This window comes from Flavobacterium sp. ACN6, assembly GCF_002304005.1.
In the GTDB taxonomy this organism is placed as follows: domain Bacteria; phylum Bacteroidota; class Bacteroidia; order Flavobacteriales; family Flavobacteriaceae; genus Flavobacterium.
On the sequence record NZ_MRCQ01000016.1, the window covers coordinates 1 to 57,671 of the forward strand.

A 57,671-nucleotide genomic window follows, 5' to 3' on the forward strand; every position below is an offset into this window, starting at 1 on the left:
ATACACAATGCACTTTGCGACTTCGCGTGATTTATTTCTTCTAAATTTCAAATGTTTATGTTGAGAGTTTTTTTTTAAGCTTTTTTAACTTTAGTCAATTTCACGCAAAGTCGCAGAGTCGCAAAGTTTTTTAGCTGTGTGGTTTTTTAATATGCAAGTAAATTAAAATAGGCCCCTGTTTCAAATTTAAGTTTAACACAATACACAATACACTTTGCGACTCTGCGACTTTGCGTGATTTATTTCTCCTAAATTTCAAATGTTTATGGTGAAAGCTTTTTTTAAGCTTTTTTAAGCTTTAGTCAATTTCACGCAAAGTCGCAGAGTCGCAAAGTTTTTAGCTGTGTGGTTTTTTAATATACAAGCAAATTAAAATTGGCCCTTGTTTCAAATTTAAGTTTAACACAATACACAATACACAATACACTTTGTGACTCTGCGACTTTGCGTGATTTATTTCTCCTAAATTTCAAATGTTTATGTTGAAAGTTTTTTTTTAAGCTTTTTTAACTTTAGTCAATTTCACGCAAAGTCGCAGAGTCGCAAAGTTTTAGCTGTCTGGTTTTTTAATATACAAGCAAATTAAAATAAGCCCCTGTTTCAAATTTAAGTTTAACACAATACACAATACACTTTGCGAATCTGCGACTTTGCGTGATTTATCTCTTCTGAATTTCAAAAATTTACGCATAAATAAAATATTTAATATAAGGTTTTTCTGTAATTTTGAAAAAAAAAAATAAAATGACAGAAAATGAAATTTCATCAATAGTAGTTGATGTTTGCTATAGAATACATGTAAAACTTGGACCGGGATTGTTGGAATCAGTCTATGAAGCAATATTATATCACGAATTAGTAAAACGAGGATTAAATGTTGAAAGACAAAAGCCACTACCAGTCATTTGGGATGGAATATCTTTAGATATTGGATTTCGAGCGGATTTAATAGTAGAAAATAAAGTAATATTAGAAATCAAATCAGTTGAACAAATTATTGAGGTTCATGGCAAACAAGTTTTGACTTACCTTAAAATCACAAAAATGAAATTGGGATTACTTATTAATTTTAATGTACCTATTATTAAATTAGGTATAAAAAGAGTCGTCAGTAATCTTTAACTTTGTTTAAAACAAAAATTATGCAATTCAGAACTCAAATCCCAATTTCAAAAAGTAATTTTCCAATCGAATATAATTCGAAAATACTTTCTGTGGGTTCTTGTTTTGCAGAAAACATGGCTGCCAAATTTGACTATTTTAAATTTCAAAATGAAACCAATCCATTCGGAATTATATTTAATCCTGTTTCGATAGAGAAATTATTTAAACGAGTTTGTGAGCAGGATTTTTTTCAAGAAAAAGATGTTTTTTTTCATAATGAATGCTGGCATAGTTTCGAAGTGCATTCGGATTTAAGTAATTCAGACAGACAAGAATTATTAGAAACACTAAATAAAGCAATAACTGAAACGTATAAACAACTAAAAGAAGCAACTCACATTATAATCACTTTAGGAACTTCTTGGATTTATAGAAATATTGAAAGCGAAGAAATAGCAGCCAATTGCCATAAAGTGCCTCAAAAACAATTCTCAAAAGAATTATTATCGGTTGATGTAATTCAGAAAAGCATTCAAAATACAATCGATTTAATTCAAGCTTTAAATTCCAATATCAATTTCATTTTTACCATTTCGCCGGTACGCCATATTAAAGATGGGTTTGTAGAAAACCAGCTCAGCAAATCACATTTGTTTACGGCATTGCATTTCGTTCTGAATACTGAACACGTAAAACGGAACACTGAATACTTTCCTTCCTACGAAATCATGATGGACGAACTTCGCGATTATCGTTTTTATAACGAAGATATGCTTCATCCCAATCCAATCGCGATCGACTATATTTGGAAGCTTTTTAGTGAAAATTATATTTCGCAAGAAAGTTTTTTAACAATGCAGGAGGTTGACGAAATTCAGAAAAGCCTTCGACACAGAAGTTTTAATCCCGAATCGGAACAACACAAAAAATTCCTGGCTAAACTCGAGCTGAAAATTAATTTGTTAAGAAAAAAACTGCCTCATATTTCATTTTAATTCCAGTTGTATATTTTAATCTATTTAAGGAATTTTCCTATTTTATTTGTATTTTTGTTTTTCTTTTAAGAAAACAAGAACATTTTGAATCGCCTAAAACTTTTTGCAATAAAAACTGATTTAAAAAGTAAAAATAGTTGAAAATGAAACCGTTAAAATCAAAAATGGGATTACCCCGTATTGTTTATATTGGGAATGAGGAGCCAGAGCTTAAATCTTTACAACTTGGCAGTCATGAATCGAACGAATTAGATGTATTGTATTTAAGGGATGATGAAAATATTAATAAATACATTATTTCCTTTAATCCTGACTGTATTATAACTACTGGAAATTCGTCTGAAGAATATCCCAATCTAATGAATTTGTCAATAGATATAAGGAGAAGATGGCTGAACTTACCGGATTGCAACAAGGAAGAAATTGGTGAAATGGCCTATAATTGTGCGATGAATTATATTTTATCGTCTCAAACACATGATTTAATTTCATTTTTTACACCAATTTACAATACAGGAGAAACACTTCTTCGTACTTACGAATCGATAAAAAAGCAGACCTACATCAATTGGGAATGGGTGATTGTTAATGATTCTACAGATGATGGAAAAACTTTAAAAATTGCCGAAGATATAGCTGCTCAAGATTTAAGAGTAAAAGTATATGATTTTAAGGAAAAGTCAGGAGGACTAATTGGAGAAGTAAAACATCGTGCAGCATGTATGTGCAATGGAGACTATTTAGCAGAACTGGATCATGACGATTATTTAATGCCCGATTGTGCATTAGATATAGTTGCAGCATTTAAAAAATATCCAGAAGTTGGATTTGTTTATTCAGATTGCGCAGAGATTGACGAAAACTGGAATTCCTTAACTTATCAAGATGGATTTGCTTTTGGATATGGAAAATATGAAAACCAGTTTGTAATGGGGAAATTGATGAAAGTCTATATTTCTATGAATATTAATCCAAAAACAATACGCCATATTGTTGGAGTTCCCAATCATATCAGGGTCTGGAGAAAATCTGTCTATCATGAAATTGGAGGACATAATAGAAGATTGTCAATTGCGGATGATTATGAATTATTGGTAAGAACTTTTCTGTCGACTAAACTAATGAGAATCCCCAAAATTGGTTATCTGCAATTTATTTACTCCAATCAAAATGCAGCAAATACTCACGATACAGCACGTGCAGATATCCAACGCAGAGTTCGCTCTATAGCGGGCTTTTATAATCAAAAAATAAAAGAACGTTTTGAAGAGCTTGGCGTAACAGATTGGGCTTATGAAGAAAATCCAAACAATCCTTTGTTAACCGAAAGCAGATTTGGAAAAGAAGAAGGATATGTAAACCTGATCGATCTTTAAAAACTAAGTATTTAAAATTACTTTATGAGATAATTTAACAGGAAAAACTTAATTAAAAATTTTGCTTTTCATTCAAACAACAATGAAATTTTAGAATAATTGCGCATAATTATGTAAATTGTTAAGGTTTAAAATTGACAATTTTGTAAACTGTATAAGTACAGCCTTATAAAAACGCAGCTTAATCTAATCGTGTTTTATTGACGTATGAATAAAAAACCAATTTATTTTCTTAAAAAAACACTCCGTGTGCTCCTTTGGTGCGTGGTTTCTATAGTTGCACTTTTATTACTTGTTATCGTATTAATTCAGGTTCCATCCGTTCAAAATTTCGTTAAGGATAAAGCGATCACGTATCTGCACGATAAAATAAAAACCAAAGTTACCCTGGATAAAATTTTAATTAAATTTCCCAAAGATGTAGTTCTTGAGGGTTTCTATTTTGAAGATCAAAAAAAAGATACTTTATTGGCTGGTAAGCGATTAGAAGTCGATGTAGATCTTTTTAAATTGATTAGCAGCGAACTCGAAATCAATTCGGTTTCACTTGAAAATGTAAAAGCTAATATTTCAAGAAATAAAGAAGGCGTTTTTAACTTCGACTATATCATTAAAGCATTCGAATCGAAAGAACCAAAAGTAGAAGATCCTGATGCTAAGCCTTTCAAAATTTCTGTTGTAAAAGTAAACCTCGATCAGGTAAAATTTAATTTTAAAGATGATTTCTCTAAGAATGATATTCGCGTAAATCTGACTCATTTTGATACAAAGTTTAATAAATTCGATCTTGATAAAATGGATTTTGATATTCCAAACATCAATTTGAATGGATTAAAAGTAGTTTTGGATCAAGATGTGGTCGAGAAAATTGCTGAAGCTTCGGTTAAAACCGTAGATACGATTTCGAAACGACCAGATTTCAAATTGGCATTAGATAAAATCACGTTGTCTAAAATCGATATTTTATACGACAATAAAGACTCAAAATTAAATTCAGGTATTCGTTTAGGAAACTTAAACTTGGCTGTAAACGAAATCGACCTTAATAAACAGCTTTTAGATTTTGATACTTTCGAAGTAAAAAATCTAAGCGGGAATTTAAGATTAGGAGCACAAGACAAGCAAATTAAAGCTCCAGATTTAGATTCAACAGCAATAAAACAAGCAGGCTTGAAAGTCAAATTAAAAGATGCTAATCTAGAAAATATCGCTTTTAAATTTGATGATATGCAGTCCAAACCAAAAACAAAAGGTTTAGATTACAGTCATTTAGATTTGAGTAAATTCAATTTTAAAGCCGAGACATTATATTATGCAAACGATACAATTTCTGGAGCTATAAAAACGCTTACCGTAAACGAAAAAAGCGGCTTGCAGATTCAGGATTTAAAAACAGATTTCTTTTACGGGCCAAAAGGCGCGTATTTGAATAATTTGTATCTAAAAACACCGCAAACTCTTGTAAAAGATAAAATCAAAGCTGAATATAAATCGCTGGAAGCGCTGCAAAAAGATCTTGGTAATATTTCAATTGATGCCAATTTAAAAGAGTCAAAAATCGGTTTTAAAGACATTTTATTATTTGTACCAGATTTGCAGAAAACAAATCCGTTTAAAAGTAATCCAAATGCAATTTTGTATGTGGATAGCCGTGTGAGCGGAAAAGTAAAAGATCTGAATATTTCAAAATTTGAAATGAGCGGCATTGGTGCTACAAAAGTTTCCCTTTCGGGGAAAATCACCGGACTTCCAGATGCGCAAAAAGCATATTACGATTTAGATATTAAAAAGATTTCGAGCACGGCAAAAGATATTAATATGTTTGTGCCTGCGGGAACAATTCCCAAGAATATTCAACTGCCTTCGCAATTAAATCTGCAGGGAAAATTTAAAGGATCAGTTCAAAATTTCAAAACCAATTTAGCTTTAAACAGCAGTTTTGGAAATGCAAAAGTTGATGCTTTATTTGATCAGCGAATCAAAAAAAGGGAAAAATACGATGCAACTGTTTATTTACTTGATTTTGATTTAGGGAGATTGATTAAAAACGATTCAATTGGAAAAATTACGCTTAAAGCGAAAGTAAAAGGAAATGGTTTAGACCCTAAAACAGCCAATGCTGCAATTAACGGATTGGTCCAAAAAGCGGTTTTTAATCGATATATTTATAAAGATCTGGCTTTAAAAGGTAATATCGAAAACGGATCTTTTGCAGTAAAATCTGGAATGAAAGATCCAAATCTTAATTTTGATTTAGTTGCAAGCGGTGATACAAAACAAAAATATCCAACCATAAAATTAAAATTAAACCTGGATATTGCCGATTTAGAAAAACTAAATCTGCATGCTGGCCCAATGAAACTTCGCGGTAATGTAGATGCGGATATTGCGAATAGTAATCCCGATTTCTTAAACGGAAAAGTATTTTTGTCTAACATTCAAATCTTGCAGGATGCTGAACCAATAGTTTTAGATTCTATTCGTGTTTTGGCTTTTGCCGACAAAGACAGAAATTCGATCAAAATTTCGTCTCAGTTCTTAAAAGCTGAGGTAGTAGGGAAGTACAAGCTGACGACTTTAGCAAATTCTATTCAAAAATCATTATCAAAATATATTGATCTTCAAAATCCGAAAGTAAATGCAGAATCTGATGAGCAGAGATTAGCATTCAAATTAAAAGTAGACAATGATCCTGTTCTTTTTAAATTATTACCAAAATTAACTGGATTAGAACCATTTACAATAAATGGAAAATACAATAACCAAACCGATTCTTTGGAAGTAAAAGGAACGATTCCGAGAATTGTGTATGCCGATAATACTATTTCTGACGGAAGAATCAATATTGAAGCCAAAGAAAATGCGCTGGAATATTTGGTTTCTGTTGCGACTATAGAAAGCGGATCGCTAAAAATTCCGTTTACAAGTTTGTCTGGAAAAGTAGAAAACAATGAGCTTACATACGCTTTGGAAGTAAAAGATGCCAAAGAAAAACAACAATATTTTATTGCCGGAAACTTGAATCATGAAAATGCTAAAAACATTTTCAAAATCGATGCAGAGAATTTCGTTTTAAATTATGAAAAATGGAATGTTGATCCAGAAAATGCTGTTGAATTTGGAGATAAAAGACTTTATATCAATAAATTTTATTTGAGCAATGCCGGAAACGAATTAAAAATTCAATCGCAGGGAACTGAAAATAACGCGCCGCTTCAGGTTGATTTTGTCAACTTCAAGATTGAAACCATTATGAATATGGTCAAAAAAGACGAGTTATTAATGCAAGGTTTGATCAACGGAAATGCTTTGGTCGAAAACGTAATGACAAGCCCAACTTTTACATCAGACTTAAAAATTGATGATTTTACTTTTAAAGGCGAAAAAGTCGGCGACTTAGAGATAAAAGTAGACAATAAAACTGCCAATACACTTGCAGCAAATGTAGCTTTAAGTGATGAAGGAAATGATCTAAAATTAACAGGGGAATATAAATTAGATGCTGGAAACTTTGATTTTGATGTTGCAATCAATAAACTGAATATTAAAAGTATCCAAGGTTTCAGCATGGGGAATATAACCGAAGGAAAAGGGTTTTTATCAGGAAACTTTAAATTAACTGGAAATACCTCGGCTCCAAAAATTAATGGGGAATTGAATTTTAATGATGCCGCTTTTAGGGTTACGCAGTTGAATTCGTACTTTAAAATTGGAAAAGAAAAAATCACTTTTAATAATGAAACCATTTCATTTGATAAATTCTCTGTTTTTGATGAAAATGATAATGAACTGTATGTAAATGGATCAATCCAGTCGGCTGATTTTGTAAAGTATAATTTTAATCTTTTGGTAGAAGCAAATGATTTTAGAGCTATAAATTCTAAAGCGGCAGACAACGATTTGTTTTACGGCGACTTGTTTTTGGATACCAAACTAAATATTAAAGGAAATTTAGATAGTCCAGTTATTGATGGAACAATCAAAATAAATAAAGAAACCAAATTCACGGTGGTAATGCCGCAATCAGATCCTTCGATTGCTGATCGTGAGGGAATTGTGGAGTTTGTTGATGAAGATAATATGTATCTGAAACAAACGGTTGACATGCAGAATCAACTCGATCAATCGGAATTAAAAGGATTGGATGTAAATGTTGCTATTACAATCGATAAAGAGGCAGAACTTACTTTATTAATTGATAAAGGAAATGGCGATTATTTGAAATTGCAGGGAGAAGCAGAATTGGTTGGTGGAATCGATAAGTCGGGTAAAACAACTTTGACTGGTAAATATGAGTTTTCTGATGGCGCTTACGAAATGAATTTTAATGGAATCAGAAGAAAATTTGATATTCAAAAAGGCAGCTACATTACATGGAATGGAGAGCCAACAATGGCAAATTTAAATATTACGGCAATTTACAAAGTAGATGCTGCGCCAATTGATTTATTAGGCAATCAGTTAAAAAGCGAACCGCCGAGTGTGCAAAATACATACAAACAAAAACTTCCTTTCCAGACTTTATTGAAAATGAACGGCGAGTTGATGAAGCCTGAGATTTCTTTTGGAATTACTCTTCCAGAAGGAAATTACAATGTTGCCTCGGATGTAGTTGAACTTACGCAGACAAAACTAAAACAATTGGAACAAGATCCTGCCGAATTAAATAAACAGGTTTTTGCCCTTTTATTGTTAAACAGATTTGTTGGTGAAAATCCATTTTCAAGCGAAAGCGGCGGGGCAAGTGCAGAATCTTTTGCCAGACAAAGTGTGAGTAAAATACTTTCGCAGCAATTAAACAATTTGGCAGGAGAATTGGTTTCGGGATTTGAAGTGAACTTTGACTTAGAATCAACAGAAGATTACACGACTGGAACTATGGAAAATAGAACCGATCTTAACGTTGAAGTTTCTAAAAGATTATTGGATGACCGATTGAAAGTAACAGTAGGAAGCAGTTTTGGTGTGGAAGGGCAGGAACGTGCCAATGAAGAAAGTACCAATATCGCTGGAGACGTTGCTTTAGATTATCAACTGACAAAAGACGGAAGATATATGGTTCGTGCCTACAGAAAAAACCAATATCAAGTGGCCGTAGAAGGTCAGGTTGTTGAAACAGGAGTTGCGTTTGTTATTACAATGAGTTACAATAAGTTTAGAGAACTTTTTCATCGCAGTGAGCAGGAAAAAGAAATGATTAGAGAAGAAAAACTAAGAAAAGAAAAACAAAAGCAGAAAGAAAAGGAAGAAAAAGAAAAGCCAGAATTACAAAATCAAGAGGAAAAACAAATTGAAGGAAATGAACAGAAAACATAGACATATAAGACAATTTTATATAAAGTGTATGGCACTGTTTTCCTTGATTTTTATGGCAGGATGCAGTAATACAAAATATCTTCCAGAGGGCGATTTGCTTTATGTTGGAGGTTCGGTTACCGTAAAAGATTCGCTGATGAAAAAGAAAGATCGTAAAGCGCTGGAAACGGAACTGGAAGGTTTACTAAGACCAAAACCTAACAAACAAATTTTGGGTTTACGACCTAAATTATGGATTTATAATTTGGCTGGCGAACCTAAAAAACAAAAGGGAACACGATATTGGCTCCGAAATAAAGTGGGAGAAGCGCCCGTTTTATTTAGCAAAGTTGATCTGGATTATAACGCATCGATTTTAAGAAATTTTGCAGAAAACAGAGGTTATTTTAAAACCCGTGTTAGTGCCGATTCGACTGTTCGAAATAAAAGAGTAACTGCAGAATACACCGTTACTCCGAAAAAACAATACATCATAAAAAGCGTTACTTTTCCAGATGACTCTTTAAAAATATCAAAAATATTAGCAAGAAGCAGTAGAAGAAGTCTTTTAAAAGTTGGAAAGCCGTACGATTTAGATTTGATCAAAGCCGAGCGTGAACGTCTTGATGCACGATTAAAGGAAAAGGGATATTTTTATTTTAATCCCGATTATTTTTTGGCTAAAGTCGACAGCAGCAAAGGCGACCATGAAGTAAAAATTAGAATTGTTATAAAAGATGATACGCCTTCTAAAGCATTAACATCATACAAGATTGATAAGATTTTTGTGTATCCAAATTATTCTCTAACAAACGACAGTGCAGTTTACAGAAAAAGAAATATTACACAATACAAAGATTTTACGATAATTGATACGGCAGAAACTTTTAAACCAAGAGTTTATGATCGAACGATTTACTTTAAAAAAGGAGATTTATATAATAGAAAAGATCACAATTTAACTCTAAACCGATTTGTGAATCTGGGAACATTTAGTTTTGTAAAAAATGAATTTAAGCCGTCTGATTCTATTCCAAATGCTTTAAATTCCTATTATTATTTAACCTTGCTTCCTAAAAAATTTATTCGTGTTGAGGTGATAGGTAAAACCAATTCAGCAAGTTACACTGGAACAGAATTAAACTTAAATTGGAACAACCGAAACTTTTTTAGAGGTGCAGAATTATTTACAGCTTCGGTCTTTGGCGGTGCTGATTTTCAACTTGGCGGGGTAAATAAAGGAAAAAATATTTATAAACTCGGAGGGGAAGTTAGTTTGACTTGGCCTAGATTTATTACGCCTTTTAATATAGAAGGGAATAGTGAATTTGTACCAAGAACCAAAGCAACTTTGCGTTACGAATACCAAAAAAGAACACAATTATATGCGCTGAATTCTTTTAATACTTCTTTTGGCTATTTATGGAAAGAAAATATTCGTAAAGAACACCAGTTGAATGTTATTGATGTGACCTATGTGAGTCCGAATCATGTCACGGCAGAATATTTAGCCGATATAGAACAAGATGAAGCACTAAGAAGAGTAATCGAAAAGCAGTTAATTTTTGGCCCAACTTACAATTTTACTTATACAAACACGATGCAGAAGCGTCGAAAAAATACAATCTATTTTAATGGTGAGCTGGATTTAGCGGGAAACATTACAGGATTGGTAACAGGCGCAAGTTATAAGAAAGATAATGTGAAGACCATTTTTGATGTTCCATTTAGTCAATATGTAAAAATCAAATCCGATTTCAGACATTATTTGAAGCTTGGAAAAGAAAGTGAATTAGCGAGCAGATTGATAGTTGGAGCTGGATTCGCCTATGGAAATTCAAATACGCTTCCGACATCAAAACAATTTGTTGTGGGAGGAACTAACAGTATTCGAGCCTTTAGAGCAAGAACGTTAGGCCCTGGTAGTTATGTTATTCCGCCAACAACAAATAATAATTATACGCCAGACCAATCAGCAGATTTAAAGTTGGAATTCAACACAGAATATCGAGCTAAATTGTTTAGTATTGTTCGTGGAGCGGTATTTGTAGATGTGGGAAATATTTGGCTTTTAAATGCTGATCCAGATAAACCTGGAGCCGAAATTTCAAAAGATTTTATGAAAGAACTTGCCGTTGGAGCAGGTGTCGGTTTACGTTTTGATTTGTCATTTTTAGTCTTGAGAACAGATTTAGCTATTCCGCTTCGAAATCCTGCATTGCCAGATGGACAACGCTGGGTACTTGATAAGATTGATTTTGGAGACAGTTCTTGGAGAAAAGACAACCTGATTTTGAATATTGCTATCGGATATCCTTTTTAAAATTATTCGCCACGAATTCACTAATTATCACAATTACAGGAATGCTTAACTTGAATTTATCAAATTTTAATTTGTGAAATTGTAAAGATTAATACAAAAGAGATTAGCTAAAATTCACGAATTCTTGGCGGAAAAAACTAAAAAAAGAAGTAAATTGCTCTTAAATATTTAACTAGAATGCAAAACTTACTCAAAAGAATTATAGGTGTCGGTGTCATTGTTTTACTAATTGTGCTCGCTTTTAAATATTGCGATTTCAAGAAAGAAGATGATTCTACAATCGATTATAATACCAATTTAATTCAGCAGCAAATTCTTAATGTTGGAAAATTGGTTGTCACCGAAGGTCATTTTTCAGAAGTGATCACCTATAAAAACCAACAGAAGTATTTGATGGATATGGTTTCTTTTGAGAAGAAAGCATTAGTTGTTGTAAATGCCAATGTTACGGTTGCTTACGATCTGCATCAAATGAAATACGACATCGATGAAAAAAATAAAACGATTACGATTTTAAATATTCCCAAAGAAGAAATTACCATAAATCCAGATATTCAGTTTTATGATGTCGAACAAAGTAAATTAAATCCGTTTACAGGAGATGATTACAATAAAATCAACAAATCAGTAAAAGCCAATCTGGCAAAGAAAATCGAAAAATCTTCCTTAAAAACAAATGCCCAAAATAGATTGATAAGTGAATTATCAAAGATTTTAATTTTGACGAACTCTATGGGATGGAAATTACAATACAACGGAAAAACTATTGAATCAGAAACGGAGTTGAACCAAGATTTGAAATTGTGATTTTTAGAGGTTCAAAGGTTCAAAGGTTGAGAGTTACAAAGGTTTTATCGTAATCTTGTCATCCTGAGGAACGAAGGATCACACTCGTAATTCGACAAAGATTGATAAATTTCTGTACGGAGTTTCTAGTGTGATCCTTCGTTCCTTAGGATGACAAAAGGGGTAAAAAAACTTTGCGACTTCGCGTCTTTGCGAGATTAAAAAATCCCCGCTTATCGGTTTATAAATCTGCGTGAAAAAATCTTCGCGCCCTAGTGCCTTTGCGGCAAAGAATGATCAAAAATCAAATTCAAACCACTAGCAATTAGATGTGCAATCTCAGGACGTCTTTCCTTCAATTTATCCAGATAAACCAATACTTCCTGTAAAAGCTGTTTCTCATCAGAATCTTTTAAAAGTTCTGCAATTTCAATACTCAAAAGCCAATCATTAGAATGGTTGTTTTTCAGTTTTTCAAAAACAGGCTGAAGTTCATTTTTAGATTCTTTGGAGTTTCTGATATTGCGAACAGATGCATATAAAATCTCCAATTCATCACGTTCATCGGTATGTTTTGCTTTAATAGTTTGAGTTGTTGGAACAATATTTATTAAGTCAAAACTATTTACGTCCGCTGGGCCAGAGAATGCCGAAATGACTTTTTTACCTATAGCCATATCATAATTACCCCAGTCTGGTTGAAACAAAATAGTTTCTCCCTGCGTTACCGTACAATTTCTAAAACTGATTAAAATGATTTCGCCATGCAGATTTCTAGAACCAGTAATAATTTCTCCTTCTACAATAATATTGCCTTCAAATTCCAGTTTTACGGTTTCATTTTCTACAATGCTGTAAGCCTGTAAATCTTTCGGACTCATATCTTCAATCGCAAGATTAAAACCTTTCAATTTTCCAATCGGACTTCCAAATCCGTGTGGATGAGTTAAAGTTCCGTGGCCGACTAATTCTTTTTCGCGGTAAGAAAGAGCCGTTTTTCCAGTTGTTTGGATATAAACAGGTTTTCCTTCATCTTCAATTACATTGGTAAAAACTCCAGAAATTTGTAAACCAGTACTCAATTCAATTGTTCCTAAAGCATTGGAGTGAATTAATTTTTGGATTCCTGAAAGACCTCCAGTTCTTAAAGCCATTTTATTTGCAAATTCTTCTAAAATCAAACTCAAATGAGAAAAAGTTGGCGTTACATACAATTGAGGCTGTAACTGCGTAATATCAAAATTCTGATTTGCAGCCGAAATATCGTAAGGGATTTTCTTCACATTTTCCGTCATGCACCAAGCACTTTCTCCAATTGAAGAAAGCAGTCCTGCACCGTAAATTTTTGGATCTTCAACACTTCCGATCAAACCATATTCTACGGTCCACCAATGCAAATTTCTAATTTGAGCCATTTCAGATAGTTCACCCATATCATTTTGTAAATCGGCAACTGCTTTTTCGGCTGCGTCAATTTTTTCCTGCGGCGTGTCTTCGGCTTCTTTTAAAATTGAAAGCAGACGAATCGCTTCATACATTTGATAATCTTTGTGAGACGAAATCGCTTTACAGCCAATTTCCCCAAACCGTCTTAGATATTCGGCATATTCAGGATTGGCAATAATAGGAGCGTGGCCGGCACCTTCATGAATGATATCTGGCGCGGGCGTATATTCAATATGTTCTAACTGTCTAATGTCTGAAGCAATAACCAAAACATTATAGGCTTGAAACTCCATAAATGCATTTGGCGGAATAAAGCCATCGACTGCAACTGCTGCCCAGCCAATTTCGCTTAGAATTCGGTTCATGCCATACATGCTCGGAATAGAGTCAATCTCGATTCCAGTTTTGCGTAAACCTTCCAAATAAGAATGGTGCGCCACTTTAGAAAGATAATCTACATTTTTACGCATCACATATCGCCAAACCGCTTGATTAATAGGTGTATAATCACTATAATCTTGAGGTTTGATAAATTGCTGTAAATGTTTAGGCAATCTTTCTAATAACGGATTGGTTTCAATATTTGGATTCATTTCGAAAACGTTGTAGATTAGAATGTAAAATTACGAATTTAGACCGCTAATTTTTGCTATTCTTCACAATATTTTTATTCGAAAGTGAATTTTATTGCGTTTTTGTAAGTTTTTAATGAAAGGAAGAATTTGGACTTTTAGCAGTCATTATTATCGAAACTCACTCTTTCCATTGTGTTTTTATAGTTTTCAATTTCTTTCTTGGTCATTGAAGTTTCTTTTAGGTCAACCTTTAACTGCTTTTTAGTGTCAGGGCTGATCCATAAACCAGAGAAAGTATTTCCTGTTTTCTTTACAATTAAGACACCGCTGAAACCATGTTCAACCATTACAAATTCATTTTCAGCTTTTTTGTTCTGCGTAGGATAGATTTGAATCCATTTGCTAGATTTATCGTAGCGATACATGGAGGCAAACATTAAATCGGCCGTACAAGGATTCTCTTCTGTTTGAATATAAAGCGTTATTGGTATTTTTCCATCAATAGTTCCTTTGTATAAATTAGAAACTGGAGCTTGAGATTGTGCGTTTAGATGAGTAAAAAAAGAGAAACAAATTAGAAAGAACAGGATAACTTTTTTCATTTTAATGATTGATTTTTGATAGTATTTGGATCAATCAAAATTATTTAATTTAAAATAGTTTCCAACTTTAATGTCAAGTATTTTAAGATTTACCTGATGAATTTCTTAATTCATTTTCAGCATTTCTAAAATACTCGATTTTGTGGCTGAACATAAAAGCCATATTTGTGGCACGCATTTTAGCTTCTTCGGTAATTGGCCCTGCAAACTGTGAATCTATTGTTGAATTAAAAATTGCAATCCAGCGGTCAAAATGAGTTTGATCAACAGGCAATTGTTTGTGCGGCGGAAATGGCGTTCCAGAATAAGCGCGTACATCAAACAAAATAGTCTGCCAGAAATTATACATTTTTTGTAAATGAGGCTCCCAGCGATCTTGCAGTTTATCATTAAAAATTGGACCAATAAGATCATCTTTTCTAACATTGTTATAAAAGCTGTCAACCATTTGTTTAATGTCTTCTATCGTGGAAATATCTTTTAGCGCTGCCATTTTTTTTGTATTTTAAAAGTAGAATGCAAAAATACGTTTTAACTTCTTTTTTATTTAATGATATTTATCATTCACGAAATAATTACCCAATTAACTGTGTAAACAAATCCTGATTATCATTTAAATATTGAAACTCAAAACCAAATTCGGTCATTTTCATTTTGATCGACATAATATCTTTTTTGTTTTTCAATTCTAATCCTACAACAACAGAACCTACTTCTCGGCTGTTTTTCTTAGCAAACTGAAAATAAGTAATATCGTCATCTGGGCCTAAAATGTTATTTACAAATTCTTTCAAAGCTCCTGGACGCTGCGGAAACTGAATCATAAAATAGTGCATTAAACCTTCATAAAGTAGAGAACGTTCTTTTATTTCGGCCGTTCTTTCGATGTCGTTATTACTGCCGCTTACGATGCACACTACATTTTTGCCTTTTATTTTTTCCTTATAAAAATCCAAAGCAGCAATGGTCAAAGCACCAGCAGGTTCAACGACCATTGCTTCTTCATTGTACAAACGTAAAATTGTCGTGCAGACTTTTCCTTCGGGAACCAAAATAATGTCTTCTAGATTATAACGGCAGATTTCAAAAGTTTTATCTCCGACTTGTTTTACTGCAGCGCCATCAACAAATTTATCGATCGTTTTTAAAGCCGTATTTTTATTTTCTTCAATTGAAGTTTTCATCGAAGGAGCACCTTTTGGCTCAACGCCTATTATCTTAGTATGAGGACTTAAATGTCTAAAAACCTCAGATAATCCAGACGCCAGTCCGCCGCCGCCAATTGGAACAAAAACATAATCGATTGGTTCTTTAAAACTTTCCAGAATTTCTAATCCAACTGTTCCTTGTCCGGCAATTACTTTTTCATCATCAAACGGATGAATAAAAGTTTTATGATTTTTGATGGCATCTGCGGTTGCCGAAGCATACGCATCATCAAAAGTATCGCCCGTTAAAACAATTTCAACAAAAGATTTTCCGAATAATTGAACTTGTTTTACTTTTTGTTTTGGAGTAGTTTTTGGCATATAAATTTTGCCTTTTATGTGCAGCAGATTGCAGGAATAGGCAACCCCCTGCGCGTGATTTCCAGCACTCGCACAAACAATTCCGTTTGCTTTTTCTTTTTCGTTTAACGAAGAAATCTTGTTATAAGCGCCTCTAATTTTATACGACCGGACAATTTGTAAATCTTCTCTTTTTAATAAAATAGTAGCATCAAATTCGTCTGAAAGATTTAAATTTTGGGTTAGAGGTGTAGCGGCAACCACATCTTCGAGCTGCTTTTTTGCATTAAGTACTTCGTTAAATAGATTCATGTTGTTTGTTTTTGCTGCCACGAATTACACCAATTTTCACTAATTTTAGTTTAAGTTAAAAAAATAATTCGTGCTAATTCGTGTAATTCGTGGCTATTTTTTAGTTTTTCTAAATAAAAAAACCTCCCGATGTGGGAGGTTCTTATAAATTATATTTTACTTATTTATATAACACTCCGCCATTACTGCTCAATTGCAATAATACTAATAATAGCGATCATAATGTTATTAAAATTTTTCATTTTTCTTTGTTGAAAAACAAATGTATTAATTATTTTTTGAAGAAGTCAATAACTATTTTAACTTTTTCTAAAAAACTGAAAACTGCCACTGTATACTACTTTTTAACCGGCGGATATTGAGCTAAAATTTTATTTACAAATTCAGCTACTTTTTGATCTTTCTTGTCAATGTTTCTGGTTAGAGTTCCTTGACCTTCACCTTGCCAGATCATTTCTTTCTTTTTTGCGTCGATTAAATCGATGTAAAGCGTTCCTTCTGTAGAAGTAGAAACCATTGTTTGGTTACCGCCATACATCATCCACGGATTCCAACCCCAGCCCCAGCCATAACCCCAGCCAGCACTAAATTGGTTTACATTTACCTGTTCTCTTGATTTGGTAAAAATATTTACCAATAAATCGGGATTTTCACTTTTAGTCAGACCTTTCGCCTGCATTTCTGCATCAATTGCGTGCAGGATACGTCTTTTATCCAAATCAGAAATTTCTACTTTGTCAATTCCGGGCTTAAAGAAAGCATAAGTCTTGTAAGGCGCAAAATCGACCGTTTTGTCGTAATCAGAATATACAGTAACACTGCTGCAGGATGAAAGAATCAACAGCAGTAAAATCGGAATTAACTTGAATGTTTTCATATTATTAGAAATTTAATGTTCTTGTTTGTAATTAGTTTATCCTAAAAAACAACTTAATTTTTCTGTCATCCTGAGCGAAGTCGAAGCCCCATACGTTTTCGTTAGCCTTCGACTTCGCTCAGGATGACAATTTATTTTATTATAAAATCCTTTAACTAAAGCAGACTTTCATCTACAATATTAGGTAAAGTTACTTTTAATAATGGCTCAACTTCCATTGCTCTTTTTATGGCAAAAACAGCACCCTCATTTCGAGCCCAGCTTCGTCTTGAAATTCCGTTATTAACATCCCAGAAAAGCATTGATGCTAAACGCTTTGAAGCTTCTTTAGAACCATCAAGAACCATACCAAATCCGCCGTTTATAACCTCTCCCCAGCCAACGCCGCCGCCATTATGAATAGAAACCCAGGTTGCTCCTCTAAAACTGTCGCCAATTACGTTTTGAATAGCCATATCGGCTGTGAAACGAGATCCGTCGTAAATATTGGAAGTTTCTCTGTAAGGCGAATCTGTTCCAGAAACGTCATGATGATCACGGCCTAAAACAACCGCTCCAATTTCGCCTTTTGCAATGGCTTGGTTAAATGCTTCTGCAATTTTAACTCGTCCTTCTGCATCGGCATAAAGAATTCTGGCTTGAGAACCAACCACCAATTTGTTCTCCTGCGCACCTTTAATCCATTTAATGTTATCCTGCATTTGCTGCTGGATTTCATTTGGAGCAGTTTTAGACATTTCTTCTAAAACCTGACTCGCAATCAAATCTGTTTTTTGTAAATCTTCTGGATTTCCAGACGTGCAAACCCATCTAAAAGGACCAAAACCGTAATCGAAACACATTGGTCCCATGATGTCCTGAACATAGCTAGGGTATTTAAAATCGATATTATTCTCCGCCATTACATCAGCTCCTGCACGTGAAGCTTCCAATAAAAAGGCATTTCCGTAATCAAAAAAGTACGTTCCTTTTGCAGTATGTTTGTTAATTGCTTTGGCTTGACGGCGTAAAGATTCCTGCACTTTTTCTTTAAATAATTCAGGATTGTTGGCCATCATTTCGTTGGCTTCTTCAAACGAAATTCCAGCTGGATAATAACCTCCCGCCCACGGATTATGTAATGAAGTCTGGTCTGAACCCAAATCAATTTTGATGTTTTCTTTATCGAAACATTCCCAAACATCAACCACATTTCCTAAATAAGCAATCGAAACTACTTCTTTATTGGCTTTCGCCGAATTGACTCTCTTAACCAATTCTTCTGTCGAAGTTACGATTTCATTAATCCAGCCTTGTTCATGACGAATTTTAGTGATTTTCGGATTTACTTCGGCGCAGACCGTAATACAACCTGCAATATTTCCTGCTTTTGGCTGAGCGCCAGACATGCCGCCCAGTCCTGAAGTTACAAAAAGATTTCCTTCAGGATTTAATTTTATTTTTCTGAAACCATTCAAAACCGTAATCGTAGTTCCGTGTACAATTCCCTGCGGGCCAATATACATATAACTTCCCGCCGTCATTTGTCCGTATTGTGAAACGCCCAAAGCATTCATTTTTTCCCAATCGTCAGGTTTGGAGTAATTCGGTATAACCATTCCGTTAGTTACCACAACTCTTGGTGCTTCTTTATGCGAAGGAAATAATCCCATCGGATGTCCTGAATACATCGTTAAAGTCTGCTCATCCGTCATTTCAGACAAATACTGCATCGTCAATAAATATTGTGCCCAGTTTTGAAAAACAGCTCCGTTTCCGCCGTACGTAATCAATTCATGAGGATGCTGCGCCACGGCATAATCCAAATTGTTCTGGATCATGTGCATAATCGCTTTTGCCTGTAATGATTTTCCTGGATATTCGTCAATTGGTCTTGCGTACATTCTGTAATCCGGACGTAAACGATACATATATATACGACCGTATTTTTCTAATTCTTCTGAAAATTCAGCAATTAATTCGGTATGATATTTTGGATCAAAATAGCGCAATGCATTTTTAAGAGCCAGTTTTTTTTCTTCTGCCGAAAGAATTTCTTTTCGTTTTGGCGCGTGATTAATCGCTAAATCGTACGCTGCCTTTGGAGGTAATATAGAGGGGATTCCCTGTTGTATTTGTTCTTTGAAAGTCATTTTTTTTATTTTAGATTTTAGATTGTTGATTTTAGATTTTTTTTCAATCCGAATAAATCAAACGTCTAAAATTATTGTATGTTTAAATTATGTCGCTCCGCTGGAGCTAAAATTCTGGATGCTAATTTTATTTCGAGACACACTTTTCTAAAGACATTTCACTCCTACGGAGTTTTTCTCAGCCTTGGAAAGGCGTCATATTTCTAGAAAGCAAAATCGTTCCGTTCAAAAGCTCCAACGGAGCGAAACATTCCGAATCCAATTGGATCTTAATTTTTAATTGGAATTTGGAATTTAAGAATTAGAATTTATCAATTATCAAATGCCACATTCTCTAATTAAAAAACTAAGGATAACGGATATCCGACCTATGATAGGATTTGTGGATCGTAATCCTAAATTTTCTTGAACGAATATCCATATATGATATTTTAGATTTTAGACTTAGATTGGAATTTGGAATTTAAAATTTGGAATTTAATTTAAGAATAAACCTCTTCATTAACACAAAATGGCATTTTTCTATTTTCAGAAAGTGCTATAATATTTTGTGCGGCACAAACTGCCATTCCGTTTCTAGCTTCGTATGTTGCAGAGCCAATGTGTGGCAAAACACAGCAATTTGGCAGCGATAATAATGGGTTGTCCTGCTTCATGGGTTCCGGATTGGTAACGTCAAGCCCAGCACCCCAGATTATATCATTAGTCAATGCATAATATAAATCGTCTTCATTATGGAACTTTCCTCTTGCAGTGTTGATGAAAATAGCATTGGGTTTCATCTTAGCAAAAGTTTCTTTATTAAAGAGTTCGTTGTTTTCTTCGGTATAATTAGAGTGAACGCTCAAAACATCACTTTGTGCAAGTAACGTTTCAAAATCTACATATTGAGCATCAAGTTCTTTTTCAGCATTTTCATTGTGGGAGCGGTTGTGGTAAATAATGTTCATTCCAAATGCGGCTTTACATTTTTGAGCCATTTCAAAACCAATTCTTCCCAAACCAAATATCCCTAATGTTTTTCCATAGAGTTCCTGCCCTAAATTGGCTAAGGCATTAAAAGTTCCCCATTCGCCGTTTATAATTCTTTTGTGATTATAAAATGACTTTCTGGCAACACTCTGCATCAATAAAAAAGCAGTATCTGATGTGGCTCTGTTTAAAACTTCAGGTGTATTTCCAACGGGGATTTTTCTACTATTGGCCGATGGAATATGAACAGAATCATATCCTACAGAAAATAAAGCGATCCCCTTTAAATTAGGACACTGCTCAAAAAAAGCTTCATCCAAATTACTGGAACCAACATTAAGAAGCGCATCATTTTCCTGACAGATTTTGATGAATTCCTCTCTTGATAAAACATTCTCTGTTGGATTTACGGTAAGATTGAAGCCTTTTTCCTGCAGTAGTAAAAGTCCAGCTTCTGGTATATTTTTAGTTATAAAAATGTTCATTTTGTATTGTTTTTGACCTATTGGATAATTTGTAAAAAAAATTAAACACATAGAAATATAGATTTTTAATGCTTTAAAAGATTGCAAAAAGGAAACTAGTTTCTCTCACATACTATCTTTGTTTTGACGAGTGAAACGTCTTCTACATTTCTATTGTCTATATTTCTATGTGTTAAAAAAATTATGCAATATGTATGTTTACAATGGTTTGTTTATTCGCCCTGTTTTTTTATCATATCCGTACGGGCAGTGACGGCAGCCGCTTTTACAGCAATATCCTCTTTTTAAGTGGTGTTTTTCGGTAAAGCATTTATAACCTTCGGGTGTATAATAAAAATCTTCGCCCTCGATTAATTTATTTTCATTACTTTGCTCTTTCATAAAACTGCTTTCGGTCGTATTTTTATTTCTTAAAAATCAAAAATAAGTATTTGATTATGATTTTAGTGAAATCTAATAATTTTATATCTACAAATTTATAAATTTTACAGCCAATGTTTCTGATTGTTGCTAAATATTTAATTCCGAAAGGATATCGTGGAATGGCTGTATTTCCTTTTGTTTTAATGAAATATGATTTTGATAAATCGAACGGAACTTTTGTAAATCACGAAAAAATTCATTTAAAGCAACAAATAGAAATGCTGATTCTTCCTTTTTTTATTTGGTATTTTTTGGAGTATTTAATTCGGCTGCTACAATATAAAGATAAAAATCTGGCGTACCGAAATATTAGTTTTGAAAGAGAAGCGTACGCTAAAGAAACCGATTTGGATTATTTAAAAAACCGATCTTTTTTTCAGTTTCTGGATTACATCAAATTAAAATCAAATCAATTTTGAACCAACAAATTCATATCAATTTTCCGAATGCTGTTTCTTTGACGATTAAACGGGAAGATCTTATTCATCCGTTTGTTTCGGGAAATAAATTCCGAAAATTAAAATACAACTTACTTCAGGCGAAAGCCGAAAACAAAGAAACCTTACTGACTTTTGGCGGTGCATTTTCCAATCATATTGCTGCGGTGGCGTATGCGGGAAAAGAGCAGGGTTTTAAAACAATTGGAATAATTCGCGGAGATGAGCTTTTTGATAAAATAGAAGAAAACCCGACTTTGAAATTTGCTCAGGAAAACGGAATGCAATTTGAATTTGTTTCGAGAGAAGCATATCGTTTAAAAAGCGAAACTTCATTTTTAGAAAAGCTAAAAGACAAATTTGGCGATTTTTATTTAGTTCCTGAAGGCGGTACAAATGAACTCGCAGTAAAAGGCTGTGAAGAGATTTTGACCGATGAAGATGCCGACTTCAATTACGTTTGCTGTGCAGTTGGAACAGGCGGTACAATTTCTGGATTAATTAATAGTGCATTGCCAAATCAGAAAATTTTAGGGTTTCCAGCGTTAAAAGGTGACTTTTTAACCGATGAAATTCGTATTTTTGCAAAAAAAGATAACTGGAATTTAATTTCTGACTATCATTTTGGAGGTTATGGCAAGGTAAATTTGGAATTAATCGAATTTATTAATTCTTTTTTTGAAGAAACAAAAGTGCCCTTAGATCCAATTTATACAGGAAAGATGGTTTTTGGCGTTATAGATTTAATCAGCAAAAATTATTTTCCTGCAGATTCAAAAATTTTACTCATTCACACCGGCGGATTGCAGGGAATTAGCGGGATGAATATAAAATTGAGGCAGAAAAAATTACCAATACTAAAAACGAATGATTAAAAAAATTGTATTGCTCTTCACTATATTAGTTTTGGCAAGCTGTTCGTCTAGCAAACCAGCTATTGCAACAACTAGAAAAGCGGCGGCGGTTCAGAAACCGCGAGTGGCGGCGACTAAAAAAACTACTCCGGTTAAGCCAATTGGCAAAAATTACCCTTCTACAAACAATACAACCGAGGTTATTCAATCTACTTCAAAAACAGTTGTAACCAGCGATTTAATTAACAATTATGTTTTGCAATTTAAAGACATTGCAATGGGAAACATGAAGACATACGGAATTCCGGCGAGTATTATTTTAGCTCAGGGAATTTTGGAATCTGGTGCGGGAAGAGGAGATTTGGCTGTTGATGCTAATAATCATTTCGGAATTAAATGCCACAAAGAATGGCTGGGTGAAAGTGTTCGCCACGACGATGATTCTGCTCAGGAATGTTTTAGAAAATATCCGCAAGCTTCAGATTCTTATAGAGATCATGCTTTGTTTTTGGTTGGCAAAAAAAGATATGAGACTTTATTTACTTATGAAAAAGACGATTATAAATCTTGGGCAAAAGGATTGAGAGCGGCAGGTTATGCTACAGATCCTAAATATCCCGATAAGTTAATCAGCTATATTGAACGTTACAATCTGCATCAGTATGATTGTCTGGTTACGGGAAGAGATTATGCTCCGATCAATAAAACGGCTCCAACTAGAAGTTCTTCATCCGTTGCGAATTCAGATCCCAAAATAAATATGAATTCATACGATCCAAATTCATATGAAGTTCAAAAAGGAGATACACTATATTCCATTTCAAAAAAATTCAATTTATTGGTTGATGATTTAAAGCAAAAGAATAATTTAACCGATAATGCAATTTCAATTGGACAAAGGTTGAAAGTGAAATAAGTTTTCAGTCTCAGTGACAGTTTTCAGTTTTGAAAAAATTAATCTAAAATCCAAAATAAGTTTTCAGTTTTATAATCTAAAATCTATCCCGACGCTTCGGGACTAAAATCTAATATAAAAATGTTATATAAAAGAAGTAGTCAGCTTTTTGCTGCAGCAGAAAAAGTAATTCCAGGAGGCGTAAATTCACCCGTTAGAGCATTTAAGGCGGTTGGCGGAACTCCGATTTTTGTAAAAAGTGCCAAAGGGGCTTATTTATATGATGAAGACGGAAACAAATTAATAGATTACATCAACTCTTGGGGGCCAATGGTTTTGGGTCATGCTTATCAGCCTGTTGTTGATGCGGTAATCGAAAAAGCAAAATTGGGAACTTCATTTGGAATGCCGACTGAACTGGAGACAGAAATTGCAGCTTTAGCCGTTTCTATGGTTCCAAATATTGATAAAATTAGATTTGTAAATTCAGGTACAGAAGCTTGTATGAGCGCGATTCGTCTGGCTCGCGGATTTACAAAAAGAGATAAAATTATAAAATTTGCCGGCTGTTACCACGGACATTCTGATTCATTTTTGATTCAGGCGGGAAGTGGTGCTGTTACCTTCGGATCTCCAAATAGTCCAGGTGTTACAGAAGGAACTGCAAAAGATACTTTATTAGCAAAATACAATGATTTAGAGAATGTAAAAACTTTAATAGAAGCTAATAAAGGCGAAATCGCAGCAATTATTGTCGAAGCAGTTGCTGGAAATATGGGTTGTATTCCGCCTCAAAAAGGTTTCTTAGAAGGTTTAAGGGAATTGTGTACAGCAAACGGAATTTTATTGATTTTTGATGAGGTAATGACAGGTTTCCGTTTAGCTCGCGGAGGAGTTCAGGAATTGTATAATATCAATGCTGATATTGTAACTTTTGGAAAAGTAATTGGAGGAGGACTTCCAGTTGGTGCTTTTGCAGCCCGCGAAGAAATCATGAATTATTTAGCACCGCTTGGTCCGGTTTATCAAGCAGGAACATTATCTGGAAATCCGCTAGCGATGGCTGCCGGATTAGCAATGTTACAATCGTTGAATAATGATCGTGAAATTTTTACACGTTTAGAAGAAAAAACGGCATATTTAGAAGCAGGAATTGACAGGGTTTTAAAAGCAAATAATCTTGTTTTCACAATCAATAGAGTAGGTTCTATGATTTCTGTTCATTTTGATGCCAATCCAGTTGTAGATTTTCAAACGGCTGCAAAAGGAGATAACGAAACGTTTAAGAAATTCTTTCACGGATTATTGCAAGAAGGGATTTACATCGCCCCATCTGCTTATGAAACTTGGTTTATTACAGATGCTTTGACATACGAAGATTTAGATTTTACAATTAATGCTATTGATAAAGTTTCGAAAACATTCTAATCTAATAGAAAAATAAATTATAAAGGCTCACTTTTACTAAAGTTGAGCCTTTTTTATGCAAGAATTTTATTAGTTAATAAAAAGTTAATATGATTCGGTGTAGTTGTATAATTGTAAGTAAAATTTATTTTTGTTTGAGAATTAACCACTAAACCAACACTAAATGAAGAAATTTTTCATTTTATCTTTACTAGCCAGTTTTACGCTGTTTCCTTCCAAACAATTTGCCCAGAGTAAAAAGAAAAAAGATCAAAAAGAAGTTCCGGCACCTTTGCCAGAAAAGAAACCAGAAACTTCTATTAAGGATTACAATAAAGTAATTACTAAAGATGCTGTTTCAGACGACGGTCTTTTTACGGTTCATAAAGTCGATAAAAAATACTATTTCGAGATTCCGAATAAATATCTAAACAAAGACATGCTTTTGGTAAGCAGGCTTGCAAAACTGCCTTCTAATTTAGGAGGAGGTTATGTAAATGCAGGTTCTGAAACTAATGAGCAATTAATTATCTGGCAGCGTTTTCAGGATAAGATTCTCATCAAATCAAAATCATATAATGCAGTTGCCAATGATACACTGCCAATTAGTATTTCGGTAAAATCAAATAATTATGAGCCAACATTATATGCTTTTGATATTGTTGCTTTTAGCAAAGACTCAGCAAATACTGTTATTGATGTTACAAAATTTTACAATACAGATGTAAAAGCAATCAGTGGAATTTCAGCAGAAATGCGTGAAACTTATAAAGTAAAAGGACTGGATGATTCGAGAAGTTTTATTAATTCGATGAAAAGTTTTCCGATGAATATTGAAGTGGTTCAGGACTTTACATACAATGCATCGAAACCGTCAACGCTTGAACAATCAGAATCGATAAGTATTCAAATGAACCAATCGATGGTTTTACTGCCAGAAGTTCCAATGAAACCAAGGTTAGCAGATTCGCGTGTGGGATGGTTTACGGTGAGTCAATACGATTACGGAAGCAATGAATTAAAGTCTGACCTTAAAACTTATATTCGCCGTTGGAGATTGGAACCAAAAGATCCAGAAGCGTATAACAGAGGAGAATTGGTAGAGCCGATCAAACCAATTGTATATTATTTGGATCCTGCGACACCAGAAAAACTAAAAAAATATATTAAACAAGGAATTGAAGAGTGGCAAAAACCTTTTGAAACAGCTGGATTTAAGAATGCCATAATTGCAAAGGATGCGCCGACAAAAGAAGAAGATCCAGATTTCAGTCCAGAAGATATTCGCTACTCTGTAATTCGTTATGTAGCAAGTACGACACGAAATGCGGTTGGTCCAAGCGTTTCAGATCCTAGAACTGGAGAAATTATAGAAAGTGACGTTATTTGGTATCACAATCACTTGCGTTCTTATAGAAATAGATATTTACTAGAAACTGGTGCAGCAAATCCGTCAGCACGAACTTTGCAGACCAGTGATGAAGAAATGGGAGAAATGATGCGAATGGTAATTGCTCATGAGGTTGGACACGCATTAGGTTTTCCGCATAATATGGGAGCAAGTTGTGCATTTGATATTGAAAGCTATAGAAATGGTGATTTTACACAACAAAACGGAATTGCGGCAAGTATTATGGATTATGCGCGTTTCAATTACATTGCACAGCCTGGTGATAAAAATATTCGTTTTATCCGTAAAATGGGAGCTTACGATCATTATGCCTTAAATTGGGGATACAGAGTAATTCCAAACGTGAAATCTCCTGAAGCAGAAGTGCCAACGCTGGATAAATGGATACTAGACAAAGCAGGAAATCCAATTTATAAATTTGGAAAACAAAGCAGCTCTTTTGATCCAACATCGCAGACAGAAGATATTGGGAATAATTCGATGAAAGCGAGTTCCTATGCATTTAAAAATTTAGAATTTGTTGCAGTTCATTTAAACGAATGGACAAGCAGCGCGACCAATAATTATGAAGATTTAGAAGAATTATACAAAGAATTACTGGATTGCTGGAGCCGATATGTTGGGCATGTTGTAACAAATGTTGGAGGAGTTTATGAAAATTCCAAAAAGCCAAATCAGGCAGGAAGTGTTTACGAAGTAGTTGCAAAAGCAAAACAAATTGAAGCAATGAACTGGCTTCAGAAAAATGCTTTTGAATCTCCAACTTGGATTGTAAACGTAAAGACATTACAAAACACAGAATTTTCGGGTTATACAGAGAAGTTTAGAAATCTGCAGGTGAGACAGCTGAATAATTTAATGAGTTTAGGGAGAGTTGGAAGACTGATGGATAATGAAATCCTGAGCGGTGATAACTATAAAGCTTTAGATTTCTTTAAAGATCTTCGTAAAGGAATTTGGAAAGAATCAAGTTCAGCTGCAAATGTTACAGTATATCGCAGAAACTTACAGCGTGCCTACATTGACAGAATGGGCTATTTGATGACAGAAGAAATTAAACCAACTGATCGATCTACAGTTTATTACAATGTATCTCAATCTGATTTGAGAGCGCTGGTAAGAGGAGAATTGACAATGTTGAGAAAAACGCTCGCTGCCGGAAAAGCTGCAGCAGTTAATACAGAAACAAAATATCATTATGAAGATTGTATCAAAAGAATTGATTTGATATTGAATCCGATTAAATAGTAAAAACAAGAAAGAGGCTTTTAAGGCCTCTTTTTTTATGCAAGAATTAGATTTTTTCTTTTCTGTGCTCTTTCATTTTTTCTCTCGCTTTATCTTTTTTCTCTTCTTGCAAAGTTTTCCATTTTGTGTATTGGTCGGCTTTTAAGATCGATTTCATTTTAGCGTCGTTTGCTGCAACTTCGTCTTCCATTTGTTTTTTGAAAGCCGCTCTTTCTTCAGCAGTTGGCTTTGTATTACTGTCTTTTTTGTCTTTGCGAGCCTCTCTGAATTTTTCCGCTTTAGCACTTCTATCTGCCAATAATTGTTTTACTTGTGCTTGCTGATTAGCATCCAGACTCAATTCAGTTGTTAGTTTTGTTAACTGTTTTTCATTGCGCTGCTCAGGAGTTAATTTTTCTCTCTTTTGGCCGCCGTCTTGTGCAAAGCTTGCTACTCCAACAAATAACAAAGCTGCGATGATTAATTTTTTCATTTTTTAAGTTTTTTTAATTGTTTATAGGAATAAGACTTTTTTAAATTAATTAGGTTTAATTCGATTGTAAGAATTATAGTTTATTTAACAAAACGAATATTGGTTTGTTAAAATTACTTAACTTAGTATAAACTATACTAATCAACTTAAAATAGCGATGAATTATGAGTTTAGATAATGTATTAGGCATCAAAATAGCCTTTTTCTCTACCCAGCCTTACGACAAAGCATTCTTCAATAAATACAATTCTGACTTTGGTTTTGAATTGGATTTTTTTGAAACACAACTCAATCCGCAAACCGTTATTTTAATTGAAAAAGCTGAAATTGTCTGCGTCTTTGTAAACGATATTGTGAATGAAGCGGTAATCAAACAATTAGCAGAAAAGGAAGTAAAAATTATTGCACTGCGCTGTGCCGGTTTTAATAATGTCGATTTAGAAGCAGCGAAAAAATATAATTTAAAAGTCTGTCGTGTTCCTGCATATTCTCCTCAGGCCGTTGCAGAACATGCGATGGCAATGATTTTAACTTTAAACCGAAAAACACATAAAGCCTACAACAGAGTCCGCGAACAGAATTTCTCCCTAAACGGATTATTAGGTTTTGATCTATTCGGAAAAACAATTGGAATCATTGGAACAGGAAATATCGGGAAAGCTTTCGCAAAAATCGCTTTAGGTTTTGGCTGTAAAGTCTTAGCGTATGATATTGTTACAAATGAAGAAATGATAAAAGACGGCGTTTCTTTTGTGAGTTTAGAAGAGATTTTTAAATCGAGTGATATTATTTCGCTTCATTGTCCGCTAAATGCCCAAACAAAACATGTCATTAACAAAGATTCCATTGCTTTAATGAAAGACCACGTTATGATTATCAATACAAGTCGCGGCGGATTAATTGAAACAGCCTGCGTAATCGAAGGTTTAAAAGAAGGCAAAATAGGATATTTAGGAATCGATGTTTACGAACAGGAAGAAAAGCTGTTCTTTAGAGATTTATCTGCAGATATTATTCAAGATGATGCGATTCAGCGTTTAATGAGTTTTCCGAATGTCTTGGTTACAGCGCATCAGGCATTTTTCACCAATGAAGCTTTAACGCAGATTGCTTTGGTTACGTTTAATAATATAAAATCATTGCTTACGCAAAATGATATTGAAAACAAAGCTGCTTTATTAGTTTAAATAGATTTGAATTAAAAACATAATCTTAAGAATTAAAATAAAAGAAATTATGAAAAAGAAACTTTTAATAGTCTTGGGAATACTAACAATATATTCCTGTCAGAACAAAGAAAAAACGGATTATAAAAGTATCATTAAAACAATCGCCGAAGATACATTGTCAAAAACCGTTGCGGGTACTGCTGACGTAAGTGACGCGCCGGCAAAAGAAGATAAAGCAGTTGAAGTAATTCGAAAACAATTAAATGTTTTATTAGAGAAAGATCTGCCGGCAATGACAAAAGATGATCGGTTTTTCTATTATGAAGCTTTTGATTTGAATAATGATAAAAAAGACGAATACCTTGTCGGTTTTTCCAATCCGTATTTCTGCGGAAGCGGCGGCTGTTCGGGATATATTTTAAATAATGATGGAAGCGTAATAAATCGTTTTACCGTAACCAATTTTCCTATTTATGTAACCACTTCATCAACTGAAAAATTTTATGATCTTATTTTTGAAACTGGAGGGAAATTTCATCTCTTAAAAATGAAAGGTGGAAAATATCCTTCAAATCCTTCTGTTCAGGAAAAATGGAAAGGCGAGGTTCCGAAAGAAAGTACTAAGGTTTTAGATATTCAAGGAAAGAAATTAGAGAAGTATGCGTTTTAAAATATTCAAACCTGACCAGTTTTAAAACCGGTCGGGTTTGAATATTTGATAATACAACTATTTTTTTAAAATTTTAGAAAGTGTTTTAGGATTTTGTCTATTATCCCAAAATGCAATTATAATTAATTCTTCACTGGTTATTTTATAAAAAATATTGTAATGTCCTAATATTGATCTTCTAATATCTGGAAAACTGGTTTTAATGTAGATTTCAGGATTACTTGCCAGAAATTGAACCCTTTCTGCTATTTCAATAATTAGTTTCTTCGAATATGTTGCAGATTTATTTCTTTTGTTCCAGTAACTTAATATTTTTCGTCTTTGTAAAACTGCAGTTGTAGTCCAAATTATTTTGACAGCCATTCTAAATCTTCTTTGTCTAAATCTTCTTGTGAAATAACTCTTCCATATTTTATATCTTCTTCACTTTCTTTAAGCATATCTATTTCGTATTCCTCAAATTGATAAACATCAGAAGCATCTGTATTTTTTAGAAGGTTTCTAATTTTTTCTAATAAAGTAACATCTTCAATATTCTTGAGCTTATCAAATATCTCTAATTTTATTTCTAAAGTGCCCATAATAATATATTTTAAAAATCAAAGTTATGCAAATTATACGAAAAAACCCGACAGGTTTTTAAAACCTGTCGGGTTTGAATATTATAATCAATTTTGGAATTTGGAATTTCCAAAAATTGGAATTTTTAAAAAATTTACTCCACCAATTCCACAAATTTAAACTCACCTTCAACAGCGACTTTAGTCAAACCATGTTTAGATAAGTTTTTCATAGAGGCATCCCATTTTTTACCGCTTAAATTCGCAGTAATTTTTAATTGCTGCAGATCCATTTTATTTTCATTTCCTTTCAATAAATCTACGATAAATTTTTCTTCATCAGAAAGTTCAATCTGAGCTTGTTTTTTCTCCGGACGCATTTGCGGGAACAATAAAACTTCCTGAATCGATGCATTGTTTGTTAAATACATAATCAAACGATCCATTCCAATTCCCATTCCAGAAGTTGGAGGCATACCATATTCAAGGGCTCTTAAGAAATCCTCATCGATAATTCCGTTTGCTTCATCATCACCTTTTGCAGCCAAACGCATTTGATCTTCAAAACGCTCACGCTGATCAATTGGGTCGTTTAATTCAGAATATGCATTTGCAATTTCTTTACCACAAACCATCAATTCAAAACGCTCTGTAAGATCTGGATTGTCTCTATGCTCTTTACATAAAGGAGACATTTCTTTTGGATAATCTGTAATGAAAGTTGGCTGAATATAATTTCCTTCGCATTTTGCTCCAAAAATTTCATCGATTAATTTTCCTTTACCCATTGTATTATCAACGTCAATTCCCATGCCTCTTGCAGCTTCGAATAATTCTTCTTCGCTTTTTCCAGAAATATCAAAACCAGTAAAATGTTTGATAGAATCTGTCATTGTAACACGTGCATAAGGCGCTTTAAAGTTGATTGTGTGCTCGCCAAAAGTAACCTCGCTGGTTCCATTTACGGCAACTGCGCAATGCTCCAGCAAACCTTCAGCAAATTCCATCATCCAGTTGTAGTCTTTATAAGCTACATATATTTCCATTGCAGTAAATTCAGGATTATGCGTTCTGTCCATTCCTTCATTACGGAAGTTTCTAGAAAACTCATAAACACCTTCAAATCCACCAACAATTAGTCTTTTTAAATATAATTCATTCGCAATACGCATGTAAAGCGGCATATCAAGCGAATTATGGTGCGTGATAAAAGGACGCGCAGCAGCTCCACCAGGAATTGACTGCAAAACTGGAGTATCAACCTCAAGATATCCAGCGTCGTTAAAGTAACCACGCATTGCTGTAAATAACTTTGTACGTTTGATAAAAGTTTCTTTAACCTGCGGATTAACCGTTAAGTCTACGTAACGCATTCTGTAACGTAATTCAGCATCGTTAAACGCATCATGAACGTTTCCTTCTTCGTCTACTTTTGGTAAAGGAAGCGGACGTAACGTTTTACTCAAAAAAGTAAATCCGTCAACACGAATACATTGCGCACCCACTTTTGTAGTAAACAATTCTCCTTCAATACCAATAAAATCACCTAAATCAGTTAATTTTTTAAATACGGTATTGTATAAAGTTTTATCATCACCTTCACACAAAACATCGCGGTTCACGTACAATTGAATACGTCCTTCGCTATCCTGCAATTCAGCAAAACAAGCTTTTCCCTGATCTCTCACGCTCATCAAACGACCCGCAACGATAACCTTCTTACCTTCTTCAAACGACTCCTTTATTTGCTTAGAAGTATGATTTACAGGAAAAAGATTAGCTGGATAAGGATTGATTCCCAGACTGCGTAAGTTTTGAAGTTTTTCTCTTCTGATGATTTCTTGTTCTGATAATGCCATTTTGTGCTCTTTTTTTAAGTGTGCAAAGATAAAGAAAAGAATGTAGAATTTAGAATGCAGTTTTTAGATTTTTTAAAGCAGCAATTTATTGGGTTTCAATCACCTCCTGTCCCGCTATCCGCTTGTATCTTTTCCTTGCTAAAGAAGCAAGAAAAAGGATACCGCTTCTATCGGGGCTACGTAGAAGTTTTAGTTTTCAAAATACCTTTAAGTACGTATATATTGTTTTTGTAAGAAAAGCAGAAATATGTAAGAAATAGAGTGAGAAAACGCAGTATCTTAGCAGCTCATAATCTCAGAACCTTCTCAAAAAAATGAAATACAAACTAATCTCACTCCTTTTAGTTCTATTTACAAGCTGTCAAATTACCGAAACCATAACCATCAATCCAGACGGAAGCGGCGATATAGAACTAGTACAGCTTCGAGACGAAAACAGTTATATGCAAGTGGCCGGAGAATCGTATTCTCGCGAAAATATATTTCAGGATACCACTTTTATTTTTAAAGAATATATCAATAAATACAACGAGAATTTTGTAAAATATAAAACAGACGAACAACAGCTATTTCAAAAATATGCCAATGTAAAAGTGCATTTGAAAAAAAGTTCATTCGAAAAAGAATTTAAAAATGTCTTGTCCCTTCATTTTAATAAAGTTTCAGAAATTCCAGATTTGTATAAAACCGAAGATTATGCCTCAGATATACAGCATAATTATGCTCTAACGGCAGAAAACCATTATTATAGAATAGAATATGATTTTGATGGAAAAGTTTTTAAGCGCAAAATTTCCATCATAAATACAGCTGAATTAGAAAAAGCCAAACAAGAAGCAGCAAAGTTTACAGAGCGCTATGGTTCTTCAAAAATGATACAGACCTATATTTTAAAATATCACTTTCCGAACAATATAAAATCAGTTTCCAACCCTAAAGCGGTTATTAGTTCCGATAAAAAATTTTTCACCTTAGAATTTCTACTTTCAGATTTTTACGGCAATCCTGAAATAACAAATTTGGAAGTTGTTTTAGAATAGATTTAGGATTGAGTAATCTACAGAAAAAAACGATAGTTTACGTCCATATAGTTAACTGATTCAACAATTCAACAATTCAACAATTCAACGATTCAACAATTCAGCAATTCAACGATTCAACGATTCAACATTCCACGATTCAACAATTCAACGATTCAGCAATTCAACGATTCAGCAATTCAACGATTCAACAGTTCAACGATTCAACAATTCAACGATTAAACGGTTCAACAATTAAACGATTCAACAATTAAAAAGTCTTCGTATCTTTGATAAAAATTAGCAACACCATGAAATTATACAAATTACTAAGTTTTTCTTTTTTAATAGCGACATTAACAAGCTGTACTTTTACTGAAAATATTTATATCAATGATAACGGGACAGGAAAATTTGCTGTCGATATGGATGCTTCTGCCTTAATGGAAATGGCTGGTGATCAAATTGCTGGTCAAATGGGAGAAGACGCCAAAAAAGATATCGACTCTACTTTTACTTTCAAACAATTGTTTGAACAGAAAAAAGACAGTATTGCTAAATTATCTCCTGAAACTCAAAAAGAGCTTAAAAAACTCGAGAACTTTGTAGTTACAACCAAAATGAGTGCAACGCAAAAACAGTTTTTAATGACATTAGGAACCGATTTTAAAAATGTAAACGAACTGCAGGATATTTTGCAGACGATGAGTACATTTCAAAAATTAGAAGGAGGAGCCAGTGCGGGTCCGCTTGGAAGTGGTTTTGGAGATAATAACAGTACATTAAGTTATACATACGACGGAAAGAAATTTACAAGAAAAGCAGTAATCGATCAGCAAAAACTAGCTGCAAAAGCAAAAGATTCTGCTCCCGATATGACAAAAATGATGTTTGCATCTTCAAACTATATTGTAAAATATCACTTTCCAAAAAAGATTAAGAAAGTCTCTAATCCAACTGCATTATTCAGCGACGATCGAAAATCAATTACAATTCAATACCCTTTTACGGATTATATGGAGAATCCCGACAAACTTAACTTTGACGTTGAGTTTGAAAAATAATTAAAATGAATAAAAAAATCCAACTTCAGGATCTGGGAAATAAAGATTACAAATCCACTTGGGAATATCAAGAAGAAATTTTTAAAGACATAGTCGATTTAAAAATCAAAAACAGGAGAGAAGAACTTGATCTGCCAACACCGAATTATTTATTATTTGTTGAGCATCCGCATGTTTACACTTTAGGCAAAAGCGGCGATTTAGAAAACTTATTATTAAACGAAAAACAACTCGAAGCCAAAGGAGCAACTTTTTATAAAATCAATCGAGGCGGCGATATTACGTATCACGGACCAGGACAAATTGTTGGTTATCCGATTCTTGATTTAGAAAATTTCTTTACAGATATTCATAAATACCTCCGATTTCTCGAAGAATCAATTATTATGACTTTAGCAGAATATGGTTTAGAATCGGGCAGGAGCGAGGGAGAAACGGGAGTCTGGCTGGGTGCAGGAACTCCGTTTGCGCGTAAAATATGTGCTATGGGCGTTCGCGCTTCGAGATGGGTAACCATGCATGGATTTGCTTTAAATGTAAACGTAGATTTAGGCTATTTTGATAATATTATTCCTTGCGGTATACGCGGAAAAGGAGTTACCTCTTTAAACGTAGAACTTGGAGTAGAAAAAGTTGACGAAGACGAAGTAAAAGCAAAAATTCTAAAACATTTAAAGAATTTATTTGAAGCTGAAATAGTTTAATTCATACAAGCAAAAAAAGACTTATCCATTTAGATAAGTCTTTTTTTTTATTCGAAGAAATTCAATTCTAATTGTTCAGGAAGAAGTCTAAAACTCATTCGGTGGTATTTTGTTGTTCCGAATTTTTTTATCGCTTCTCTATGTTCTTTAGTCGGATATCCTTTATTTTGTTTCCAATTGTACATCGGAAATTCTTCGTGAATCTGGTCCATATATTCGTCACGATATGTTTTAGCCAAAACAGAAGCTGCAGCAATACTCAAAAATTTCCCATCGCCTTTTATAATACTTTGATTCGGAATCGATTTTAACAGCGCAATTTCATCAGTAGAAAACTGTCTTCCAAAAGTATTTTTAAGTCCTAGCTTGGCATTCAAAGCACGGTTTCCATCTACAATAATAAATTCAGGAACATGCTTTAATTTTAAAATGCATTCCTGCATTCCTTTCATTGAGGCATTCAGAATATTTATCTCGTCAATTTCATCTGGAAGTAAATGCGTTACAGCAAAACAAACTGCTTCTTTTTCTATAATTGGTCTTAAAAGAGCTCTTGTTTTTTCAGATAATTGTTTGCTATCGTTCAGTAGTATATTCTCAAAATCTGCGGGAAGAATTATAGCGGCTGCAGTAACGGGTCCGGCGAGGCATCCTCTTCCGGCTTCATCAGTTCCAGTTTCCAAAACAAATCCTGAGAAATTTTTTTCGAGCATTCTTTCTTTTTTAAAACGCAAATATTATCATTTTTTGAAAATTGACCTAAAATGAAGTCTTAAAAAAACATCAAAAAGTTATTTATGTGTTTTTCCAGTATTTATGAAATAGGTAATCAAATATTATTTTAACTAACGATTAGATTTTTTGAGTTTTGACGATTTGATTGAGTTTAAAACTACTTTAATTGTGTTTGGAGTATTTTTTTTAATGAAATCAACAGAATAAAGACAAAAACGAAATAAAAGGAAATGGAAGTATTATTTTTAATAGGTTAAATACTACAAAAAAGTAATATTATTACTTGTTAAAATAATCTTGTTACAATTAAAAAAGTTAAATTAATGTTAAAAAAAGTATGTTGTAAAAAAATATATTTTAGTGAATTTGTTGAATATAATTAGGTGTAACGGCTAAATCGTTGAATTATTTATAGAAATTGTTAATTAAACATTAAAAAATCATTAGAAGCTATTAAGAAATGGTTTGTGATTTTAAGAAATAATTAAGATGTTTGTTTCCTACTAATTCAAAATAAATAAAAATGAAATTAAAATCACAATGGATCTTTTCGTTATTAATGGCGTTGTCTATTCAGTTTTCTTATGCTCAAGAGAGGACTGTCAAAGGTATTGTTTCAAGCGATGCTGGAGTTATCCCAGGAGTTAACGTTGTTGTTAAAGGAACAAAGGTTAGTACACAAACAGATTTTGACGGAAGTTTTTCTATTAAAGCTAAATCTGGAGATGTACTTCTTTTTTCTTATGTTGGTATGGATGATATTTCTGCTGTAGTAGGATCATCTCCAACGATTAATATTAAAATGAAAGATACAGGTAAAGCTTTGGAGGAAGTTGTTATTGTAGCTTATGGTAAAGCAAAGAAAAGTTCTTATACAGGTTCAGCTGTCTCTATTAAAGGAGAAGACTTTGAAAATAGAGCTGTAACAAACGTTCTATCTACGATTGAAGGTGCTTCTTCAGGTGTTCAAATCCAAAGTGCATCTGGACAACCAGGTGCCGCTCCTGCGATAAGAATACGAGGATTTAGTTCTATTAATGGTTCAAATACACCGCTTTATGTTGTAGATGGTGTTCCTTTTTCAGGAGATATCAGTAATTTAAATTCTGCTGATATTGAGAGTTTAACAGTTTTAAAAGATGCTTCTTCAACATCATTATATGGATCTAAAGCAGCAAATGGTGTTGTTATCATTACTACCAAAAGTGGCAAATCTACTAAAGATAAATTCACTTTGAATGTTAGTCAAGGTGTGAGCTCAAGACTTATTAAAGAATACGCGAGAGTAGATGCTTTTGATTATTATCCTTTAGAGTGGGAAGCAATTAGAAACAGCCGTGCAATGGGTACACCGGCGCAAATTGATGCTGCAAATGCATTTGCTTCTACAAGAGTTCCTGTGGTTTTGGTTACAAATCCATTCAATGTGCCAAATGATCAGATTGTTGGTATAGATGGAAAAATAAATCCTAATGCGAGTTTACTTTATCCTCAAGATTTAGATTGGGCAGCGCCTTTAGAAAGAGCGGGTGTTCGTCAGAATGTAGATTTTTCTTACCAAGGAAAATCAGAGAAATCTAATTATTTTGCTTCCCTTGGTTATGTAAATGAAGAAGGATATGTAAGAAAATCTGATTACGAAAGAATTTCTGCGCGTTTAAATCTTAATACATCATTAAAAGAATGGTTTAAAACAGGAGTTAACTTGTCTGGTGTAACGACAGATTCAAATTTAGCTGTAAATGGAGTTGATAATACAAGTTCTTTCAATAATCCATTTAGAACGATTAGATATATGGGACCAATATATCCAGTTTATGACCATACATCAACAGGAGATTATGTTTATGATTCTTTAGGGAATAAAGTGTACTCAACAGTTAGAGGTAGTGGAGCTTCTAATGGTAGAAATATCGTTTATGAAACTTTAAATAATACGGATAACACAAAAGGTACAGCGCTTTCTGCTCGCGCTTATGGAGAGATTAAGTTTTTAAAAGATTTTAAGTTTACATTTAATGCTGCTTTGGATAAATCGTATAACAATAGAACGTATACTTATAATACTGAAATTGGAGACGGAGCACCTACAGGATTAATTTCAAAAGAAGACAGAATTATTACAGGTGTTACTTATAACCAGTTGTTGAATTATGATAAGAAAATTGGTGATCATACCATTTCATTTTTAGCTGGTCACGAAAGTTTTGATTTTGAAAGAAATTGGCTTACCGGTACAAAAACAGGACAGGTTTCTCCAGATAATCCAGAGTTTATTAACTACGCAACTACTACTGATTTAACTTCTTATACTAGAAATTATGGAACTGAATCATATTTTTCAAGAATAGGATATGATTATAAAGATAAATATATCGTTTCAGGTTCATTTAGAAGAGATGGTTCTTCAAAATTTTCAAAAGATAATCGTTGGGGTAACTTCTGGTCTTTTGGAGGTGCTTGGGTTCTTTCAAGAGAGAGTTTCTTAGAAAATGTTAGTTGGTTAAATGAATTAAAGTTAAGAGCTTCTATAGGTGAAGTTGGTAATGATTCTCATACTAGTAATGACGATTTAAGTTTTTATGTTAGTCAGCCTACATTTAGTTTAGGTTATGATAATGGCAGTGAAGGTGGAGTGGTAACAAATGCTGCAGGTGCTGCAGATTTACAATGGGAAAAGAACACTCAAAAAGATATTGCTGTTGAATTTGCATTGTTTAATAATAGACTTAGAGGTAGTGTTGAGTATTATAATAGAAACACGGACGGTTTGATTTTTACAGTTCCAAATGCATTGTCTTCAGGTTTAGATAATAGAATTGAGAATATCGGATCTATGGTAAACAAAGGTTTTGAAATTTCATTGGACGGAGTTGTTGTGAAAACAAATGATTTCTCTTGGGGATTGAATGTAAATGCTTCAACAATTAAAAATGAGATTACAAGTCTGCCGCAAAATGAAATTATTAGTGGAACTAAAAAATTAATGGTTGGACATTCTATGTATGAATATTGGTTAAGAGATTGGTACGGTGTAGATCCAGCTGATGGATATGCTTTGTATGTTTCAGATCCAGCTTTAATTGTGGCTGGTGATGCGACACAGAGAGTTGTTAATGGAGTTAATGTAACAACAGATCAAAATAAAGCATTATATCATTATGCAGATTCTGCAATTCCAGATTTATATGGAAGTTTTGGAACTAACGTAGAATACAAAGGCTTAAGATTAGACGTTTTATTTGCTTACCAAATTGGAGGTATGATGTATGATTCTAACTATTCTGCACTTATGCATACAGGGAACAATTATGGATCTGCTTTAAGTGTTGATGCTCTTAATAGATGGCAGCAGCCAGGAGATATTACTGATGTTCCAAGAATGGATATTAATAGAAATACACAATCCACTGCCGCTTCTGACAGATGGTTAATTGGTTCAGATTACTTATCTCTAAGACAAGTTAATTTATCATATAAAATGCCTTCACAGTTAATTTCAAAATTAAAAGTAGATAATGCTACTTTGTATGTAAATGGTGAAAATTTAATGTTATTTACTAAACGTCAAGGCTTAGATCCAAGTCAAACTTTTAACGGAACAACTCAAAATAGATATACTCCTTCTAGAGTTATTACTTTAGGTTTGAACTTAAACTTTTAAAAAATACATATTATGAAATCAAATTATATAAAACAGATATTTTTAGCATTATCATTATTAGTGCTAACCTCTTGTTCGGAAGATTTTTTAGAAAAAACACCGACAGAGTTTATCGATTACGACGGCGCTACTAAAACTACAGATAACTTAATGACTCTTTTAAATGGTATTCATAGATCTTTATACGTAAGATATGAATCTAACCAAAATGAGAATGGATTAGGAAGTTTGATGCAGCAGGTTGATATTGCCGGAGATGATGTGGTTTTCCCAGTAACAAACGGATGGTTTTTGCAGGTTTACAACTGGAATGGGGTAGCAAACGAGAATTCTCAGGATATTAGATTTCCTTACAGAACCTATTACAGAATAATTAGAAATGCAAATACAATTATTAATGCCGTTGATGCTGCTGTAGGTTCAGATGCAGACAAGAAAATTGTAAAAGGTCAAGCATTGCTTTATAGAGCTTTCAGCCATTATCAACTGGTACAGTTATTTGGAAAAAGATATGTAAACGGAGTTGAAAATTCTCAACTAGGGGTGCCGATTGTTTTAACAGTTGGTAATGAAAATTTTCCTCGCTCGACAGTTGAAGAAGTATATGCGCAGGTTAACAAAGATCTAGATGAAGCAAATATTTTATTAGTTGGCTATACAAAACCTAATAACTCACATTTAAATTTAAAAGTTGCTCAAGGTTTAAAAGCTAGAGTTGCTTTGACTCAAGGTAACTGGGCCATTGCAGCAGACTACGCTTCTAAAGCTAAAACAGGTATAAGTTTAATGGCTGCTTCTGAATACGTAAAAGGATTTAATGACTTTAACAACGTAGAGTGGATGTGGGGAAGCCATATTAATGAAGTTCAAACAGATTACTTTGGAAACTTTGGGGCTTACATGTCTAGAAATTATAATTCAACAGTTATTCGTTCTTGTCCAAAAGCGATCAACAGTAAACTTTACAATTTAATTCCAACTACCGATATTCGTTCAACTTTGTTTGATATAACTGGTAGACACACAGCATTAAATTTACCAACTACATATGCTAAATTTCCGTTCACAAGTCAGAAATTTTTATCTATAAGTACTGGTGACAGTAGATGTGATATTCCTTATATGCGTGTTGCTGAAATGTATTTAATTGAAGCAGAAGCAAAAGCTAAGTTAGGACAAGCTGATGCAAGTACGGTATTATTCACGTTAGTAAGCAACAGAAACCCTTCATATGTTTTATCTACAAGTACAGGCCAGGCTTTGGTTGATGAAATTTGGCTTCAAAGAAGAATTGAATTATGGGGCGAAGGTTTTAGATTTTATGATTTAAAGAGAACAAATTCTGCTCTTGACAGATCTGGGGCAAATCATGACACAGCAATTACTGGTGGCGTAATCAATGTTCCAGCAACAGATAAAAGATGGCAGTGGTTGATTCCTAGAGCTGAAATCAATGCAAATCCATTAATTGAGCAAAATGACCTATAATATGTTGTCATTTAATTTATGTAGGATTCTAATCTTTAATATATAAGACTCCTGTTTAAATTTTTATTACAATAAATAATAAATATTTTGATTTTTTTTGAAAGCCCCGTATACTTTTGTATACGGGGCTTTCGTTTTAAAAAGGTCGAAACTATTATGCTTCCATATTATATATTATGTTTTTCGTTTATACGTTTTTATCTTACCTTTGCTCAGCAAATTTTGTCAAAATAAATTTATATAAAGCCATCAAATGAGAATATTCATTTTCCTATATCTATTAGTTGTACCTACAATATTGTTTTCTCAGGAAAAAAAGCCAGCTTCTAAAAATAATTTAGATATGAATACGGAATATTCAAGTATTACTGATACCGTAAAAAAGAAAAAAGCCAAGATCGCTACAATAGATCAATATAAAATTATTACACTGGAGCACGATACCATTTATCAAGATACATCACTAACACTTAAAAGTGCTTACCGACAAAATCACCTTAGAAAAGACCTTTTTGGATATCAGGAATTTTCAAATATTGGCCAGCCTCTAAATACGTTACAATATAGTTTAACGAGTTTTTCTCCATATCCAGAAATTGGTTTTAGCGGAAAACATTTTAATTATATGCAGGCAGATCAAATTCGTTATTATTCTGCTGCGACACCTTTTACAGAATTGTTTTTTAATACAACAATTAACAAAGGACAAAATGTAGATTCTTTTATCACATTAAACATTTCTAAAAATCTGAATTTTTCAATTGCCTATAGAGGTTTAAGATCTGAGGGAGATTATATTAATCAATTGGTCAGTGCTGGAAATTTTAGATTTACAACGAGTTATGCCACGACCAGCAGACGTTATGCTATAAATGCACACTATACTTTTCAAGACGTTTTGAATGAAGAAAATGGAGGGATAACCAATGATGCCAATTTTGAAAGCGATAATCAAGATTATAAAAACCGTCAAAGATTACAGGTTTATTTGACTGATGCTGAATCTTTATTAAAAGGCCGAAGATTATTTTTTGATCATGCTTTTAGAGTAAACCCAACAGAAGGTAATAATAATTTGTATGTAACGCATCAATTTAATTATGAAAATAAAGGGTATGAATACAAACAGCCAACAGTACTTTCTACGGTAACGGATAATGATAATAACAGCGTTCGTGTGGCACGTTTTGGCGATTCTTATGTAGCAAGCGCAATTAACGATCAAACAAAATATGAACGCCTTTATAATAAAGCAGGACTTGCTTATGAAAATTCTCTTTTAGGGAAGTTTAACTTTTTTATAGATGATTATAGATCAAATTATAAATATGAAAGATTAATTATTGATAGTGATGGAAACGCTGTCCCTGATAACTTGTTTTTACAATTCAATAATGTCGGCGGGCAATATGAATACCAAAAAAACAAATGGAATGGTAGATTTTTATATTCTAGATCGATTACCAATCAGTCTCTTTCAGATTTAGATGCTAAACTGAGATACGATTTAAACGATGAAATTAAATTTGATTTTAGATATCGCAACATCAATAAACTGCCAAATAACAATTATAATTTGTACCAAAGCAGCTGGATAGAATACAACTGGTCAAATGATTTTAAAAATGAAAAAATTAATTCTCTAAGCGCTGAAATCCAAACTCCTTGGCTGACAGGACAAGTTCAATACACAGTACTAAAAGACCACTTATATTTTACAGATGATGCAACAGATGAGCAGAAAGCAGGAAATATTCAGATTGTAAAACCATTTCAATATGGAAACGTTATTAATTACTTGGAAATAAAAGCAAGCAGAGAATTTAAATTTGGACCTTTTGCATTAGATAATACACTTTTATACCAAAAAGTAGATCAGTCAGATTTAATTTTAAATGTTCCTGATTTTGTAACCAGAAACACATTTTACTATTCAGGTTACTTTTTTAAGAAGGCATTATATCTTCAGACTGGTCTTGTATTTAATTATCTTACAAAGTATTATGGAGACGATTACAATCCTGTTATTGCTGAATTTTTTGTGCAGCAGGATAAAAAAATTGGAGGTTTTGCAACATTCGATTTTTTTGTGAATGCTAGAATTCGCCAGACAAGATTTTATTTAAAAGCAGAACATTTCAATGCTGCTTTTTCACAAAGTAATTACTATGCAACGCCAAATAATCCATATCGTGATTTTGTGCTGCGTTTTGGTTTAGTTTGGAATTTCTTCCAATAAAAAAAACTTACTTTCATTTAGAACCACATATTAAACTTAAATAAAATGGACTTTTCAAAAAATATTTTAGAAACAATTGGTAACACACCATTAGTAAAGCTTAACAAAATTGTTGCTGAAATTGATGCGTTAGTATTGGCAAAAGTCGAAACCTTTAATCCTGGTAATTCTGTAAAAGACAGAATGGCGGTGAAAATGATTGAAGATGCTGAGGCTGACGGCCGATTGAAACCAGGAGGAACTATTATTGAAGGAACTTCGGGAAATACTGGAATGGGACTTGCTCTTGTGGCAATTATTAAAGGATACAAATTGATCTGTGTTATCTCTGATAAACAGTCAAAAGAAAAAATGGATATTCTTCGTGCTGTTGGGGCAAAAGTTGTCGTTTGTCCGACAGATGTTGAACCTACAGATCCTCGTTCTTATTATTCAGTTTCAAAGCGTTTGGCAGAAGAAACACCGAATTCTTGGTACGTAAATCAATATGATAATTTATCAAATTCATTAGCTCATTATGAGCAGACAGGACCAGAAATCTGGAAACAAACCGATGGGAAAATTACTCATTTTGTTGTTGGAGTAGGAACGGGAGGAACAATTTCTGGAGTTGGAAAATATCTAAAAGAAAAGAATCCAAACATTAAAATTTGGGGAATTGATACGTACGGTTCTGTTTTTAAAAAATACCATGAAACAGGAATTTTTGACGAAAATGAGATCTATTCTTATATAACAGAAGGAATTGGAGAAGATATTTTACCAAAAAATGTTGACTTTTCTTTAATCGATGGTTTTACAAAAGTAACCGATAAAGATGCAGCGGTTTATACAAGAAAAATTGCGATGGAAGAAGCGATCTTTGTTGGAAACTCAGCTGGAGCTTGTATAAAAGGTTTATTGCAGTTAAAAGACCAATTTAAGCCAGATGACGTAGTAGTTGTTCTGTTTCACGATTCAGGAAGCCGTTACGTTGGTAAAATGTTCAACGACGATTGGATGCGTGAGCGCGGATTCTTGGAAGAAAACGTAACAAAAGCAGAAGACGTTATTAAAGATCATATTGACAAGGAATTAATTGTTGTTCGTACCGAAGAATTGGTTTCGCATGCAATTGAACGTATGCGTAAATATAAAATTTCGCAGATTCCAGTTGTAGATATCAATGGTTTTGTAGGTTCTGTTGATGAAACAGACTTATTTAGAAGCTACGTTGCAGATAAAAATGTTGCAGAAAAACCAATTAAAGATGTAATGGGCAAGCCTTTTCCAATTGTACAATTAGGAACTCCAATTGAAGAAGTTTCAAAACTTTTTACAAAAGAAAATGATGCGGTTCTGATAGATTTAGGAAACGGACATCATCACATTATAACGAAATATGATATCATTGGCTCAATAAAATAAGCCTTTACAATAAAACTTATCCATAAATCTAATTGCTTTTACAATTGGATTTGTGGATTTGTCATTTAAAAATAAAAAATGAATTTTACAGCTATTGATTTTGAAACTGCTACGGGACATCATCCTTGTTCAGTTGGTATTGTTACGGTTCAGAACGGGATAATTGTCGACGAATTCGTAACATTAATAAAACCGCCTAATAACGAATATAATCCATTTACAATTCGTGTTCACGGCATTTATCCAAAAGACACAGTCAACTCAAAATCTTTTTATCAAGTTTATCCTGAAATTGAAAAGAGACTTAAAAATCGCGTTGTAGTGGCACATAATGAAAGTTTTGACCGCAATGTTTTAATGAAATCAATGCTGCTTCACGGCTTAAATTATGAAGACTTGAATATTGCAACAAAGTGGGAATGCACAGTTAAAATATATAAAGCAAAAGGTTTTAAGCCAACAAAACTGAGCGACTGCTGTCGTGAAATGAATATTAAACTCAATCACCACGAAGCTTTATCTGATGCCAGAGCATGCGCTAAATTGTATATGCTTCGATAAATAAAAATATTATTTTGTAAGAATAATATTAAAATTTTATTATTTTTAGATTTTATAATTATCTTTTAAAATCTAAAAATGAGAGAAGACTTCCTTCATTATCTCTGGAAATTCAAGAAGTTTGATACTTTGAATTTAAAAACTGCTCAAGGTGAATTAATTACCATAATTAAAACAGGAGATTACTTAGAACTTTCTGGGCCTGATTTCTTCAATGCACATATTAAAATTGGAAATCAAAAATGGGCGGGTAACGTAGAAATTCATTTAAAATCATCTGATTGGTATTTGCACAATCATGAAAAAGATCCCACGTATAAAAATGTAATTCTTCATGTCGTTTGGGAGAATGATACTCCAATTTTTAGAGAAAATAATACCGAAATTCCTGTTTTGGTTCTTAAAGAGTATGTTGCAAAAGAAGTGGTTTCTAATTATCATGAATTAATCTCTCCAAAAACATGGATTTCATGCGAGAAACAAATAAAAGAAATCGACAGTTTTGTTTTTAAAAGCTGGCAGGAAAGACTATTTTTTGAGCGTTTAGAGCGTAAATCGAAATTTATATACGAATTATTAGAAGAAACAAATCAAGATTGGGAAGCGGTCTTATTTTGCCTTCTGGCTAAGAATTTTGGCTTAAACACAAACGGAAATTCTTTCTTGCAAATTTCAAAAGCAATTCCATTTTCAATAATAAGAAAAGAAAGTTTCGAAATAGAGAATTTAGAAGCATTATTTTTTGGAACAGCTGGTTTGTTGGATTCAGAAAAAGAAGATGTTTATTTTAAAGATCTAAAATTTAGATATTTTTACTTACTTCATAAATATCAGTTTGAGAAAATCATAATAGAGCCAATTCAATTTTTTAAGCTTCGCCCCGATAATTTCCCCACAATCAGGCTTTCGCAATTAGCGGGAGTATACCACAAAAATCAGAATTTGTTTTCTAAAATTATTGAATTAAAATCTTTGAAGAGTGTTTATGAACTGCTAAATATTTCAGCTGCTCCATACTGGCAAAACCATTACCAGTTTGATAAAGAAAGTCCGAAGAAATCTAAAATATTATCAAAATCCTTTCTAGATCTGATCGTTATAAATACTATAATTCCGCTTCAGTTTTCTTATTCTATGATGATGGGAGAATCAATTGCAGAAAATTTGATTGATTTTATGAACGAAGTCGCTCCCGAAAAAAATGCAATAATTGATAAATTTGATTTGTTTGAAATTAAGGCTGAAAATGCATTTGAAAGTCAAACCCTATTAGAACTCAAAAATGAATACTGCAATAAGAAAGCCTGTTTGCAATGCGCTCTCGGCTTAGAACTTCTTAAAAATAATTAGAATTTGAGAATTAGAAAATGAGGTAATAAGATAATTTGTACTTTTGTAATTCTAAGCGAATGCGAAGGAATCTAAAAATACTAAGGCTAAAATATAAAATCACCAATGTCAGCAATTTTAAAACTTAAATTCTTTTTTGAAAAATATGGTTTCCATGTTTCATCAAGATTGGCAGATAAACTAGGAATGCGCGTAACAAGTGTAAGATTGTTTTTTATCTACATATCGTTCGTTACCGCAGGTTTAGGATTTGGAGTTTACCTAACGCTGGCTTTTTGGATCAGATTAAAAGATCTAATTCGTTCAAAAAGAACATCAGTATTTGATTTATAAAAAAAAGCTCCAAATGAAAATTTGGAGCTTTTTTTAAAATATTTTATTCTTCGATTTCGTTATTGTTAAGTTTCGATCTTTTCTTACTGTATCCAAAATATACTAGGATACCAATAAGAAGCCATCCTAACGACAATAATTGAGCATCTAAACTTAAATTAATGATTAAGTAAGTATTAATTGAAATTCCTAATACTGCAATAACTGGCAAAGCAGGAACTTTAAATGTTCTGTTTAATCCAGGTTGTTTTACTCTTAAGATCCAAACAGCGATACAAACCATTGTAAAGGCAAATAAGGTACCAAAACTAGTCATATCTGCTAATTTATTGATTGGTGTAAAAGCAGCAACAGTGGCAATAATACCTCCTAGAATCATTAAATTGGTTTTTGGTGTTCCAGAAAGAGGATTAACTCTTGAGAATACAGCTGGAATTAAACCATCTTTAGACATTCCAAGGAAAATTCTAGATTGTCCCATGATCATTACCATTAATACAGAAACTAAACCAATAGTAGCCGCAACAGTAATAATAAAACCAGCCCAGCCTTGTCCAGCGATATCAAAAGCATAAGCAACTGGAGCTTTAATAGCTTCTGGATATTTTCCTAGCGGGTTGAAATCTTGGTAATTCATCATTCCAGTTAATACTAAAGAAACAAGAATATATAAAGTTGTACAGATTAATAAAGAGGCGATGATCGCAAACGGAACATCTTTTTTAGGATTGATAGCTTCTCCAGCTTGTGTAGAAACGGCATCAAAACCAACATACGCAAAGAAAATTGCAGCAGCTCCAGAAACAATTCCTCCAATTCCGTAAGCATTATGAGTAGTTTCTTTTTCAACAATTTGAGTAGCTTCAGGAATAAATGGATGCCAGTTAGCTGTATTGATGAAGAAAAGACCAGCTATAATTACAAAGATTACGGCGGAAACTTTAAGAATTACAATAGCATTATTCGCTTTAGCAGCACTTTTTGTTCCTTTAATAAGAAGTGAAATAACTAAGATAACGATCAAAAAAGCAGGCAGGTTCATAGAGAAACCTTCTCCAGTGTAACTTGCAGGATCGGTTGTAAGCCAGTCTGGAAGCTTAATGTGGAACATTTTAAGTAATTTATTAAAGTAGCCCGACCAGGAAACGGCGACCGTCATGGATCCCATTGCGTACTCTAGAATAAGTCCCCATCCAATTATCCATGCAAAAATTTCACCAATTGTACCGTAAGCATAAGCATAAGCAGATCCTTCAACAGGCAAAATTGAGGCAAATTCAGAATAGCAAAGAGCAGCGAAAACACACGCAATACCTGCGATGATAAACGATAAAGCTAATGCTGGACCTGCATGATAATAAGCTCCAGTACCGGTAAGTACAAAAATTCCTCCACCGATAATGGCACCAACTCCAATCGCAGTAAGACTCCATTTTCCAAGAACTCTCTTTAAATTACTTTTTTTTATATCGGCCTCAAAGGCAGATATTGGTTTAACTCTCCAAATTGACATACTCTTATATTGGTTTATTTGTTATTAAGCTCCAAATGTATTGTTTTTTGTAAAAAATAAAAACATTTATCATGTTTTAAGTTATAAATTGTTGATTTTTTTTACAAGACTCTCAAGGAAAATTCTGCAAGTATTGATATTCATTAAATTAATTGCTCTTTTGTATAAGATTTGATAATTTTTTTAAAAACTATTTTCTTACTAATTTTCTTGATAAATTTGAAAGGTTTTTCTGATTTTATTAGAAAACGAAATTTGAAACTCTTTTTCATTATGAATTTTAAACATTTGAGGCACTATTTGCATTTTACAAAATACCAAAGAACTGGTATATTAATTCTGTTTACAATTATGCTGATATTGCAGTTAATTTACCTCTTTGCAGATTTTAATATTTCGGAGAACCAAAGTTCGGCTAAGAACGAGTGGCTGGCACTCCAATCAGAAATTGATCAGGAAAAATCCAGTAAGAAAAATAACAAACCAGTAAATTATCTATTTAACCCTAATTTTATTTCTGATTACAAAGGATATAAACTTGGAATGTCTCTCGAAGAAATAGATCGTTTGATGGTGTTTCGCAAACAAAATAAATTTGTAAACTCGGCAAAAGAGTTTCAACAAGTTACTGGGGTTTCGGACTCGTTATTAAAGAAAATTTCTCCTTTGTTTAAATTTCCAGATTGGGTTCAGAATAAAACAAGCTTCAAAACAGAAAAAACAGAATATACTTCGAAGAGCTTCTCAAAGAAAGCGGTGAAGTTTGAAGTGCTAGATATAAATCAGGCAACCCAAGATGATTTGATAAAAATTTATGGAATTGGAGAAGGTTTGTCATCTAGAATATTAAAACAGAAAGAAATTTTAGGATGTTTTGTTTCAATGGATCAGATGAATGACATTTGGGGACTTTCGCCCGAAGTTATAAACGAATTGAATAGCCATTTTAAAGTTGTGATTCCTGCAACATTCAAGAAAATAAAGGTAAACGATTCCTCTTTAAAAGAATTATCTCAATTTTCATATTTCAAATATGCACTTGCAAAACAGATCGTGACGCATAGAAGTATGAATGGAAATTTTAATAATATTGAGGATTTGGCAAAAATTAAAGATTTTCCTGTTGAAAAAGCAAAAATAATTAGTTTATATTTGGAGTTCTAAAAGAAAACAACGGATGAATTTTGATTATAACGAAACGCAGCTCATGATAGCTCAGTCTATAAAAGACTTTGCAGAAAAAAATATAAGACCCAATATAATGGAATGGGATGAAGCACAAATTTTTCCAATACCACTATTCAAACAACTGGGTGAAATGGGCTTTATGGGAGTTTTGGTGCCCGAAGAATATGGAGGTTCAGGTTTAGGTTATCATGAATATATAACAGTAATTGAAGAAATTTCTAAAGTAGATCCCTCGATTGGGTTGTCTGTAGCTGCGCATAATTCGCTATGTACAAATCATATTTTAACTTTCGGAAATGAAGAGCAAAAGAAAAAATGGCTTCCCAAATTAGCTACGGCTGAATATATTGGTGCATGGGGATTAACGGAACATAACACAGGTTCTGATGCAGGAGGAATGAATACAACTGCTGTAAAAGATGGAGATGATTGGATTGTAAATGGTGCAAAAAACTTTATAACGCATGCAATTTCAGGTGATATTGCTGTTGTTATAGTGCGTACTGGAGAAAAAGGAGATTCAAAAGGAATGACTGCTTTTGTTTTTGAAAAAGGAGTGGCTGGTTTTTCATCAGGGAGGAAAGAGAATAAATTAGGAATGCGAGCAAGTGAAACTGCCGAATTGGTTTTTGACAATTGCCGTATTCCGGATGAAAATAGATTAGGCGAAGTGGGGCAGGGTTTTGTTCAGGCAATGAAAATTTTGGATGGAGGCAGGATTTCGATCGGAGCTTTATCATTAGGGATAGCAAAAGGAGCTTATGAAGCAGCTTTAAAATATTCGAAAGAAAGACATCAGTTTGGTCAGCCAATAAGCAGCTTTCAAGGAGTTTCGTTTAAATTAGCTGATATGGCTACAGAAATTGAAGCTTCGGAATTGTTGCTGCATAAAGCGGCGTTTTTAAAGCAGCAGCATAAACCAGTAACAACATCTGGCGCAATGGCAAAAATGTATGCTTCTGAAGCATGTGTGAAAATTGCCAATGATGCAGTTCAAATTCATGGCGGATACGGTTATACCAAAGACTTTCCAGTAGAAAAATTTTATAGAGATTCGAAATTATGTACTATAGGAGAAGGAACTACTGAAATTCAAAAGCTAGTCATTTCTAGGAACTTGTTGAAAGAATAAAGAATAAAGAATAAAGAATAAAGAATAAAGAATAAAGAATAAAGAATAAAGAATAAAGAATAAAGAATAAAGAATAAAGAATAAAGAATAAAGAATAAAGAAGCTTTAAAGTGCACTTTGTTAGATTATTATCATTTCTCTTTTTTCTATGGTCTATTATCTTTTTGAAATAATTCAGAATTTATAACTCATAATTCATAATTAATATCTACATTTGCAGCCTTAACGAGAGGAGGTGTCTATATTATGTTAATTATACCAATTAAAGACGGAGAAAATATCGATAGAGCATTAAAGCGCTATAAAAGAAAATTTGATAAAACAGGAACTGTTCGTCAATTAAGAGCACGTACTGCTTTTATTAAGCCGTCTGTTGTGAAAAGAGCTCAAATTCAAAAAGCAGCTTACATTCAAGGCTTGAAAGATAGTTTAGAAAGTTAATATCTAGCTTTTCAAAAATAATTACCGTTAGTGGTCAAAATGTTTTAATTTTGATGCTAACGGTTTTTTTGTGCTCAATTTTTAGATTTTAATTTTAATGAAAACAAGTAAAGAAGCTTTTAGTGATTATCTTTTGTTAGAGAAAAAATATTCTCCACATACGGTTGGAGCGTATTTGAATGATGTAACATCTTTTGAGTCTTTTCTTGTAGAAGCATTTGATCAGGAAAATGTGGATTTGGTTAATTATAGTCAGGTAAGAAGTTGGATTGTTTCGTTGGTTGATCAAAATATCTCAAATGTTACTGTTAATAGAAAAATGGCTTCTTTGAAAGCATTTTATAGATTTCTTTTAAAGTCAAAGCAAATCGAGGTTAATCCGATGCTGAAGCATAAATCATTAAAAACGCCAAAAGTAGTTCAGGTTCCTTTTTCTGAAAAAGAATTAAAAGATTTGCTGGGTCAAATTGATACTCCGGTGGGTTTTGAGGAAGTACGGGATAAGCTTATTGTTGAGATGTTTTATGTGACAGGAATGCGTCGTGCAGAATTAATTCATTTAATGGTTAAAAATGTAGATCGTTCTGCTGGTGTTATAAAGGTTTTAGGGAAAAGAAACAAAGAGCGCATTATTCCTATTTTGCCAATTATAATAAATCAAATTGACTCCTATATAAAGGAGCGGGATGCTTTAGAAGATATTGCCGATTTGGACTATTTTTTTATTTCGAAAAAAGGGTTAAAATTGAGTGAATCTTTTGTTTATCGTTTAATAAATTCATACTTTAGTAGGGTCTCAGAAAAGGTGAAGAAAAGTCCGCATGTGCTTCGTCATACTTTTGCAACTCACCTATTAAATAATGGGGCAGATTTGAATTCAGTTAAAGAATTATTAGGGCATTCTAGTTTGGCATCTACTCAGGTTTATACTCATAATAGTTTGGCGGAGCTTAAAAAGGTATATAAAGGTGCGCATCCAAGAAATAAGTGATAATTCTAAATGTTAAATCCTAAAATTTGTATTATGAAGGTAGATGTTCATGCAGTTAACTTTACTGTTGACAGAAAGTTGGTCGATTTTATTCAGGAAAGAATGGATAAGTTAGAGAAATACTACGATCGGGTAGTTTCTTCGGATGTTTTTTTAAAAGTTGAAAGAACGAGTGATAAAGAAAACAAGGTGGTGGAGATTAAGATTAATGTTCCTGGTGATGATTTTTTGGTGAAAAAACAGTGTAAGACATTTGAGGAGGCGGTTGAGCTTTCTGCAGAATCTTTAGAACGTTTGCTTGTGAAAAGGAAAGAAAAAATAAGAGCACATATTTAATTGAAATTTTTTTTAAAAAATGTTTTGATTAAAAGATAAAATAGCTACATTTGCAGTCCGTTAGAAATAGCGGACTTTTTTAATGCATTCGCCGATGTAGCTCAGCTGGCTAGAGCAGCTGATTTGTAATCAGCAGGTCGTGGGTTCGAGTCCCTCTATCGGCTCAAAAAAAGTTTCAAATGCGATTTGAAATGGGTTCTTTTAAAATATTGAAAATGAAATAGTTGTGATTGTAAAGAAAAGATTTTGGAGTTAAATCTGAAATCATTGATTTAAAATCATAAATTATCTTAAGGGGAGATACTCAAGCGGCCAACGAGGGCAGACTGTAAATCTGCTGTGTGAACTTCGCAGGTTCGAATCCTGCTCTCCCCACAAAACAAAATGAAGTTAAGATTACGGATTATAGTTTTAAGGTTTTTAAAATCTGAAATCTAGATTCAGATCTAAAATCAGAACTCTCTGCCGGTGTAGCTCAGGGGTAGAGTGCTTCCTTGGTAAGGAAGAGGTCTCGGGTTCAAATCCCGACATTGGCTCAAGTAAGTAGGAAATTGAAAATTAATATATAACTAAGATTAAAAATTAAGTAAAATGGCAAAGGAGAATTTTAATCGTTCCAAACCGCACTTAAACATAGGTACAATTGGACACGTGGATCACGGAAAAACTACATTAACTGCTGCAATTACAAAAGTATTGTCAGATGCTGGTTACTGTCAAGCAAAATCGTTTGATCAAATCGATAACGCTCCAGAGGAGAAAGAAAGAGGTATTACTATTAATACATCACACGTAGAGTATGAAACAGCTAACCGTCACTACGCTCACGTTGACTGTCCAGGTCACGCGGATTACGTAAAGAACATGGTTACTGGTGCTGCTCAAATGGACGGAGCTATCTTAGTAGTTGCTGCTACAGATGGTCCAATGCCACAAACTCGTGAGCACATCCTTTTAGGTCGTCAGGTTGGTATTCCAAGAATCGTTGTTTTCATGAACAAAGTGGATATGGTTGATGATGCTGAGTTGTTAGAGCTTGTTGAAATGGAAATTAGAGATTTATTATCTTTCTACGAATATGATGGAGATAATGGTCCTGTAGTTCAAGGTTCTGCTTTAGGAGGATTGAATAATGATCCTGCTTGGGTACCAAAAATCATTGAATTAATGGAAGCTGTTGATGCTTGGATCGAAGAGCCAGTGCGTGACGTTGCTAAACCATTCTTGATGCCAGTTGAGGATGTATTTACAATTACAGGTCGTGGAACTGTTGCTACAGGTCGTATCGAAACTGGTATTGCTAATACAGGTGATGCTGTTGAAATCATTGGTATGGGAGCTGATAAATTAACTTCTACTATTACAGGAGTTGAGATGTTCCGTAAAATCCTTGATAGAGGTGAAGCTGGAGATAACGTAGGTTTATTGTTAAGAGGTATTGATAAAGAATCTATCAAAAGAGGAATGGTTATCATTAAGCCGGGATCAGTAAAACCACACGCTACTTTCAAAGCTGAGGTTTATATCTTGAAAAAAGAAGAAGGTGGACGTCATACTCCATTCCATAATAACTACCGTCCACAGTTTTACGTACGTACAACTGACGTAACAGGAGTTATTACTTTACCAGAAGGAGTAGAGATGGTAATGCCAGGAGACAACTTGACTATCAATGTATCTTTATTAAGCCCAATCGCAATGAGCGTAGGTTTACGTTTCGCTATCCGTGAAGGTGGTAGAACTGTAGGTGCAGGTCAGGTGACTGAAATCGTAGGATAATCCTATAAAAACTATAAAAAGCCAGTTGATTTTCTTAACTGAAATCACTGGCTTTTAATTACGGGCGTAGTTCAAGGGTAGAATAGCGGTCTCCAAAACCGTTGATGGGGGTTCGAATCCCTCCGCCCGTGCAATAAAAAAATATATCAAATGACAAAAGTTACTAATTATTTATCAGAGGCTTTCGAAGAGTTAAAGTCAAATGTTACTTGGCCTGCTTGGGCTGAAGTTCAAAAATTGACAATTGTTGTGGCTGTATTTTCTATCTTATTCGCTTTGGCAACATGGGGAGTAGATGAATTTTTTGCAAAAGCTTTGGCTGGATTTTTTAACTGGTTAAAAGGATAATTTTTTTGTGATGGCAGATAATAATGTGAAAAAATGGTACGTAGTTAGAGCTGTAAGCGGACAAGAGAATAAAGTCAAAGCTTACATCGAAACTGAAATTGCCAGATTAGGTATGGGTGATTATGTTTCCCAGGTTTTAGTGCCTACAGAAAAAGTAGTTACTGTAAAAGAGGGAAAGAAAATGTCTAAGGATAAGGTTTATTTTCCTGGATATGTTATGATCGAAGCTAACTTGGTTGGTGAGATACCTCATATTATTAAGTCAATTACCAGTGTTATTGGTTTTTTAGGGGAGATCAAAGGTGGAGAACCTGTTCCTTTAAGACTTTCTGAGGTAAACCGTATGTTAGGTAAGGTTGATGAATTGGCTGTAAATACGGATACAAGATCTATACCATTTAGTATTGGTGAGACTGTAAAAGTAATTGATGGTCCTTTCAACGGATTTAATGGTTCGGTTGAAAAGATCAATGAAGAAAAGCGTAAACTTGAAGTTATGGTGAAGATTTTCGGAAGAAAAACTCCATTAGAATTGAGTTTTATGCAAGTAGAAAAAGTATAATTTTTGTTACACTATAATAAACCATTGTAATCGCTTCCATTGATTACGATGTTAAATTTTTTAAAAATGGCTAAAGAAATTAGTAAGGTAGTTAAACTACAAGTTAAGGGAGGTGCTGCGAATCCGTCGCCACCGGTTGGACCTGCTTTAGGAGCTGCTGGGGTTAATATCATGGAGTTCTGTAAGCAATTTAATGCTAGAACTCAGGATAAACCTGGCAAAATTTGTCCAGTGCAAATCACTGTGTACAAAGACAAATCATTTGATTTTGTTGTTAAGACTCCTCCAGCGGCGGTTCAGTTAATGGAAGCTGCAAAGCTAAAATCTGGTTCTGGTGAGCCTAATCGTAAAAAAGTAGCTAGCGTTACTTGGGAACAAATTAGAACTATTGCTGAAGACAAAATGCCAGACTTAAACGCTTTCACTGTGGAAGCTGCAATGAGTATGGTTGCTGGAACAGCTAGATCTATGGGTATAACTGTATCAGGAGACGCTCCTTTTTAATTAAGAAAAAGACATGGCAAAATTAACAAAAAAGCAAAAAGAGGCTGCTTCAAAAATTGAAAAGAACAAATTATACTCTCTTAAAGATGCTGCGGCATTATTAAAAGTAGTTGCTTCTGCAAAATTTGATGAGTCTGTTGATATCGCAGTTCGTTTGGGTGTAGATCCAAGAAAAGCGAATCAAATGGTGAGAGGTGTAGTTACTTTACCTCACGGAACAGGTAAAGACGTTAAAGTATTAGCATTAGTTACTCCAGATAAAGAAGCGGAAGCTAAAGAAGCTGGGGCAGACTATGTAGGTCTTGACGATTATTTACAAAAAATTAAAGACGGTTGGACAGATGTTGATGTGATCATTACTATGCCTGCTGTTATGGGTAAATTAGGTCCATTAGGTCGTATTTTAGGACCTAGAGGTTTAATGCCAAACCCTAAAACAGGTACAGTAACTATGGATGTTGCTAAAGCTGTTCAAGAAGTTAAAGCTGGTAAAATTGACTTTAAAGTTGATAAAACTGGTATCGTTCACGCAGGAATTGGTAAAGTTTCTTTTGGAGCTGAGCAAATTGTTGACAACGCACACGAAATTATTCAAACATTAATAAAACTTAAACCAACTGCTGCTAAAGGTACATACATTAAAGGTATTCACCTTACAAGCACTATGAGTCCAGCTATTGCTTTGGATCCTAAAGCAGTATAATTGGTAGTTAAAAATTTTTAGTATGACTAGAGAAGAAAAATCAATCGCGATTGAAAATTTAACTGCGCAGTTAGCTGGTACAAATATCATTTATGTATCTGATATTTCTGGATTAAACGCAGAAACAACTTCAAACTTACGTAGAGCTTGTTTTAAAGCTGGTATTAAATTAGAAGTTGTAAAGAACACTTTGCTTGCAAAAGCAATGGAAGCTTCTGCTAATGACTATGGTGATTTACCTTCAGTATTGAGTGGTAATAGTGCTATATTCATTTCTGATGTAGCTAATGCTCCTGGAAAAATTATCAAAGATTTCCGTAAGAAATCTGATAAACCAGTTTTAAAAGGTGCTTTCATCAATAATGAAGTTTATATTGGAGATAATCAATTAGATGCATTAGCAACTATTAAATCTAAAGAAGAACTTCTTGGAGAACTTATTGGATTATTACAATCTCCAGCTCAAAGAATTATTTCTGCTTTACAAAACAAATTCGCAGGAAGCGAAGAAGAAACTGAAGCATAATAATTATTGCAGGAGAATTTCTCTTGCAGCTTAAATAGCGCACAATAAACAAAATATAATTTTACAAATCATTTTAAACGATAGAAAAAATGGCAGATTTGAAACAATTCGCAGAACAATTAGTTAACTTAACAGTTAAAGAAGTTAACGAATTAGCAACAATATTAAAAGACGAGTATGGTATCGAGCCTGCTGCTGCAGCTGTAGTAGTTGCTGCTGGTGGTGGAGAAGGTGCAGCTGAAGAAGCACAAACTGAATTTACAGTTGTATTAAAAGAAGCTGGTGCTTCTAAATTAGCAGTTGTAAAATTAGTTAAAGAACTTACAGGTTTAGGTCTTAAAGAAGCTAAAGATGTAGTTGACGGTGCTCCAAGTAACGTTAAAGAAGGTGTTTCTAAAGAAGAGGCTGAAGGTCTTAAAAAATCATTAGAAGAAGCTGGAGCTGTTGTTGAATTAAAATAACAAAACACAGTTTAGAACTAGGTTTAGACCTTGGATGGAATCATCCAAGGGTCTAAACCATTTTTCGTATAATAAAATATATCAAGTTTTATTATCAAATAGTTTAAAATACGAAAAAGTTTTTGATCAATACGAAGAAAAAAATTGAACTTACTTTACTGCTCATTTTTAAAGATGTATTGATTATAATAAGAAAGTATAGATTAAACAGTGTGTTTTTACACAAAAAATTACTTTTTTTTAATCAAAATTTTGTCCATTGATGATAACAAATCAGACTGAAAGATTGAATTTTGCCTCTACAAAAAATATTCCTGACTATCCAGATTTCTTAGATGTTCAGGTTAAATCTTTTAAAGATTTCTTTCAATTAGAAACGAAATCTGACGAAAGAGGCAACGAAGGGTTATACAACACCTTCATGGAAAAC

Annotated in this window: 50 protein-coding genes and 4 tRNA genes (1 of these 54 running past the window's edge); 40 read left to right on the forward strand and 14 right to left on the reverse strand. The window is 33.4% G+C overall.

Annotation, left to right across the window (positions count from 1 at the left end):
* Positions 1–744: 744 nt before the first annotated feature.
* The 6 genes from BSF42_RS19525 (at position 745) to BSF42_RS19550 (ending at position 11,900) form a co-directional block, all read left to right on the forward strand.
* Positions 745–1,122, forward strand: coding sequence for a GxxExxY protein (locus tag BSF42_RS19525; RefSeq protein WP_095954786.1), 378 nt, complete (start codon positions 745–747; stop codon positions 1,120–1,122).
* A 20-nt stretch (positions 1,123–1,142) separates the two neighbouring features.
* Positions 1,143–2,099, forward strand: a complete 957-nt coding sequence (locus BSF42_RS19530; protein ID WP_095954787.1) for a GSCFA domain-containing protein — start codon at positions 1,143–1,145, stop codon at positions 2,097–2,099.
* Positions 2,100–2,242: 143 nt separating this feature from the next.
* Positions 2,243–3,475, forward strand: coding sequence for a glycosyltransferase (locus BSF42_RS19535; RefSeq protein WP_095954788.1), 1,233 nt, complete (start codon positions 2,243–2,245; stop codon positions 3,473–3,475).
* A 207-nt stretch (positions 3,476–3,682) separates the two neighbouring features.
* Complete coding sequence (locus BSF42_RS19540; protein WP_095954789.1) at positions 3,683–8,791, forward strand: translocation/assembly module TamB; 5,109 nt, start codon at positions 3,683–3,685, stop codon at positions 8,789–8,791.
* Positions 8,775–11,093 carry a BamA/TamA family outer membrane protein gene (locus BSF42_RS19545; protein ID WP_095954790.1) on the forward strand — a complete coding sequence of 773 codons (2,319 nt, stop codon included), beginning with the start codon at positions 8,775–8,777 and terminating at the stop codon, positions 11,091–11,093. Before BSF42_RS19540 ends, BSF42_RS19545 begins: the two co-directional genes overlap by 17 nt.
* 177 nt (positions 11,094–11,270) lie before the next feature.
* The gene (locus BSF42_RS19550; RefSeq protein WP_095954791.1) at positions 11,271–11,900 is read left to right on the forward strand and encodes a DUF4230 domain-containing protein; all 630 of its coding nucleotides are present in this window, start codon (positions 11,271–11,273) and stop codon (positions 11,898–11,900) included.
* Positions 11,901–12,151: 251 nt separating this feature from the next.
* On the opposite strand, the gene BSF42_RS19555 is transcribed toward BSF42_RS19550, so the two are convergent.
* The 8 genes from BSF42_RS19555 to BSF42_RS19590 all read right to left on the reverse strand — a co-directional run bounded on the left by BSF42_RS19555 (position 12,152) and on the right by BSF42_RS19590 (position 21,169).
* Positions 12,152–13,918: an aromatic amino acid hydroxylase gene (locus tag BSF42_RS19555; RefSeq protein ID WP_095954792.1), complete on the reverse strand. Its 1,767-nt coding sequence runs from the start codon at positions 13,916–13,918 to the stop codon at positions 12,152–12,154.
* Positions 13,919–14,055: 137 nt separating this feature from the next.
* Entirely contained in the window at positions 14,056–14,502 is a 447-nt protein-coding gene (locus tag BSF42_RS19560) for a hypothetical protein (RefSeq protein ID WP_095954793.1), read from the reverse strand.
* An 82-nt stretch (positions 14,503–14,584) separates the two neighbouring features.
* The gene (locus BSF42_RS19565) at positions 14,585–14,995 is read right to left on the reverse strand and encodes a group III truncated hemoglobin (protein WP_095954794.1); all 411 of its coding nucleotides are present in this window, start codon (positions 14,993–14,995) and stop codon (positions 14,585–14,587) included.
* Positions 14,996–15,077: 82 nt separating this feature from the next.
* The gene (ilvA, locus tag BSF42_RS19570; RefSeq protein ID WP_095954864.1) at positions 15,078–16,322 is read right to left on the reverse strand and encodes a threonine ammonia-lyase IlvA; all 1,245 of its coding nucleotides are present in this window, start codon (positions 16,320–16,322) and stop codon (positions 15,078–15,080) included.
* A 337-nt stretch (positions 16,323–16,659) separates the two neighbouring features.
* Positions 16,660–17,199 (reverse strand): DUF4136 domain-containing protein, encoded by a 540-nt coding sequence (locus tag BSF42_RS19575; RefSeq protein WP_095954795.1) that lies wholly within the window; start codon positions 17,197–17,199, stop codon positions 16,660–16,662.
* 155 nt (positions 17,200–17,354) lie between these two features.
* Positions 17,355–19,331, reverse strand: coding sequence for a urocanate hydratase (locus BSF42_RS19580; RefSeq protein ID WP_095954796.1), 1,977 nt, complete (start codon positions 19,329–19,331; stop codon positions 17,355–17,357).
* A 482-nt stretch (positions 19,332–19,813) separates the two neighbouring features.
* Positions 19,814–20,788: a D-glycerate dehydrogenase gene (locus BSF42_RS19585; protein WP_095954865.1), complete on the reverse strand. Its 975-nt coding sequence runs from the start codon at positions 20,786–20,788 to the stop codon at positions 19,814–19,816.
* 198 nt (positions 20,789–20,986) lie between these two features.
* Complete coding sequence (locus BSF42_RS19590) at positions 20,987–21,169, reverse strand: DUF5522 domain-containing protein (RefSeq protein WP_095954797.1); 183 nt, start codon at positions 21,167–21,169, stop codon at positions 20,987–20,989.
* Between the two features lie 113 nt (positions 21,170–21,282).
* Between BSF42_RS19590 and BSF42_RS19595 the strand changes: the two genes are divergently transcribed.
* The 5 genes from BSF42_RS19595 (at position 21,283) to BSF42_RS19615 (ending at position 27,463) form a co-directional block, all read left to right on the forward strand.
* On the forward strand, positions 21,283–21,630 hold the full coding sequence (locus BSF42_RS19595) for a hypothetical protein (protein WP_095954798.1): 348 nt from the start codon (positions 21,283–21,285) through the stop codon (positions 21,628–21,630).
* Positions 21,627–22,523, forward strand: a complete 897-nt coding sequence (locus BSF42_RS19600; RefSeq protein WP_253251128.1) for a 1-aminocyclopropane-1-carboxylate deaminase/D-cysteine desulfhydrase — start codon at positions 21,627–21,629, stop codon at positions 22,521–22,523. Before BSF42_RS19595 ends, BSF42_RS19600 begins: the two co-directional genes overlap by 4 nt.
* Positions 22,516–23,418, forward strand: a complete 903-nt coding sequence (locus BSF42_RS19605; protein WP_095954800.1) for a glucosaminidase domain-containing protein — start codon at positions 22,516–22,518, stop codon at positions 23,416–23,418. Before BSF42_RS19600 ends, BSF42_RS19605 begins: the two co-directional genes overlap by 8 nt.
* Positions 23,419–23,538: 120 nt before the next feature.
* A complete protein-coding gene (gene hemL, locus BSF42_RS19610) occupies positions 23,539–24,825 on the forward strand; it encodes a glutamate-1-semialdehyde 2,1-aminomutase (RefSeq protein WP_095954801.1) in 1,287 nt (428 codons plus the stop codon).
* 163 nt (positions 24,826–24,988) lie between these two features.
* Positions 24,989–27,463, forward strand: a complete 2,475-nt coding sequence (locus BSF42_RS19615; protein ID WP_095954802.1) for a zinc-dependent metalloprotease — start codon at positions 24,989–24,991, stop codon at positions 27,461–27,463.
* A gap of 46 nt (positions 27,464–27,509) precedes the next feature.
* Here the strand turns inward: BSF42_RS19615 and BSF42_RS19620 are convergent, their stop codons facing one another.
* Positions 27,510–27,935, reverse strand: a complete 426-nt coding sequence (locus BSF42_RS19620; protein WP_095954803.1) for a hypothetical protein — start codon at positions 27,933–27,935, stop codon at positions 27,510–27,512.
* 164 nt (positions 27,936–28,099) lie between these two features.
* Between BSF42_RS19620 and BSF42_RS19625 the strand changes: the two genes are divergently transcribed.
* Positions 28,100–29,122, forward strand: a complete 1,023-nt coding sequence (locus BSF42_RS19625; protein ID WP_305775242.1) for a 2-hydroxyacid dehydrogenase — start codon at positions 28,100–28,102, stop codon at positions 29,120–29,122.
* Between the two features lie 49 nt (positions 29,123–29,171).
* Positions 29,172–29,774, forward strand: coding sequence for a hypothetical protein (locus BSF42_RS19630; protein WP_095954804.1), 603 nt, complete (start codon positions 29,172–29,174; stop codon positions 29,772–29,774).
* A 57-nt stretch (positions 29,775–29,831) separates the two neighbouring features.
* On the opposite strand, the gene BSF42_RS19635 is transcribed toward BSF42_RS19630, so the two are convergent.
* The 3 genes from BSF42_RS19635 to lysS all read right to left on the reverse strand — a co-directional run bounded on the left by BSF42_RS19635 (position 29,832) and on the right by lysS (position 32,193).
* Entirely contained in the window at positions 29,832–30,137 is a 306-nt protein-coding gene (locus BSF42_RS19635; RefSeq protein ID WP_095954805.1) for a type II toxin-antitoxin system RelE/ParE family toxin, read from the reverse strand.
* Complete coding sequence (locus tag BSF42_RS19640; protein WP_095954806.1) at positions 30,122–30,355, reverse strand: hypothetical protein; 234 nt, start codon at positions 30,353–30,355, stop codon at positions 30,122–30,124. Before BSF42_RS19640 ends, BSF42_RS19635 begins: the two co-directional genes overlap by 16 nt.
* A gap of 134 nt (positions 30,356–30,489) precedes the next feature.
* On the reverse strand, positions 30,490–32,193 hold the full coding sequence (gene lysS / locus BSF42_RS19645) for a lysine--tRNA ligase (protein WP_095954807.1): 1,704 nt from the start codon (positions 32,191–32,193) through the stop codon (positions 30,490–30,492).
* 314 nt (positions 32,194–32,507) lie between these two features.
* Between lysS and BSF42_RS19650 the strand changes: the two genes are divergently transcribed.
* The 3 genes from BSF42_RS19650 (at position 32,508) to lipB (ending at position 34,980) form a co-directional block, all read left to right on the forward strand.
* Entirely contained in the window at positions 32,508–33,233 is a 726-nt protein-coding gene (locus BSF42_RS19650; RefSeq protein ID WP_095954808.1) for a hypothetical protein, read from the forward strand.
* 290 nt (positions 33,234–33,523) lie between these two features.
* Positions 33,524–34,276 (forward strand): hypothetical protein, encoded by a 753-nt coding sequence (locus BSF42_RS19655; protein ID WP_095954809.1) that lies wholly within the window; start codon positions 33,524–33,526, stop codon positions 34,274–34,276.
* A 5-nt stretch (positions 34,277–34,281) separates the two neighbouring features.
* The gene (gene lipB, locus BSF42_RS19660; protein ID WP_095954810.1) at positions 34,282–34,980 is read left to right on the forward strand and encodes a lipoyl(octanoyl) transferase LipB; all 699 of its coding nucleotides are present in this window, start codon (positions 34,282–34,284) and stop codon (positions 34,978–34,980) included.
* Between the two features lie 47 nt (positions 34,981–35,027).
* On the opposite strand, the gene BSF42_RS19665 is transcribed toward lipB, so the two are convergent.
* Positions 35,028–35,693 (reverse strand): ribonuclease HII, encoded by a 666-nt coding sequence (locus tag BSF42_RS19665; RefSeq protein WP_095954811.1) that lies wholly within the window; start codon positions 35,691–35,693, stop codon positions 35,028–35,030.
* A 545-nt stretch (positions 35,694–36,238) separates the two neighbouring features.
* On the opposite strand from BSF42_RS19665, the gene BSF42_RS19670 reads away from it, so the two are divergent.
* From BSF42_RS19670 to BSF42_RS19700, 7 genes are all read left to right on the forward strand, one after another.
* The gene (locus tag BSF42_RS19670; RefSeq protein ID WP_095954812.1) at positions 36,239–39,379 is read left to right on the forward strand and encodes a TonB-dependent receptor; all 3,141 of its coding nucleotides are present in this window, start codon (positions 36,239–36,241) and stop codon (positions 39,377–39,379) included.
* Between the two features lie 12 nt (positions 39,380–39,391).
* Positions 39,392–40,867: a RagB/SusD family nutrient uptake outer membrane protein gene (locus BSF42_RS19675; protein ID WP_095954813.1), complete on the forward strand. Its 1,476-nt coding sequence runs from the start codon at positions 39,392–39,394 to the stop codon at positions 40,865–40,867.
* Positions 40,868–41,120: 253 nt separating this feature from the next.
* Entirely contained in the window at positions 41,121–43,106 is a 1,986-nt protein-coding gene (locus BSF42_RS19680; protein WP_095954814.1) for a putative porin, read from the forward strand.
* A gap of 45 nt (positions 43,107–43,151) precedes the next feature.
* A complete protein-coding gene (locus BSF42_RS19685; RefSeq protein ID WP_095954815.1) occupies positions 43,152–44,513 on the forward strand; it encodes a pyridoxal-phosphate dependent enzyme in 1,362 nt (453 codons plus the stop codon).
* A gap of 78 nt (positions 44,514–44,591) precedes the next feature.
* Positions 44,592–45,074, forward strand: coding sequence for a 3'-5' exonuclease (locus BSF42_RS19690; RefSeq protein ID WP_095954816.1), 483 nt, complete (start codon positions 44,592–44,594; stop codon positions 45,072–45,074).
* 78 nt (positions 45,075–45,152) lie between these two features.
* Positions 45,153–46,424, forward strand: a complete 1,272-nt coding sequence (locus tag BSF42_RS19695; RefSeq protein WP_095954817.1) for a DUF2851 family protein — start codon at positions 45,153–45,155, stop codon at positions 46,422–46,424.
* A gap of 105 nt (positions 46,425–46,529) precedes the next feature.
* Entirely contained in the window at positions 46,530–46,757 is a 228-nt protein-coding gene (locus BSF42_RS19700; protein ID WP_008466940.1) for a PspC family transcriptional regulator, read from the forward strand.
* 43 nt (positions 46,758–46,800) lie between these two features.
* Here BSF42_RS19700 and BSF42_RS19705 read toward each other — a convergent pair whose 3' ends face one another.
* Positions 46,801–48,270 carry an APC family permease gene (locus BSF42_RS19705; RefSeq protein ID WP_095954818.1) on the reverse strand — a complete coding sequence of 490 codons (1,470 nt, stop codon included), beginning with the start codon at positions 48,268–48,270 and terminating at the stop codon, positions 46,801–46,803.
* 273 nt (positions 48,271–48,543) lie between these two features.
* On the opposite strand from BSF42_RS19705, the gene BSF42_RS19710 reads away from it, so the two are divergent.
* The 17 genes from BSF42_RS19710 to rpoB form a co-directional block, all read left to right on the forward strand.
* On the forward strand, positions 48,544–49,434 hold the full coding sequence (locus BSF42_RS19710) for a helix-hairpin-helix domain-containing protein (RefSeq protein WP_095954819.1): 891 nt from the start codon (positions 48,544–48,546) through the stop codon (positions 49,432–49,434).
* A gap of 13 nt (positions 49,435–49,447) precedes the next feature.
* Complete coding sequence (locus BSF42_RS19715; RefSeq protein ID WP_095954820.1) at positions 49,448–50,590, forward strand: acyl-CoA dehydrogenase family protein; 1,143 nt, start codon at positions 49,448–49,450, stop codon at positions 50,588–50,590.
* A 246-nt stretch (positions 50,591–50,836) separates the two neighbouring features.
* Positions 50,837–51,031 (forward strand): 30S ribosomal protein S21, encoded by a 195-nt coding sequence (rpsU, locus tag BSF42_RS19720; protein ID WP_095954821.1) that lies wholly within the window; start codon positions 50,837–50,839, stop codon positions 51,029–51,031.
* A 97-nt stretch (positions 51,032–51,128) separates the two neighbouring features.
* Entirely contained in the window at positions 51,129–52,022 is an 894-nt protein-coding gene (locus BSF42_RS19725) for a tyrosine-type recombinase/integrase (protein ID WP_095954822.1), read from the forward strand.
* Positions 52,023–52,055: 33 nt separating this feature from the next.
* The gene (gene hpf / locus BSF42_RS19730) at positions 52,056–52,358 is read left to right on the forward strand and encodes a ribosome hibernation-promoting factor, HPF/YfiA family (RefSeq protein ID WP_057117059.1); all 303 of its coding nucleotides are present in this window, start codon (positions 52,056–52,058) and stop codon (positions 52,356–52,358) included.
* 90 nt (positions 52,359–52,448) lie between these two features.
* Positions 52,449–52,522 (forward strand) — tRNA-Thr (locus tag BSF42_RS19735).
* 130 nt (positions 52,523–52,652) lie between these two features.
* Positions 52,653–52,733, forward strand: a tRNA-Tyr gene (locus BSF42_RS19740).
* 89 nt (positions 52,734–52,822) lie between these two features.
* A tRNA-Thr gene (locus tag BSF42_RS19745) sits at positions 52,823–52,894 on the forward strand.
* A 55-nt stretch (positions 52,895–52,949) separates the two neighbouring features.
* Entirely contained in the window at positions 52,950–54,137 is a 1,188-nt protein-coding gene (tuf, locus tag BSF42_RS19750) for an elongation factor Tu (RefSeq protein WP_035619191.1), read from the forward strand.
* Between the two features lie 60 nt (positions 54,138–54,197).
* Positions 54,198–54,268: transfer RNA gene (locus tag BSF42_RS19755), tRNA-Trp, on the forward strand.
* Positions 54,269–54,287: 19 nt separating this feature from the next.
* Positions 54,288–54,485: a preprotein translocase subunit SecE gene (gene secE, locus BSF42_RS19760; protein WP_008466927.1), complete on the forward strand. Its 198-nt coding sequence runs from the start codon at positions 54,288–54,290 to the stop codon at positions 54,483–54,485.
* 10 nt (positions 54,486–54,495) lie between these two features.
* Positions 54,496–55,047, forward strand: a complete 552-nt coding sequence (gene nusG / locus BSF42_RS19765; RefSeq protein ID WP_095954823.1) for a transcription termination/antitermination protein NusG — start codon at positions 54,496–54,498, stop codon at positions 55,045–55,047.
* 66 nt (positions 55,048–55,113) lie between these two features.
* Positions 55,114–55,551 (forward strand): 50S ribosomal protein L11, encoded by a 438-nt coding sequence (gene rplK, locus BSF42_RS19770; RefSeq protein ID WP_057117056.1) that lies wholly within the window; start codon positions 55,114–55,116, stop codon positions 55,549–55,551.
* A gap of 13 nt (positions 55,552–55,564) precedes the next feature.
* On the forward strand, positions 55,565–56,254 hold the full coding sequence (rplA, locus tag BSF42_RS19775) for a 50S ribosomal protein L1 (RefSeq protein ID WP_035619180.1): 690 nt from the start codon (positions 55,565–55,567) through the stop codon (positions 56,252–56,254).
* Between the two features lie 22 nt (positions 56,255–56,276).
* Positions 56,277–56,780 (forward strand): 50S ribosomal protein L10, encoded by a 504-nt coding sequence (rplJ, locus tag BSF42_RS19780; RefSeq protein ID WP_095954824.1) that lies wholly within the window; start codon positions 56,277–56,279, stop codon positions 56,778–56,780.
* An 89-nt stretch (positions 56,781–56,869) separates the two neighbouring features.
* Positions 56,870–57,241: a 50S ribosomal protein L7/L12 gene (rplL, locus tag BSF42_RS19785; RefSeq protein WP_007807437.1), complete on the forward strand. Its 372-nt coding sequence runs from the start codon at positions 56,870–56,872 to the stop codon at positions 57,239–57,241.
* 262 nt (positions 57,242–57,503) lie between these two features.
* On the forward strand, positions 57,504–57,671 hold the 5' end (the start) of the coding sequence (gene rpoB / locus BSF42_RS19790) for a DNA-directed RNA polymerase subunit beta (RefSeq protein WP_095954825.1). It continues 3,645 nt past the right edge of the window; 168 of the gene's 3,813 nt are visible here — the first part of the coding sequence; the start codon lies at positions 57,504–57,506; the stop codon falls past the right edge of the window.

Bases quoted from the DNA above. Each gene is read 5' to 3' on its own strand.
- BSF42_RS19525 (WP_095954786.1), top strand. From the start codon at position 745: ATGACAGAAAATGAAATTTCATCAATAGTAGTTGATGTTTGCTATAGA.
- BSF42_RS19530 (WP_095954787.1), top strand. From the start codon at position 1,143: ATGCAATTCAGAACTCAAATCCCAATTTCAAAAAGTAATTTTCCAATC.
- BSF42_RS19535 (WP_095954788.1), top strand. From the start codon at position 2,243: ATGAAACCGTTAAAATCAAAAATGGGATTACCCCGTATTGTTTATATT.
- BSF42_RS19540 (WP_095954789.1), top strand. From the start codon at position 3,683: ATGAATAAAAAACCAATTTATTTTCTTAAAAAAACACTCCGTGTGCTC.
- BSF42_RS19545 (WP_095954790.1), top strand. From the start codon at position 8,775: ATGAACAGAAAACATAGACATATAAGACAATTTTATATAAAGTGTATG.
- BSF42_RS19550 (WP_095954791.1), top strand. From the start codon at position 11,271: ATGCAAAACTTACTCAAAAGAATTATAGGTGTCGGTGTCATTGTTTTA.
- BSF42_RS19555 (WP_095954792.1), bottom strand. From the start codon at position 13,918: ATGAATCCAAATATTGAAACCAATCCGTTATTAGAAAGATTGCCTAAA.
- BSF42_RS19560 (WP_095954793.1), bottom strand. From the start codon at position 14,502: ATGAAAAAAGTTATCCTGTTCTTTCTAATTTGTTTCTCTTTTTTTACT.
- BSF42_RS19565 (WP_095954794.1), bottom strand. From the start codon at position 14,995: ATGGCAGCGCTAAAAGATATTTCCACGATAGAAGACATTAAACAAATG.
- ilvA (WP_095954864.1), bottom strand. From the start codon at position 16,322: ATGAATCTATTTAACGAAGTACTTAATGCAAAAAAGCAGCTCGAAGAT.
- BSF42_RS19575 (WP_095954795.1), bottom strand. From the start codon at position 17,199: ATGAAAACATTCAAGTTAATTCCGATTTTACTGCTGTTGATTCTTTCA.
- BSF42_RS19580 (WP_095954796.1), bottom strand. From the start codon at position 19,331: ATGACTTTCAAAGAACAAATACAACAGGGAATCCCCTCTATATTACCT.
- BSF42_RS19585 (WP_095954865.1), bottom strand. From the start codon at position 20,788: ATGAACATTTTTATAACTAAAAATATACCAGAAGCTGGACTTTTACTA.
- BSF42_RS19590 (WP_095954797.1), bottom strand. From the start codon at position 21,169: ATGAAAGAGCAAAGTAATGAAAATAAATTAATCGAGGGCGAAGATTTT.
- BSF42_RS19595 (WP_095954798.1), top strand. From the start codon at position 21,283: ATGTTTCTGATTGTTGCTAAATATTTAATTCCGAAAGGATATCGTGGA.
- BSF42_RS19605 (WP_095954800.1), top strand. From the start codon at position 22,516: ATGATTAAAAAAATTGTATTGCTCTTCACTATATTAGTTTTGGCAAGC.
- hemL (WP_095954801.1), top strand. From the start codon at position 23,539: ATGTTATATAAAAGAAGTAGTCAGCTTTTTGCTGCAGCAGAAAAAGTA.
- BSF42_RS19615 (WP_095954802.1), top strand. From the start codon at position 24,989: ATGAAGAAATTTTTCATTTTATCTTTACTAGCCAGTTTTACGCTGTTT.
- BSF42_RS19620 (WP_095954803.1), bottom strand. From the start codon at position 27,935: ATGAAAAAATTAATCATCGCAGCTTTGTTATTTGTTGGAGTAGCAAGC.
- BSF42_RS19625 (WP_305775242.1), top strand. From the start codon at position 28,100: ATGAGTTTAGATAATGTATTAGGCATCAAAATAGCCTTTTTCTCTACC.
- BSF42_RS19630 (WP_095954804.1), top strand. From the start codon at position 29,172: ATGAAAAAGAAACTTTTAATAGTCTTGGGAATACTAACAATATATTCC.
- BSF42_RS19635 (WP_095954805.1), bottom strand. From the start codon at position 30,137: ATGGCTGTCAAAATAATTTGGACTACAACTGCAGTTTTACAAAGACGA.
- BSF42_RS19640 (WP_095954806.1), bottom strand. From the start codon at position 30,355: ATGGGCACTTTAGAAATAAAATTAGAGATATTTGATAAGCTCAAGAAT.
- lysS (WP_095954807.1), bottom strand. From the start codon at position 32,193: ATGGCATTATCAGAACAAGAAATCATCAGAAGAGAAAAACTTCAAAAC.
- BSF42_RS19650 (WP_095954808.1), top strand. From the start codon at position 32,508: ATGAAATACAAACTAATCTCACTCCTTTTAGTTCTATTTACAAGCTGT.
- BSF42_RS19655 (WP_095954809.1), top strand. From the start codon at position 33,524: ATGAAATTATACAAATTACTAAGTTTTTCTTTTTTAATAGCGACATTA.
- lipB (WP_095954810.1), top strand. From the start codon at position 34,282: ATGAATAAAAAAATCCAACTTCAGGATCTGGGAAATAAAGATTACAAA.
- BSF42_RS19665 (WP_095954811.1), bottom strand. From the start codon at position 35,693: ATGCTCGAAAAAAATTTCTCAGGATTTGTTTTGGAAACTGGAACTGAT.
- BSF42_RS19670 (WP_095954812.1), top strand. From the start codon at position 36,239: ATGAAATTAAAATCACAATGGATCTTTTCGTTATTAATGGCGTTGTCT.
- BSF42_RS19675 (WP_095954813.1), top strand. From the start codon at position 39,392: ATGAAATCAAATTATATAAAACAGATATTTTTAGCATTATCATTATTA.
- BSF42_RS19680 (WP_095954814.1), top strand. From the start codon at position 41,121: ATGAGAATATTCATTTTCCTATATCTATTAGTTGTACCTACAATATTG.
- BSF42_RS19685 (WP_095954815.1), top strand. From the start codon at position 43,152: ATGGACTTTTCAAAAAATATTTTAGAAACAATTGGTAACACACCATTA.
- BSF42_RS19690 (WP_095954816.1), top strand. From the start codon at position 44,592: ATGAATTTTACAGCTATTGATTTTGAAACTGCTACGGGACATCATCCT.
- BSF42_RS19695 (WP_095954817.1), top strand. From the start codon at position 45,153: ATGAGAGAAGACTTCCTTCATTATCTCTGGAAATTCAAGAAGTTTGAT.
- BSF42_RS19700 (WP_008466940.1), top strand. From the start codon at position 46,530: ATGTCAGCAATTTTAAAACTTAAATTCTTTTTTGAAAAATATGGTTTC.
- BSF42_RS19705 (WP_095954818.1), bottom strand. From the start codon at position 48,270: ATGTCAATTTGGAGAGTTAAACCAATATCTGCCTTTGAGGCCGATATA.
- BSF42_RS19710 (WP_095954819.1), top strand. From the start codon at position 48,544: ATGAATTTTAAACATTTGAGGCACTATTTGCATTTTACAAAATACCAA.
- BSF42_RS19715 (WP_095954820.1), top strand. From the start codon at position 49,448: ATGAATTTTGATTATAACGAAACGCAGCTCATGATAGCTCAGTCTATA.
- rpsU (WP_095954821.1), top strand. From the start codon at position 50,837: ATGTTAATTATACCAATTAAAGACGGAGAAAATATCGATAGAGCATTA.
- BSF42_RS19725 (WP_095954822.1), top strand. From the start codon at position 51,129: ATGAAAACAAGTAAAGAAGCTTTTAGTGATTATCTTTTGTTAGAGAAA.
- hpf (WP_057117059.1), top strand. From the start codon at position 52,056: ATGAAGGTAGATGTTCATGCAGTTAACTTTACTGTTGACAGAAAGTTG.
- tuf (WP_035619191.1), top strand. From the start codon at position 52,950: ATGGCAAAGGAGAATTTTAATCGTTCCAAACCGCACTTAAACATAGGT.
- secE (WP_008466927.1), top strand. From the start codon at position 54,288: ATGACAAAAGTTACTAATTATTTATCAGAGGCTTTCGAAGAGTTAAAG.
- nusG (WP_095954823.1), top strand. From the start codon at position 54,496: ATGGCAGATAATAATGTGAAAAAATGGTACGTAGTTAGAGCTGTAAGC.
- rplK (WP_057117056.1), top strand. From the start codon at position 55,114: ATGGCTAAAGAAATTAGTAAGGTAGTTAAACTACAAGTTAAGGGAGGT.
- rplA (WP_035619180.1), top strand. From the start codon at position 55,565: ATGGCAAAATTAACAAAAAAGCAAAAAGAGGCTGCTTCAAAAATTGAA.
- rplJ (WP_095954824.1), top strand. From the start codon at position 56,277: ATGACTAGAGAAGAAAAATCAATCGCGATTGAAAATTTAACTGCGCAG.
- rplL (WP_007807437.1), top strand. From the start codon at position 56,870: ATGGCAGATTTGAAACAATTCGCAGAACAATTAGTTAACTTAACAGTT.